The organism is Nostoc sp. FACHB-280 (assembly GCF_014697615.1).
Classification (GTDB): Bacteria; Cyanobacteriota; Cyanobacteriia; order Cyanobacteriales; family Nostocaceae; genus Nostoc_B.
Genome location: NZ_JACJSD010000009.1, coordinates 57672 through 115342, shown reverse-complemented (window position 1 = coordinate 115342; position 57671 = coordinate 57672). Strand labels below are relative to the sequence as shown.

The following is a 57671-nucleotide window of genomic DNA, read 5'->3' as shown; positions in this document are numbered from 1 at the left end:
TATGACATTTATTTTGTGATTTGTATAGTTAAAACATTGTGAAAATAATATGCTTGTTCATATTTTAGTTATTAGATAAATATACAAACATCGAGAGTTGACAGAATTCAGTATTTAATCATTAAATTAGAAAATTGAGCATCTCGAAAAAGTAAATTATTTAATTGATCAATCACACAGAAATATGCGTTATAACCAACTAGGTGAAAGTGACCTCAAAGTTTCGGAAATTTGCCTTGGTACAATGACTTACGGACGGCAAAATAGTATTGCAGAAGCTCACCAACAGCTAGACTATGCTATTGCTAACGGGGTTAATTTTATTGATGCTGCGGAAATGTACCCAGTACCACCGCAAGAGGCTACTTATGGTTTTACAGAAACATACATTGGTGAATGGTTGAAACACCAGCAGCGAGATAAAGTTATAGTAGCAACTAAAATTGCTGGCCCTGGACGTGGCTTTAAATGGTTACGTGGCGGAGCAGATGCCATTGAGCGCGATAATATTAAACAAGCTGTAGATGATAGCTTAAAAAGATTACAAACAGACTATATTGACCTTTATCAAATTCACTGGCCAGACCGCTATGTGCCACGTTTCGGACAGACAATTTTCGACCCTACCCAAGCAAAACCATCTGTGCCGATAGTCGAACAACTAGAAGCTTTTGCTGATATTATTCAAGCTGGAAAAATTCGTTATCTTGGTTTGAGTAATGAAACCCCTTGGGGGGTTGTGCAGTTTAGTAATGCTGCGAAACAATTAGGATTACCCAAAGTTATTTCCATCCAAAATGCTTATAACTTACTCAACCGAGTATTTGATGGTGCTTTGGCTGAAGCAGTTTATTACGAAAACATTGGTTTATTAGCTTACAGTCCTTTAGCCTTTGGTTTTTTAACTGGTAAATATCTCAACGGCAAACCAGAAAATACCAGAATCACCCTATTTGAAAACTTTGGTCAACGCTATCTCAAACCAAAAGTCACCGAAGCAGTTGCAGCTTATGTAGAACTAGCCAAACGTCATCAACTTAGCCCTGCACAATTAGCTTTAGCATTTGTGCGGAGTCGTTGGTTCGTAACTAGCACAATTATTGGTGCAACAACCTTAGAACAACTCCAAGAAAACATAGATAGTGCGAATGTAGTTCTCAGTAAAGAGATTTTGGCAGAGTTGGATGAAATTAATATTCAACATCCCAACCCAGCACCTTAAAAGTTTTTCGTTCTGCTAATTGAACTCCAACATTTAGAGATTTCCCAGGTAGAAAATGACTCTCGCCAAAACGTTTGTTGAACAAAATACTATCCGTCGTCGAGGTACTGGCTTAAAAGCTTACAATCCTGAGAAAGTTTTTAAAGGGTATACACTCTTTACACCTTTGACGGGTAATGGAGAAGTATATCTTTTGGACTTGCAAGGGGAAGTGGTACATCAATGGAATCTGCCTTATCCGCCAGGGTTATATGGTTATCTCTTACCGAATGGCAATTTGTTCTATAACGGTAAGACACCGGAGATTCCCCCGCGCTTTCCTTTGTGGTCGGCGTTTAAAGGTGGTGTGGTTTTAGAAGTAGACCCCAAAGGCAAGATCATCTGGGAATATCAGCATCCAGATCATCATCATGATGGGCGAAAACTCCGCAATGGCAATGTAATTTTATTAGCTATTGAAAAAATACCCCAATCTCTAGTTCCTCACATCAAAGGCGGTATCGCCGGCACAGAAGCCGATGGTGATATCTATGCTGATGTACTTTACGAAGTCACTTCTAAAGGCGAGATTGTTTGGACTTGGCACGCTTACGAACATCTCGACCCAGAGAAATTTTTTATTACTCCCCAAGACCAACGACATGAATGGACTCACGGTAATACTGTCGGGGAACTGGCTGATGGCAATATTATCGTGAGCTTTCGTAATATTTCTACCGTTGCTATTATCGATCGCCAAACCGGAAATATTATCTGGACGTTGGGGGATAATGTACTAGCACAGCAGCATTTTCCTAACGAATTACCTAACGGCAACATCTTGATTTTTGATAATGGCGCACATCGTCGTCATACAGCACTAAATTTTTCCCGTGTGATTGAAGTGAACCGCCAAACTCAAGAAATCGTTTGGGAGTATACCGATAGTCCACCACATAACTTCTTTAGTTCCTACATATCAGGAGCGCAACGCCTTGCGAATGGTAATACTTTGATTACCGAAGGTGCTTATGGGCGCATCTTTGAGGTGACTGGAGAAGGGGAACTAGTTTGGGAATACGTCAACCCCCATTTTGCGACTCGTAATGTCCCTGGCGAAAAGTCGTTGGTGGCTCGTGGGGAACAGAATTCAGTCTTCCGCGCCTTCCGTTACGCACCTGAAGAAGTGCCTTGGCTGTAAAGAAGGGAGGAGGAAGAAGGCAGGAGACAGGAGGGAAAAAAGTTGAATACTTCTGTCTCTGTCTAATTAACAGATTTGGGATGAACTATCTCAAAGCCGACTACAAATTCCGATTCACAAAGGAACGTAAACATGGCTGAAGTTAAAATATATAGCGCCGTCGTTTGTCCTTTTGCTCACCGTTCTCGCTTGGTATTGCAAGAAAAGGGAATCGACTTTGATTTGATTGAAATTGACTTGCAGAATAAGCCAACGGGATTTACAGATATTTCTCCTTATGGCAAAGTACCAGCTTTGGTACATGGCGATCACCGCGTTTGGGAATCTGCTGTCATTAACGAATATCTGGATGAAGTATTTCCTAATCCGCCATTGTTACCCAACAATGCCATAGATAAAGCTCAAGCTCGCATCTGGATTGATTTTGCTAACACTAGATTCGTTCCAGCTTTTTCTAGCCTCTTGCGGAGTCCAGATATTCAAAAACAAGAAGAAGCGAAAAAAGAACTCTACAAACATTTAGAATTCATTGAAAACGAAGCATTTGGAAAGTTGTCGAAAGACGGCCCCTATTGGTTTGGTGAATCCATTAGTTTGGTAGATTTTACCTTCTTTCCTTGGTTTGAGCGTTGGGCTGCACTCAAGAAATATCGTGATTTTCCCCTACCAGCCGAATTCACCCGTCTGAAACAGTGGAAACATGCTCTCAAAGAAAGAGATTCTGTAAAAGCGATCGCTAATCCCAAGGAATTTTACATAGAGCGTTATGCTAGATTTGCTACACCTGTTGCTGTCTAGTCTGGCAATTATAACTTGCTGAATTAAGCAAGGAATCTGTGAGGTAGTATGTCTACCTCACAGATTATATTGTCTTGAATTCTCTATTAAACTTCCAAACGCTACCGGAAGGTTAATCTAAAATACCGGATAAACCTATTGATACTTCCCCGCCTGATAAACCTCTGGTAATCTCCACCAAGGAACATGAGGATATTCGTGATGTTCTTTATGATAACCAAAATGGTAGCAAGTAATAAATGACCAAAACACAGGTAAATGTGTACTGCGTGTACAGTGTAAACTTGTGTAGCCTTCTGCGAGTCTTCTATGAGGGAGAAATGTGCCGAAATAAAATAGTTGAATTGAACTAAAAATAGATGGTATACACCAGAATAAAATTAAATTAGCTTCAGGTATATTACAGATATATCTCAGAAAAATATATACCAATATAAATCTCAAATGTTGTCGCCAATTCCAATATGATTTAATGAAGTTAAAATACCAAGCGAAAAAATTTTGCTGCTGCTGATCGTAAAAATCTGGGTCATCTTTAGTAGCCGGATAGCGGTGATGTGACCAGTGTTTTTGGAGTAGCTCTTGATAAGAAAATAATGCGTACAAAAACACACATATTCTACCTACCCAATTATTAACTTTGGGATTCTGAGGAAAAACTACACCGTGCATAGCATCATGAGCAGTAATAAATAATCCCGTATATAGAAATGTCTGCCAAAGTATCGCTATAGCTATTAAGGGAATTGGGGTTTTATAAATATTGAGTAAAAAAAATAATGTGATACTTATTACCCACAAGCCTAAAATCAGACTAGCAATGAAAATACCTGGAGATGTTTTTGCTTCTGCATTAATAGCAAAATCTGGTTTTGGTGATTGTGATGATAATAAATCTATCTGAGTCATCCGCAAATCCTGGATTTGTTAATTTATATCTATTGTATAAGGATTTATTTGTTGATTTTTTTTATTTTAATCTTTGCTCTAATTGTTGTATATTTTAATATCTGAGATAAATGATCTCTCATCTATCTTGAGTTTCAATAAATATACTGTACTAAAGTTAGATATCGATAATATACCTTATGTATTACCCAATACCTATGATATCTGAACAACAGAGACAAGGTAGACAACGAAAAGATGTTTGTCAGTTATTGAGGATTGCTATAGGTAGCTAAGAATTGAGTTGTTAAACCTCATAAATTTCTAATGGTAATTTATCTGGGTCTTGAAAAAAGGTAAATTTTTTACCCGTAATTTCATCAATCCTAATATTTTCTGTTTCTATATTGTGTGATTTTAAATAATCTACAGTTTCTTCTATATTTTCCACAGCAAAGGCTAAATGTCTTAAACCACAAGCTTCAGGATTACTGAATCTTTGGGGAGGGTGGGGAAAAGAAAATAATTCTATCTGAGTATGTTCGTTAACACGTAAATCTAGTTTATAAGAGTTTCTGGTAGATCGGAATGTTTCTTGAATAATGGCAAAGCCGAGAATATCGACATAAAATCTTTTTGAGCGTTCATAGTTAGAACAAATTATTGCTATATGATGTATACCGAGAGTTTTCATAAAATAAATTATGTAAATATAGGCGATCGCACTTTATTGAACATCCAAAAATTTGTGCGGTTAGATGTCTGTATTAGTATAGGATAAGTTGATTTGTTTTTCTAGATTGTCTTGGTCTTGGTTTGTTTGAGACTCAATAAATTCTTCAATATTATTTTGAATAGTTTGGCAAATTTTATCTAATGGTAAATCATTATGATCGTAACCAAAGGGATTTTCAATCTCTACGCCAATTTCTTCAATACCAAACAAAGCAAAACTGACAATAGCCACAAATACACCTGTCCACCAACCCAAGTCTTTAACAAAATGAAAAGGCAAAATTAAACAATAGATGAGTACTAATTGATTGAGATGAATCACATAAGCTGGGGGAATTGGGGTTTTTAAAATCCGTTCGCAGCCGCCGACATTATCCATCAAGTTATTCATGAGAGTATGAATACTAGCTAATTGATAATTTGTTAACAGACCGCGTTTATATTCTTGCTGTAAGTAATTTCCTAAGAGGCGGGAAATTTCTAAAGGCATGTTTTGAATATTTTGCAAATTGCTATATTGAGTAGGAGAAACCCAAGGTTTTAATTCTTCACTGGCTGGTTCATAACGAAGATATAATTTTTTAGCGATCGCAAATGCTGGTAATAAACGTAAAGCGGATATTTTGCGTTCTCTGTCGTCAGGTTCAACTTCGTCCACTGCAACCCAAATTTTCCAAGCTAAATTACGAACAGTGTTAACTGTACTACCCCAAAGTTTTCTCCCTTCCCAAAATCGTTCATAAGCTGTATTAGTCCGAAAAACTAACAATAAACCCAAAACAATGCTAGGAATTACACCACCTAACATTGGTTCAGAAACTGGTAATTGCCGAGAGTAAAGAAAAGAAATCAAAAATCCAAATGCACCACAAAAAAGAGAACGTTCTAATACTCCAGGAATTACAGAACCTTGAAATCTCAGTATCTCTTTAATCCAATTTTTTTTAAGGGGGCTTTGAGTTTTTTTGACCATAAATAGTTATTGAATTTTCAAATTAATCAGCTTATTATCTTACAGGCATCCAGCCATTTTTGGTGCATACTCCTGCTTCACTTCTGGGCGGAATGCACCAATAATTCTGACCATCAAATATGAGATTTTCTTGAATATAATTCAACTCAGAAATTGGTCTCCATTCTTGTTCGCCAGCCTCATCATAATATCGATACTGTTCTCCTTTGACTTCTAGACCTTGATCAGTTCCGCCAAGTACATAAAACCCTGGTTTAATTGGCGCAGATGTAGTTGCGATTAAAGCTGATTCGCAAACCGTTTCATCACCTTTACAACCTTTGGCGATTTGTCCATTAGCTGCGAGGCTGTAAATTTTATCATCTTTAAAAAGTAATCCTAAACCACTGCCATCTTGCAAGATGATGGGATTGGAGAATTTGCCTTGGTATTGAATGGAACTTTCAAAGGTACCCTGAAGTTTAACTATAGTAGTGCCATCAGGTGCGATCGCAATTGATTGACCTGTGCCACTGCCTCCGAGAAAATTAAATAAGCGAGTCCCGATAAATGGTGGTTTTTCTAGACGAGAAGACTGTGAAGTTTGTTGATTGGCATTTTTCTCAATTGACCAATGCCAAACGACTCGTTCTGTATTAGTGCGGTCAGCGATGGTGGCTGAAATCCACAATAGTTCTCCGGCTTGGTTGGTAAACTCAAATCGACAAGCACCAACACCTGTCCCGGAACAGTCTTTCACCTCTGTATATCCGAAATCATATAATTCTTTCACTGAACTATCTTGAAGATTAGGCGCATCTCCTTGTAGATTTGGTTGCCAACCTTGTTGAAGCACTCGTTCTCGTGCTTTTTGGTATGGCATACCCGCTTGGAGATTCAGCTTGGAGACGGAATTGTTAGTGTGAGGAAGCTGGGCTTGATGTGTGGCGGTGGGAGGATTTACGCTTTTGCTTGGCTGCACATTGGAAGTAGCAAAACTTGTATATCCATTTGCGATCGCTCCTACTAAAATTGTCACAAGAGTACCTGCGATCGTATAACCACACAATTTCATGTTTTTCTCCTCAGTGATACTTGCCAGCGATAAAATCAATAATTTAAGTACAGTACAAGTTATATTTTGATGAATAATTATTTATCGCACAATAATTTATCTGATGCCAGAAGCAAACTAGTACAACAAGGCAAAAGTAAAAAGGCAAAAGTAAAAAGAAAGAATAACGATACCACAAGCTTTTTAGCAATTTCTTATGGTCTGTTTATTTCCGCAGACCTGTACTAGTAGACTCACACAGCTAATTTATTGCAATCATCGAAATTCCATCCGCGTCCATCTGCGTTTATCTGCGGTTAATTATTCTTGCTTGTACTTCACTAGAATTAGAAACGCTATATCAAATTTCACGCAAAAGATAAGACAAATAGCCTGCGTTGGCTAGGCAGGCTTTGTTTATCTATCCCTAGACTTTTAGTCTGAGGGCTTTAAGTTACTGATATTTAGTCATACAACCAAGTATTAGCCGCAAAATCATCTTTTGTTTCTGCTGGCATATCAGGAAGTTTTTCGGGGGCGCGGTGAGATTTTCTGTAATCAATTTGGTGATAATTGTCTTTTTTCTGAGGAACAATACTCGCCTTTGGTTGTTGTAGGGCTTTATTTTCTTCGATAAGTTTAGAATTGGCTTCTGCAAGTTGAAGTACAGTGGTTTTTGCTTCTTCTAATTCTTTGGTTAGGCGTTCTACAGAGGCTTGCTGTTCTGATAAAGAGGTTTTCTGTTCTGATAAAGCTGATTTTAATTCTTTAATTTGTTGTTGCAGAGCTTTTTCTGTGTCCTGATTTTTTTCTAAAGTTGTTTTTAAGTCTTTAATAGTAGCTTCTAAGTCTGCTTTGGTAGGAATATTACGTTTAGCAGATGTGGATTCATTGACTTCTGCATCTGCGGCTGTTGTTGATTCTACAACTTCCACAGCCGGAACTTCGATTGCACCTTCGTCTACTGCACTATTGGGTGTTAATTTTTGTGCTTCTGCTTGAATTAAGTCAGAAAGATTTTGTTTCCTAGCCATTATTTTCTCCAATCACGCTGTAATTCATCAGCCACGCGGCGATAGTCTGATTCCGCCTCCCAAGCATTTTTGCCCCGCCATTGATTGATTGCGACACCCTCTAATGCGGCTCTTTCGTGGGCTTTATAGGTACGGACAAAGCCTTTACAAACGGGGATACCTAGCTTCACGAGAGAGTTTTGTGCTTCCATTGCTTCACCAATACTCCGCGCATCGACTTTAGTCAAGAGTACACGATGGGGAACTCCTGTGGGGACGACGGCTGATTTTACTGTTTCAATCAAAACAGCTAAATCCATTGCGGATGGGGGTGTAGGTAAAAGTATATAATCTGCGATCGCTACTACTGTTGCCAAGGCTTCAGAGTGCAAAGCTGGAGGCGTATCCACCACTACTAAATCGTAACCTTTTACTTTGCGTAAATGGCCTAGTAGCTGTGGATCTGTTTCTTGCGATAAATCAAACCCCATTCCTTGATCATTGCGTCCAAACCACCAACTAGCAGAACCTTGAATATCTGCATCTACCAACAGCACTTTTTTTCGTTTAGAAAATTGTGCAGCTAAATTGATTGAGGTAGTCGTTTTGCCGACTCCTCCTTTACCGTTGAGGATAGCGACGATTTTTGGCACTGCTTCTACGATTTGAGATTTTGGATTGGAGATGGCTTGAGGTGTCGCATTTTTTGCAAATTGCTATGGCTTTCTATCCCGCCATACAAAAATATACCGCTTTCTGTGACCCGCAGCACAAGGAAAAATCGCCAAAATAAAAATAGTCAAGTAAGGATTTAGGAGTCACAATTCAAGAGTCAGAATTTAGGCAAAGTTTTTTCAACTAATTGATTAATCAGGCTAAATCGCTTGTAAATTCTGACTTCTGGCTTCTGATTTCTGAATTATTACAGATTTATGATAAATTCTTACGAGATTTTATGACATTAACTAACAGCTTGCCTGATGGGCCAAAAATACCGTACTGGCTGCGAATGATTAAGTTGATCTTTCGACCGATAGATTATGTCGAAGACTTTGCCAAGGTTTACGGTGATAACTTCACAGTTTGGAGTAAGGGGGAAAATCAACTTGTTTATTTTAGTCATCCCCAAGCACTAGAGCAGATTTTTACTAATGATGCCAGTCATTTTGAGGCTGGCAGAGGTAATCAAGTTTTAAGATTTTTGCTTGGTGATCATTCCTTGATATTACTAGATGGCGATCGCCACCAACGCCAACGCCAATTGCTCACACCGCCTTTTCATGGTGAGCGAATGCGGGCTTACGGTCAAAATATCCGCAACATCACCCAAGAAGTTAGCCATGAATGGGTAATGGGTAAACCCTTTAATATCCGCGCCTCTATGCAAGAAATCACCTTGCGCGTCATTTTGCGAGTGGTGTTTGGTGTGGATGAAGGGCCGATGTTTCAACAACTGCGTCAATTACTCACTTCTACCTTAGACATTATGAGTTCACCTTTGATGTCTAGTGCTTTCTTCTTTCGGTTTCTGCAACAAGACTGGGGTGAATGGAGTCCTTGGGGAAAAATTGTCCGCCAACTCCAACAAATTGATCAACTCATTTATGCACTCATTCAAGAACGACGGGCTGAAACTGGGCAGAATCGACAAGATATCCTCAGTTTACTGATTTCAGCACGTTATGACGATGGTCAACCAATGTCAGATGTCGAATTACGCGATGAATTAATGACAATGCTGCTTGCTGGACATGAAACCACAGCTTCCGCATTAACTTGGGCATTTTACTGGCTTGACCGTTTACCAGAAGTCCGCGAAAAATTACTCCAAGAATTGTCTACTTTGGGAACTAACCCGGAACCAAGTGAAATTGCCAAATTGCCTTATTTAACAGCCGTTTGCCAAGAAACCTTACGAATATATCCAATTGTAATCACTGCTTTCTTTCGGGTGTTAAAATCGCCAATTGAAATTATGGGCTACAAATTACCCGCAGGTACAAGAGTTTTGCCTAGTATTTATTTAGCCCACCATCGCCCAGAAGTTTACCCACAGCCAAACCAATTCAACCCAGAACGCTTTTTAGAAAGACAATTTTCCCCTTATGAATATTTACCCTTTGGTGGCGGAAATCGTCGGTGTATTGGTTTAGCCTTTGCTCAGTATGAAATGAAAATTGCCCTCGCCACAATTTTGTCGCAGTTCCAAGTCTCTTTACTAAATAAACGCCCAGTGCGTCCCGTGCGTCGTGGTTTAACTTTAGCCTCACCCGCCGGAATGCAGATGGTAGCCACAAAACAAGTGCTGAGTGCTGAGTAATGTACACTTCGACTTCGCTCAGTGTACGTGCTTATTGAGCATTGAGCGAAGTCGAAATGCTCAATAAGCTGACTTAATTACAATTATTTATGTCCCTCTACATTATTTCTCAGGAATTTTACTAGAAAGGCTGTGAATTTCTGCTTGCAAGTTAGCTCTGGCAGTTGCTTCGGCCACCTCAAACATTAGAGGTGTAAAATATATACGCTGTCTTTGCAAAAATTTTTCTAAGACTTGTTTGCGCCCTTGAATATATTCTGTTTCTGTTACCCAAGCGTATTCTTGACGAATGGCGTGAGCATATTTTTGATAATCAACAGAGTCAGCAGCTAAAATTGCCAAATCAGCATCTAATAAAATTTGGCTATCAATATCGTCACTAGCTGCTTGATGATGTTTAGTGTTGAGAATGAGACGCTGAACAGTTGTGATTTGATTTAGCGGAATTGCCAAATAAGTTAACACCTGTCCAGCATATTCAGCACTTTTAGCTTCGTTATCTGGCGCTTGAGAATCATAAACCACATCATGAAACCAAGCCGCAAGCTGTACAACAGGCAAATTTTGAGCATAAGCTTGCAAAGCTTGAATGTTATACAACACATCATCAATATGTTGCAGTGTATGGTAATAACGCCCAGAGGTATTATATGCGTCAACTATTTGAGTAAAAGTTGTGGCTATTTTATCTTGGTCAACGCCAAAAAATTCCAGTGTGTGTTGCCAGTGATGAAATAATTTATGTGTTTCCGCCACTCCCCACTTCCTACTCCCTAGTTTCAGTTATAGTCGTAGTCATATAGGCTAGGACAGTATCGATTACTCAAAGCATTGAAATTACTAGGTTTTGACTCAGCACTCAGCACTTTGCTAGAACTGAGAAAACAGTGCTTCCCAGTTAATTACAGCAGGTCTAGTTCCTTGATTGATGATGTCAAAAGCTTTATTGGTGGTAGATGGTACAAAAATTGATTCTACACAAGCGGCGGCAACATCGATACGGCTGGCATCTCCTGATAAGGTGTCGCCTTGACCTAACACTACGCCCAACTTACCATTAGTGGTGGCTTTGAGGAGAGTATTCAAGTCATAGGAAGTGAAAGGCCCGTCAATTAAACGACCGGGGCGGATGATAGTGTATGGTAAACCAGAATTAGCGATCGCAGCCTCACCTTTTTGTTTAGCATCCAATACACCAAAAGCATTCAGCACACTAAAGGGAAATTTATCCTTGCGGTGAACACCACAAGAAGACACAAACACAAATCGTTGCAAATTTTGAGGTGCAGCCGCTACTAAGTTACTCACCCCTTCTGCATCTACCTTAGCCGGCGTATTTTTCGCCTTAGCTTCCCGATATTCAGAGTCCAGAAAAATTTGTCCCCATTCTAAGAAATTTGGTTGAGGGTCAAAGTCCCATCTTGCTGAAGGAAAGGCAGTCGTGCCAGTACAACAAATAATGTGAGTAATATTCGGCATCGCTGCTGGTAATGTGTCAGCCTCCCGAATATCTCCTACAGCAATTTCTACTTTGTTATCAAACATTTTTTCGGCTTTTGCCGCATTTCGTGTCAGGACGCGCACCTTGACATTCTTCTCTAACAGCTTACCCACGACTAACTGCCCAACTCCACCAGTAGCACCAACAACTAGCACCAAATCTTCAGCACTCATAACTTTCTCTAGGATGGTCTATTCCTAATCTACTCAAAATCTAGACCAGTCTGTTTGTTTCCAAAGGGAGATATTCTTTTTAGATTGACACAGTGATCAGCAAAATAAAAGGTTTGAGGGAGGGTGAAGGGGTATAGGGGTGTATGTGTCCAAAACTCTTACACCCCACACCCTTTAACCCTTACACCCAGTCTCCGCAGAAAATTTTTGTGCGTAAGTCCTGCCTTATACTCAACCTCTGACACTCAAAAGCCCAGCCATAATGGCCGGGCTTTTGAGAAAGGCAGTGGGGCTATATTCCCCAAATTTACATATAGAGTTTCTGTATAAATCGCTGTACTGATAGGTAATACCACTACACCAAGATGAATTCCGGAAACCGAGGAAAAATTTTTTGGGAATTTGTCTAACTATTTTGAACTTACGCACACAGTTTCTCTGTAGAAACTGGGTGAAAGGGTGTAAGGGTATGGGGTGTAAGGATTTTGGATAAATCCTTATTTTTTAATTACGACTTGCGAATTGCGAATTGGTATACGTCCTATATTTTGGACAATATTCATGCACAACTAACAACCCCAGCCTTTAGGATTTAAATGGAGAGTCTAGTTTTAGCAACGGATGAACAATACATTGGGTAGCTGGGAAGAATGGGTAACAGTCTTGGGTTATGTAGCGTTTACAGTGTTTATCATTGGTTGCGTGTTTGCCACCCAGAGAAAATAACACTGAGACAAGTCAGGGTTTTTTGAAAAAGTTACAGATGAACTGGCCAGGGTCTTGATTTTCCCAGGGTACAACCGTCCCATCTGACTCAATTTTGACTTTTTGACGGCAGTTATATACTTCCAGGGGTCTTTTCTTACCATCTACGCTGAGAACTGCCCGATACTCCCAATAATTTTTGGCGCTGCGGTTAATACTGAGAATGCAAATCTGATGACCATTGTAATTACGGCATACAGCAGCATAAGCGGGGTAAATGTAGAAATTTGAGAGTATGAGTAGCAATATCAGGGCAGAATATTTCATCTGGCGCAATTTCTGGAAAATCAACTCTCTTCGTTTGAGGCGCTGCAATGTCATATCTCTAACAAGCGTTAGCACAACAACTGTTAGTAGGCATTTTAGCGGCGATCGCACCTTCATTAGCGCCAAACCATTAATTATTTGCTAATTTTTGCCGTTTATGTGCAATAAGCTTAGATAGTCCCTATCATTTGAGTTATGAAGTGAACTTAAACATCTGCAAAACCAGCCTAGATCCCATGCTATTCTTAACTTGTTTTGCTGCAACCAGATACGGAGGTTTAATTCACCAGCCTTCTCAAATCAAATGGATTAGTCTGGCTGCACTATATTATTAATGTGGCAATGGAGGGTGTATTTTTTTCTCATTAAAAAATAAATAAATTATTATAATTCTGTCTAGGTTAATAAATAAAGTAAATAACAATTAGTGTTTGTTAAAATAACAGTGGCATAAGTAGAAGTTTATTGTAAATAGTATATTTAGGAAAATATAGATTGCTTAAAAGCAAGGTTATAGGCTTTTAAGCCGTAAATTAGTATCAAATAAAAACAAGGAACAGCGCATGAAATTTGGAATTGATATCGGACATAACTCTCCACCAGATACAGGTGCTAGAGGCATCAAAATAGAAGATAATTTAACATTAGAAGTTGGTACTAAAGTTATAGAGAAACTCAAAGCCTTGGGACATGAAGTTATATCCTGTAAGCCAGATCGGCCTAGTTCCTCGGTAAAAGATTCACTTTCTCAAAGAGTAAATAAAGCCAATGCTAACCGAGTAGATGTTTTTGTATCTATACATTTTAATTCATTTAACGGTCAAGCCAACGGTACAGAAGTTTTTGCGGGTAGTGAAACAAGTAGAAAAATAGCAAAGCCTGTACTAGATGAAATTGTCAAATTAGGATTTTTTAATCGCGGTGTTAAAAGTGGTTCGCACTTATTTGTAATTAGAAATACTAATATGCCTGCGATTTTAGTTGAAGGTTGCTTTATCGACTCGCAAAAAGATGTGAATCTCTATAACGGGGAAGCAATGGCTAACGCTATTGTCAAAGGTTTAACTGGTAAAGTACCAACTACTCCTGTTCCGCCTGTACCAGATGAAGAACAGAATGTTGATACGACAACTCTTCGATTACAAAAAGCTTTAAATCGGTTAAAAATTACCGATAAAAATGGTAAAGCTTTGGTAGAAGATAATGTATTGGGCGAAATCACGAGTTCTGCTGTAGAAAACTTCCAAAAAATTGTCGGAATAGCCCCATCAGGTGTGGCTAATACATCTACATGGAATGCAATTAATTTGATTTTGGCTAAACGCATCATCCGCCCAAACCATGCTGGTGGAACAGTTGTGAGATATCTACAATACCGTGTCGGTGTAGAAGCTGATGGGATTTACGGGCCACAAACAGAAGCAGCAATTAAGAAATATCAGCAGCAAAATGGTTTAACTGCTGATGGAATTATTGGGCCAAATACTTGGCAAAAATTAATTGGCTAATAATTAGCAATAAAGACAGGCAAAATAAAAGTTTTATTTTGCCTGCTGGCATTAGCCACGATTTTTTTCTAATAGCAGCATCATAATTAAACTTAACAAAATCTGTTGTTCTTCGCGATCGCTAACTTGATCAACAGCTTTAATCATAAATTTCCGCGACAAGAAAGTCGGAATTTTCTCTAACCGCATTACCACCGTACCATCCGCCCGACTCACCAAATAGACAGGGTTAAACACAAAACCCGTAAACATACCTAAAACAGGAATTTCTGCAAATAAAGCATCTGCAACCTTCACCCAAGGATTTTTCTCTTGGATAGTTAAATAAGTATTTTCGCCATCAAAAATGTCATAACGCGCCCGCCAAATAGATTTTAAACCCCGACGTTTGACTGCACCGATAGTTGTCCCGTTAGTGTCGCTAAATTCATAACGAGCCGAGAAATCAATAATGCGATCGGCTTTGATGTAGTATAGGGGGTTAGTTTGTTCAGCATCAGCAAAAACTGTTATAGCTTCTTTGAGCTTAAAAAGTTTCTGTTTAACGTAAAAAACTAAATTACCCTGAGCGTTAACAATAGAAATTTGCGGTGCTAATGCCCAAAATTTAAATGTAAGTTCCAAAGGATACTGCATAATTCAGTAGAAGCAACAAGGTTGATGGCTCTATTAATCCCAAAAGCCCTAAATAACCCATATTTTCGTAACTAATATATACAAATTGAGACATTACTTTATTTAAAAGGTTTGACAGCCTCCAAACCCAGACAGTAATACTCAGTCTAATCATTCACAATAGGATAAGCTATGAGTCAATATCGTTTTAAACGCTCATTTGCTGAAAACACAGATATTAGTGAACAGTTATTTAACTTACTAGAACTTGTGTTTCCTGGTATTAGGGATGGAGCAGAACAAATTCAGCGATTAGGTGTATCTTGGGAAAGTGCTTCCACTCCATTTATCAAGTTTCAGAACGATATAGCAATTAGTCATGTAGGAGTATTGGAAATTCCAATGCAAATCATGAGTCAGACTCTGACAGTCGGAGGAATTCATGCTGTTGCTACCCATCCAGAATTTCAAAGACGCGGCTATTACCGTGAAGTAATGACAGAGGTATTAAAATATTGCGACCAATTATATAAAACTCTTGTCTTAACTACATCCAACCCAGAAATTTACACGCCCTTTGGTTTTCGCATTATTCCAGAATACTTATTTCAAACCAAGTGTAAGTTACAAGCTGGCAGCAACGGCTTTCGAGTGTTAGATATTGCTGATCATCAAGATTTAGAATTATTGCACAGATTGTTAGAAGTGCGATCGCCTGTTTCTCACATCGTTGGAATTTTTAACGAAAAACCCTTATTCTGCTTTAACGAAGGTGGCAGAAGTTTATATTATGCAGCCGATTTAGATTTAATTAGCTGTATGAGCAGAGAAAACCAGCAATTGCATATTTTTGATTTAGTTGCACCACAAATCTATCCCTTAACAGAAATTCTGGCACGCATCCCCTACAGCATTGAAGAAGTGTTCATCTACTTTAGTCCAGAATTGCTAGATATAGAACAGATTGAAGCTTTTCCCCATAAACTAGACGATGGCGTGCTGATGGTTCGAGGCGAGTTTGCGGCTGAAGGACAGAAGTTTATGCTCCCACGTTCGGGACGTTGTTAATAATCTTAGATAGGGGAAATTTTGCAAAAATCTGCCAAGAGGCTGCATAAAAAAATCTAGGTCAACCTATTGAGTTAGTGAAGGGGTTAAACCCAAGCAACAAACACGAAAATATTAGGAGACCAGATTATGAAATTCAGCCATATCACCAGTTCTTTATTGACTGCTACTGCACTTTTGACCACGACATTTCCTGCTTTTGCTGGCCCCTTTGATGTTAGACCATCTGGAATATTCCGCCCCACTGATGTGGTTCCTGGGGCTGTCGGTAATGTGAATAAATCTACACCCAGCACACCCAGCAACCCAGTAGGTAATAGTGAAATTCAAGGCTTAGGCGACCATCAGTCTTGGGTTGACCACAACACTCTCGCCAATGACCCCCGCGCTTTGTGTAGTGATGTTGGCTTAGGTAACAACACCCGCACGAGTTCCAGCAAAATTGCTTTAGCAACTTCTACTAGCACTCGTTCCAGTTCTTCTCGTAGTCATAATGATGGCGGTGGCGGAGGTGTCAGCATTTTGGGAATTGGCGTTAGCGGTAGTGGTGCGAGTCAAGGTAGTCAAAATAATAGTGAATCTCGTGATAGTCGCACCAACCGCAACGAAGAAAATAGCAGTAGTTCTTCAACTGTGGTTCAAGGTAAAAATTGCGATGCTTTTGTTAACGCTGCTGCGGCTAGAGATATTAACTACCAAGACAACTTAACCCGCCGCTATGAAATTAAAACAGGTCGTCGCGGACAACAAGTGAACCAACTACTGCAAGATAAATAATGCCATTTTCAATATTAGCTTGGACAAGATGTCTAAGCTACAAGAAATATAAAAATAATTAATCTGAAAAAGCCAAGGTTAACGCCTTGGCAATTTTTAGTTATGGGCAACTAAACTATTAATAATTATTTTTGCAATACAATACATTAACAAGATTAATATTATAAGTAATTTAGCTGAGATCATAAAAAATAACTTTTTAAACTAGATGTAATAAATAGACCCAAGCAAATAAGTATAATTAATATTTGCGCTAGATAAAAATATTGTTAGAAAGTAATTACATTTACCTTTGTGAGATTAGTTTTTATCTAGCTAATGGAAAAATTTTTTACACACAATTTTTTAGCACCCAATCTTTACGCCGTTTTAGTCACACCATTCAATACAAAAGGTGAATTAGACGAAATAAGTTTAGAGAAGTTAGTTGAGTTTTATATTCAAAAACAAGTACATGGACTGGCAATCTTAACTGTCTTGGGAGAAGAATCTAAATTAACAACTCAAGAGCGTTTACGTGTAGCAGAAGTTGTCTTACGGCAAGTAAAAAATCGTGTGCCTGTAGTGGTAGGAGTAGGTGGCAAAGCCGATTCAGCCGCAAATTTTGGTGTTAAAATGTCTGAATTAGGTGCTAAGGGTTTGTTGGTTGTACCTCCTAAATTTTCTGATATTCAAAAGGTAAAAAAACACTATCAGGAAATTGGTATTACTACTCAAATGCCGTTAGTAGTTTTAGATTATCCGCCCTTAACAGGAAAATTATCTGTGAATTTTCTCGAAACTTTGGTAGAGGAAGTAGAGCAAGTACAGGCGATTAAATTAGAAGAGGAACCAACATTTGAGAAAATTAGGCTATTACGTAATAGTTTAGGCGATCGCTTGGGGATTTTTGGCGGACTAGGCGGTATAAACTGCTTACCAGAACTACAAGCCGGTAGCCACGGGTTGATGACAGGTTATGCTTACCCAGAACATTTACTGACAATTATGGAGTATTTTCGTAGGGGTAAATTAGTAGAAGCTACTCAAGAGTATGAGCGTTATTTACCTTTACTACAATACGAATATCAAGGCGGATTAGCAGTGAGGAAAGCTATTTTAAAACATCGAGAGATAATTTTTTGTGCCAAAATTCGTAGCTATGGTATTAATGAATGCTCCAGTCGAGGCATTGAAAACAACGTAAATATATGTAATTCTAAAAATCAGTAAAAACACTCTCAATATCTCAAATTAGCCAGTGTTAACAATGTAATTGCTCAACATTTTTTGGGTGAAAATGATATTTTTTCATCATTTGCCCAAATAAATAATTAAAAATTAGCAATGGTTAATAACAAAAGCACCACTGTAAATCTTTACAATCACACTGCATCCGAGTGGGTGAGACAACAGCCCCTTTCTCTTTCAGACTTTACCGCACGTCCTATTGTGTTAGAAATGTGCGAACCTATTCATCAACTGCAAGTGCTGGATTTAGGCTGTGGTGAAGGTTACTGTACACGAGAGTTAAGCCGACGGGGAGCAGCGCAAGTATATGGGTTAGATGTTTCCCAAAAGATGATTGAAGCAGCACGCTTGCAAGAATTAGAAAATCCTTTAGGGATTAAATATGAAATTGGATGTGCAACAAATCTCCAACAGTTTGGTAATGAGGAATTTGATTTAGTTGTTGCCGTTTTTTTATTTAACTATTTAACAATTGCTCAAACTCAGGAATGTATGAAAGAAATTGCACGCATACTACGTCCTGGTGGTCGATTTATCTTCAGCATTCCTCATCCTTGTTTTCCATATATGCGTGAGCCAGAATATCCTTTTTATTTTCAAGTTGAGGGGAAAGGTTACTTTAGCAAAAGAGATCAGCTATTTCCTGGCCAAATTTGGAAACGTGATGATTCTTGGCTCAATGTACAACTGATTCACAAAACTCTAGAAGATTACTTTCATTGTTTGCAGATTGCGAGTTTTACGACAATGCCATCTCTTAAAGAGTTACGTGTCACTCCTGAGCATATTGCATTAGATGAATCTTTCTTTAGCCCCTTGCTAGATTTCCCACTGCATTTAGCAATTCAAGTATCAAAATAAACTTTTATGTTGCATTTACCAAAACACTCTTTTCAGGGATTAACAGTTAATCATCCTTTATGGAATCATCAGTTTTTAAGGCGATGTCGTACTGAGAATTTATCTCTGGAAAGCATTCAAATTTTAGCTGTGCAGATGTATAAATTTTCTAAAGAATTTAACCGAATTTTAGCTAAAATTTTATCTTGCTGTCATGATGAAGCTGCTCAGATAGTAATTTTAGAAAACTTATTTGATGAAATGGGACAAGGCGATTTAAGTCAGTCTCATCCAGAATTGTTTCGGCGATTTACTAGAGCTATTGGTATTGATGACCATACTCTAACTGCCTTACCTACCACACCCGAAACTCAAGCTTTAATTGAAACTTACTTGAGAATTCCGGCTCAATATGGCTACTTAGCTGCTTTGGGTGCGGTTTGTTACGCTTCCGAAGGAATTGTTAGCTCTTTGTATACACAACTATATAGAGGAATAGTTGACTCTACACCTTTACCGAAAGAGTCTTTGATATTTTTTGAACTTCATATTGATGTGGATGATAGTCATGCAGCAAAACTCGCAGCAGTCATAGAACCTTATCTCAATATGAATAATGATGATATTGCTTTTGCTATCCAATTAGCTATTCTCGAAGCAATGGAAGCTCGCTACCAATTTTTTAACGGCATTGAGCGTCAAATTTACTCCCCTGTGTTGTGTTAGAGGGGGACAAGGGAGACAAGGAAGACAAGGGTGATGATCTGAAATTGATATGAACGAGAGCCTATTCTTATTCTGCTTTCTGGCTTCTGCTGTAGTTTTAACTACTTTTTTGGTTTTTTAAATAGTTCTAAATAAGCGGCAACGTAACTATAATGCTGTTACATCTTTGTTAAGAAAAGTTACAACGCTCTTAACACAAGGAAATATTATTATGGTTGCCGCAGGTGAGAAGAATACCAAACATCAGGTAGTAATTGTAGGTGGTGGCTTTGGGGGATTATATACAGCAAAATATTTGGCTAACGCTAATGTAAACGTTACTCTCATTGATAAACGGAACTTCCATTTATTTCAGCCACTGTTATATCAAGTTGCTACAGGTACGCTATCACCCGGTGATATTTCCTCACCATTACGAGCTGTGTTCAGCAAAAGTAAAAATACTCAGGTATTGTTAGGAGAAGTCAGCGATATTGACCCAAAAACCCAAAAAGTGATGATGGGTAATCAGGTAATACCCTATGACACTTTAATTGTGGCGACAGGTGCAAACCATTCTTATTTTGGTAAAGAACACTGGAAAGACTTGGCTCCTGGCTTAAAAACTGTGGAAGATGCTATCGAAATGCGCCGCCGAATATTTGGTGCATTTGAAGCCGCCGAAAAAGAAACTGATCCTGAAAAGCGTAGTGCTTGGTTGACTTTTGTGATTGTGGGTGGTGGCCCTACAGGTGTAGAATTGGCAGGTGCGATCGCTGAGTTGGCATACAAAACTCTCAAAGAAGACTTCCGCAGTATCGATACATCCGAAACCAAAATTTTACTATTGCAAGGTGGCGATCGCATTCTCCCCCACATTTCACCAGATTTGTCAGAAGAAGCAACAGCATCCTTGAGAAAGTTAGGTGTGGTGATTAACACTAAAACCAGAGTCACCGACATTGAAAATGACATTGTTACTTTCAAGCAAAACGGTGAAATTAGCTCTATTCACTCCAAAACTATTTTATGGGCGGCTGGTGTGAAAGGTTCGACAATGGGGGCAATTTTAGCAGAACGTACAGATGTAGAACTTGATCATGCTGGACGTGTAGTTGTAGAACCAGACTTGACTGTTAGAGATTACAAAAACATTTTCGTGATTGGAGATTTAGCTAACTTTTCCCATCAAGATAGTAAACCCTTACCTGGTGTTGCACCAGTCGCCAAACAACAAGGAGAATATGTCGCTAAACTGATTAGACGACGCTTGAGAAATTCGACTTTGCCACAATTCCACTACAACGATGTTGGTAGTTTGGCAATGATTGGGCAGAATTTAGCTGTTGTCGATTTAGGTTTCCTGCAACTGACAGGTTTCCCAGCTTGGGTATTTTGGCTCATAATTCACATCTATTTCTTAATTGAGTTTGACACTAAATTACTCGTAGTCTTCCAGTGGGCTTGGAACTATATCACTCGAAATCGTCGCTCTAGATTAATTACAGGCCGAGAAGCGTTTACAGAACCGCAAACACCTGTTAACAATAGCAATCGTTTACTAGATGCTTAAGTCGGGTTTGCTGAACAAGTTCTTTGGTAGGAGTAGGGAATAAGGAACACTTCGACAAGCTCAGTGCATCGCGGGGAACGATGAACAGGAAGAGAATTTGTGTAATTAATTCTGTGTAGTATGGCAGTCAAAGTATAGGTTAGGACATTTAAAAGCACGAATGCTAGTTATAGTAAGACTTTTACCTCCGGTTGATGAGCGACTTGCCTTGAGCGAAGCCGAAAGGAGCCGAACCACTACCTCCTGCCCGGTTGGTGAGCGAACTTGTACTGAGCGCAGCCGAAGTAGCCGAACCACTGCCTTCTGCTATACTCATTAGCTTTCGTTGTTGAGTTCTTGAATCACCCGTGAAAACTCTTGGGTGAGAAAGTCGGAACCAGTTGCAGTATAAACTTCTTGCAACTGTTGATAAAACCATAAAGTTCTTTCTCTACCCGCCTTAAACTCTTGCCAAATGCCGTTACCATGTTGGCGTAAATCCGCTAATAATGACCTAGCATTGTGTAGTTTATCGGCTAAAGATACCAATCGAATTGAAGGTGAAGCACAACGCAGATTTTCTAAATACTTTTGTTTACGTTCTTCCCAAGGTGGTTTGGGGTATGTGTCAGATTCTGTGCAACCATCGACTATGGTAACGACTGTATCACCGAAACGCTGGCGGATTTCTTCACGGGTGGATTTTCCGCCTTGGTCTTCGATACTATCATGTAGTAGAGCTGCGATCGCCTCTGCTTCGGTTCCGCCTGCTTCTAAAACCAGTGCTGCAACACTTAGTAAATGACTGATATAAGGAACACCACTAATTTTGCGAGTTTGATTCGTATGCAGACGAGTTGCATACACTAATGCTGATTCAAAATTGGCGGTTAACTGTACTTTATTCATAATTCATCTTGATGATAAAGCTGAAATTCTTGAGCGACATCAGCCGCAATACTTTGTCTTAATTCGTAAGGAAATATAACCTCACATTTCGGTCGCCATGCACGCAGACGCATCATCACGTTATTATCTCGATTTTTAGCATCTTGATATCTAATAAATACTTGATAATAAGCATCTGCTGGTGAACGATTGGCAAGGATTTTCAATAAAGCTTTTTGTTGTTGGGGTTGTGTAACTTTTTGTTTGATTAAATTTTGTGCTTGCTGGTAAGAAATCGCTTGAAATGTTTCATGACGTTCTGTACCTTTAACATAGCGATCGCCAAACTCTCTATCAAACCGTAATAACATCAATTGTGCAGGTAAATAGAAATCAAACCCCCAAGCCTTAGACATTTCTAAAGCCACATAATCGGGTGTGGGTAAAGTATGTCTTTGATAATCTTGTCGTAAATTTGCTGGAATTTGGGCGTGATCCCAGCTTAAAGGGTGCATTTTTTGAATATGGTCAAGGCGAAAGTTATACCATTGATTCTGAACATCAGGACTTTCACCATAAGCGCATAAATAAACTGCCCTTTGAATATAGTAAATACAGACTGGATAAACAATACAATCAATTTTACTTCCTGCCTTGGCACTGTTATAAGTTAGTTTGATTGGTGGGACTAAGGTTTTTGTCCATAACTCTCTTAACTGATGTTGCCAATCATCAACAGCATCTAAGTTACTGCGGGGTGTAATATAATCTAACTTGAGAAAAAATCTTTGAACTCCGTTAATTTTTTGCGAGTGATTTTCGGCAAATCCTACCAAATCTTCGTGCAGAAAATTCAATTCATAATTATTGTCCGCTTTGGCTAACATTGGACGCGATGGAAATTCACTGACACGATAATATTTATCATTTTGATAAATTAGCCAATTCAAACTAACTAAAGTTTGTAAATCGCCATGCAGAGAACGACGAGTTACAGCAAATAATCTTTGCTGTAGAACTTTATCTAATTTAGGTTTTGTAATATCAGTATGTGCGATGATTGATTCCTGCCACTGGTGAGCAACAATTCCAGTATTTTCATTAAATAACCATTGGGCTGTTGTTTTCGCACAAGCACAACGAGAGTCATGTAAATGGGGAATTTCTTCGCCTTTAGTGTGGGTAGGACTAAAAAAAGCATCCCGCCACTCTGCATAAGTAAAACCATCATTTAACATTAACCGTTCTTGATGACCACCGTATAAAGAACGCAACCACACCCACAAGCGAATTGTCCGCAATAGTTTCTGCTTGAGTGAACCCCTAGCTAACCATTGCAGTAAATCAACTTGGGGTAAATCTTGAAATACCAATTCAGACACTAAGTTAATCTCAACAAATAACTTTCCTTAAGATACAGCCTATTGGAAGACAACTTTTCCAACGGCGTGTATGATATATCCAGCAAATCAAGGCAACGCTAATGTCTACCTACAAAATTGAAATTAAAGAAGATTTATTAAGAGTTAGTTTTGGCGAACCAGCCCAAAATGATCAGATTGTACGTGATGCAGCCGCCAGATTAGAAGAGATGTCTGCATCAGGAGAACTAGCCGGAGGACAGTTACTCAAAATTAACGGGCCGATTTCTATCCCTGTAGCATTTGTTTTAGCACATAAACTGGCTCACATATACGGAGCAGTTGCTTTCTACGATCCTAAGTTAGGTAAATATGTGATTTGTATCACACATAATCCAGCGTATAAATTAGGAGACTTAATAGATTGATATTTGAGGAAGATAAAAGTCAAAAGGCAAAAGGTAAAAGGCAAAAGAATAAATTCTTTAAAAGAAAAATTAACAGAAGATTTTCTTTTGACTTTTTAAATAGAGGGGTTTTATCCCAAATCTGCAATCATGTGTACCTACCAGATAAAGTTACAGGGTGATATCCTCAAAGTAGGATTTGGCAATACACGCGCAACAGGCGATCGCATAGTCCGGGATGTAGCAGCAAAATTAGATGAGATGATAACTACAGGAGAATTACCCGGTGGTAGTCTTATCAAAATCAATGGCCGAATTTCCGTATTAGTTAGTCAGGTATTAGCCGATAAATTAGGGAAAATATATGATTCTATAGCTTTATTAGATCCCAAAATCGGTGAACCAGGAATAGATAGATATGTCGTCACCATTAGCCGAAATTCTAACTATCAAGTCGGTGATATTTTAGATGTCGTGCGAGAATCTCACCAAACTAACTTGAAAGTTGTCTTGTGTGGTTTTGCGAATACCGGAAAGACTTGCTTTCGGGAAGGATTAAAACAAGCACTATTGCAGATTCCCGACGCACCAGAATCATACTTTATTTCCGGCTGTCCCGATGGCGATGGTTCATGGTACAGCGAAACCTCCAGACGTGATCCTGATTTAGCCGCAGAGTTGAAAGCACGATACAAAGCCGGATTTAGCCCAGAGTTCGCCAAACTTAAGGCGCAGGAAGTCCGAGGTGTGAATACTCCTATATTCGTCTTTGATATTGGCGGAAGAATCTCCGACGAGAATCGCTTGATTATGAAAGAAGCCACCCATGCAGTGATTTTAGTCAAAGATGAATCAGAGATTGCGCCTTGGGTGAAGTTTTGTGACGAGTTGAAGTTAGAAGTTATTGCGATAATTTTCAGCGACTTTTTTGGGAATACTGATGTGGTTGAGTCAGAATCGCCAATTGTACGTGGTAGTGTTCATAGATTACAGCGAGGTGAAGATGTATCGCAGCGCCCAGTGATTCAGGCTTTGGCGCGGTTGTTGGTAGGGTTGAATACAAAGGAGTAATTGCAGGAGTACGTACAGATGGAAAAACTAGAGATGCAGAATCATAATTCTATTACAACTGCGATCGCTTGGTGTTTGGCTTGGGGTGATGAGCGTGAACCTAAACATAGCTTAGAAGTGTTGCGCCAAATGCGTGGAGCCTTGAATCAAGGAATAGAAGTCCCGGAAGAAGTTCAGGCTTTAGTGAAGCAAGCGCAGGAACTACAAGGAATTGATAAAAATTACTTTCCACAAACTCTTGAGGAGTTACAAACCAAATACACTGATTTGTGGAATCAGAATACTCCAATCGGTTTAGTTTATGGTGGTGCGACTAAGATTAAACAATATGTGTTTGAGTCAGCCAAAATTCAAGAAATTCGTGGTGCATCTGGTTTATTAGATAGAATCAACATCATTGATTTACCTGCTTTTTTTGGTCAGAAATATAATCCTGATAAAAATCAACCTAATTTGTATACTGCTCAGTATAATGAAATACAAAATTGGCTGAATAAAAATTTTCCTGGAGAACATAAATTATCTGATGCGCTAATTCCAGAGTTAATTATCTATTCTACAGGTGGTAATATCCTAGCTTTTTGTCCTGCTGCTTATGTCGATGAGTTAGCTAATGCGATTGAAAAACGCTACACCGAAGAAACGTTAACAGCTAATTCTTGCGCAGTAGGTGATAAATTTAGATTGTTGGAACTGCGGTTTGGTTTGTTACACGATCCAATTGAAAGTACATTATGGTTAGATTGGTATCATCGAGAATTTAATCAGCCATTAGTTCAAGCTTATTTTGGTTATCCTAGTAATGAATCAGAGAGAATAGAAGCATTTAAAAGACGTAAGAGTTTTAACGAATTAACTACGAAATTAAATATTTTGTTTAATCAGCGTCGTAGTGGGAATGATACAGCTAATCGTCCTAGTCGCCGCTATCCACCGATGTTTGAAACCCATCCTTACCTAATGCGTGATGGTAGCGATCGCCGTTCTGCTATCATGCGAGTAGATCAACTACCAAGGGAAACCAATTTTTCAGAAGCATCAGTACGTAAGTATTTAGTAGGCGACAGAGCAAAAGATAGTTTAAGCCATAATCCTCGTTGGTATGATGAGTCTGGGCTAACTTGGCAAAGAGGAGTTATTGAAAGCTGGGTAAATAGATTTAAATTATTTTTAGATCAAAATCCAAGTTTAAAAGCCAAATACTACGATAATACCATAAATAAACGAATAGAAATTGCTGAAACCTTAACCCAAGTATCTAACGCCAGTAGTGGTTATATCGCCTATATTTACGCCGATGGTAATAATATGGGTGGTTATATCCAACAAATTCTGACACCAAAAAAATATCAAGAATTTAGTCAAGATGTGGCTTTAGCAACCGAATATGCAGTTTACCAAGCATTAGCTGAAAACTTACATCCTCATAAACTACGTAACTTAAATGATGACGAATCAAATTTAAAGAATGGTGAATTTATTCATCCTTTTGAAATACTTACCATTGGTGGTGATGATATTTTATTGATTGTTCCTGCAAATAAAGCTTTAGAAATATCTCAGATGATAGGCGAGAGATTTGAAAAAATCCTATTGCAAGAGATTCAAATTAATGAAAATCAGTCAGACAATGGAGAAACTAAAAAAATAACTGGTGATTATCGCCTAAATCACACCAAACCATTTGAACCGCAAAAATATCAACGTTATAAACCATTAACAGCAAAACGTTCTGACTGTGAACTAAGTACATCAATTGGTGTATTAATTACGGCTGTAAACACACACATATATTACGCCAGAAATTTAGTAGAGCAATTATTGAAATCGGCTAAAGAACGCACTAAAAAATTACAAAAAGCTGGATATTGTGGGGGAACAGTTGATTTTTTAACTCTCAAATCAGTTACAATGATTTCATCCAATGTTAAAGATTTTCGTGAACAAGCATTAACTAAAAATATCCCCCCAAAATTAAAATTCTACGCCGCACCATACACTTTACATGAATTAGGAGGATTAATCACCTCTATTTCAGCCTTGAAAAAGGCTAAATTTCCCAAATCACAACTTTATCAAATTCGCAGTTTATTAGAACGGGGTAAACACACAGCTATTCTTAACTATCGCTATTTTCGAGTAAGACTAAAACAAGGTAAAGAAGCATTACTCAGAGATTTTGAAGAGGCTTGGTGTCTACCTAAAGATAAAGAAAATAACGGTAATTTAGCTCCTTGGATGTATGATAACGGCAGACTTGATCCGAAACATCCTGAAGATCCATTTTATGAAACGATTTGGCGAGATATGGTAGATGTCTACGATTTTGTAGAAGTACCAGAAAATGAAACATCAGAAGTTGCATCGGTGGGGTTTGAGTCATGATTAAACTACAAGAATTATCCAACTCATTGCAAACTTACCCCATTACAGCAGTCATTGATACGGCTTTATGTATTGGTGCTGGTGGTTCTTCTGGTTCTCTAGCAGATAAACCAATTGTTCGTAACGCTGAAGATAATTTACTAATTCCAGGTTCTCAACTTAAAGGGCGTTTGCGCCATGAGTGCGAAAAAATTGCTAGGGGTTTAAAGTGGCCTATTTGCTATTCTCCCAATCCTCAAACTATGTGTCCCCAAAGAGCAGGTTTAACAGAGAATTTTGCTAGGACAGAATATAAAATATCAGAATCAGAAGAAGATAAACATCATCATTGTTTAATTTGTCAAATTTTTGGCAATCCTGTTTTACCTTCCCGCATCATTTTAGATGACCTAATTTGTGAAGAAGAACCAGATAATTTACCAGAAGTTATACGTCCTGGTGTAACTATCAACCGCCGTTGCCGGACTGCTGAAGAAGACAAACTTTATTTTTTAGAAACATCACCAGTAAATATTCAACTGAAGTTTACAGGTAATATTTATTTATCGAATGCGCCTAGTTATGCAGCACCATTAATTTTAGCTGGATTGCGCCATATTAATGCTTTAGGTGGTAGTAAATCAGCAGGTTTAGGTTGGCTACATTGGGAATTACCTACTTTACCTGTAGAACAAGCTGCGTGGGATTTTCTGGCTAAAGGATTTGAAAACAATGAAGAAAATTAATCTAGAAATTAAAGCACTGTCTCCTTTAGCAATTGGTAGACAAAAACCAGGTGGAAATGTGAGTGAAGTTGAACAATATATTCCTGGTTCTGTGATTCGCGGTGCAGTTGCTAGTCAAATACTCAAGCGAACTAATCAATCAATTAGTGATGATGATGATTTTCATCAATTATTTCTAGGAGATAAGCCAGCAATTTTTCAAAATGCCTACCCAGGAATTATCACTATTTATGGTGATTGTGTTTTTAAACCTAATGTACAAGTATTACCTGCTACTGTACTGAGTTCTAAGAGTAAATCTGGATTTAAGACAGGTGACTCCGAAAAGAATGGTGTTTTTGATACTTTAATAGACCGTTTTTGTGCTGAAAAGTATGCTCAAATATATGATCCAAATTGCCCGACAGAACATTCAACTTATGGAAGAAGAGTTGATAATTTTAGCGGTTTTTATAGTGAACATGATGATGATTACTACACCCCTTCTGCAAATGATCGTCTATTAACTAGAGTAGGTATTAATCGCCGCCGTGCAACTTCTGAAGAAAGGGTACTATATAGTATTGCGGTTTTAAATGAATCTCAAGAAAATAAACAAAGACCTGTCACATATACAGGTCTAGTTTTAGTAAATGATGATTTAGCTGTACCTTTACAACATTTTATTCAAAATCATCAGGATGATTTACGTTTAGGTGGTGCAGGTTCACGAGGCTTAGGTAAGGTAAAAATTACAGCAAAAGCACCTACTGATATTAAATCAACAGTAATTCAACGAATAGATAATTTTAATCAAAAATTAGGTCAACGCTGGAGTGAATGGGGCAAAATATTTGGTAATCCTTTAGAGATATTGCCAGAAAATCGTACTTATTTCACTCTAGATTTACAAGCAGATGCAATATTAACTGAAAAATGGCAGCGTACAACGGTAATTTCTCCAGAAATGCTACAGCAGTATACTGGTGTAAGTGATTTATCTTTACATATTCACGCTGCTTACAGTAGCTATGATTATCGTTCAGGGTGGAATTCTGCCTTGGGTTTAATGAAAGATGTAGAGTTAGTGACAAATAAAGGAAGCGTCTATTTATTCAGTACAGAAAATAAGAATCTCTGGCTACAAGCTTGGGAAGATTTAGAGGTTTACGGAATAGGCGATCGCACCTGCGAAGGCTTCGGACAAGTCCAAATTTGCAATGAATTTCATTTGATCTTCAGAGAGGAGGCTGTTTAGTCATGGCGGAACTAGATAATTTATTAAAAGAACAACTGGCTTTAAGAGTTGATAAATGTATCAGTAACCAAATGGATGAAGTTATCGAGAAAATTAAAGATTTATCAGATAAATTCGCCATAGCAAATAAAGATAAAAAATCTCCTTTCAGAAATGTCCTGGCTGTTGCTGTTGATTCGAGTTCTTCAATTGAAATTATTAAAAATTACATTCGTTACCAAGTAGGAAGGAGTGGTTCAAGCCCCATTTGGACAACACCACATGGTAAAGATATATTTGCTAAATCTCTAGTAAATGCACTAGATGACCTAGAAAAAAATGCACAATCTATCTTAACAGAATTGAGGAGAAATCTTCCTAAAGGTCATGGTTTGGAAGCACATTTAAATGACATTGATAATCAAACTCAACTACGCAAAAATGTTCATATTAAACTTGTGCAACTGTTTTTAGGATATTTAGCTAGAGAACATACAGCCTCAGTCGGTGAAATGAATTTACAAAAATAAAACATTTATCAAATTTTTAGGAGTGTTTAAAGATGTACCGCTTTGTTGTATCAACTGTTGGCACAAGTTTACTCTCTAACCAAATTCGCCCGAAAGATCCAAAAAGTTGGAAGGGACTACTTGATAAAACTGCCAACTGGACAGAGGAGAGAATTAAACAACATGAGCCGGAAGTGATTAATATTCTTCTAGACCTAAAAAACAGAGCTGAAGAAAAGTTAAATAGCGGCAATATTTTAGAAATTAAAGAAGCTAGTGCTGAACTAAATGGTATCTATAGCTTATATAAAGATAACGTTGATAATGCTAAGTTAGATACTCACTGGTTGATTACAACTGAAACATATCAAGGACAAACAACAGCAAAAATAATTAAAGATTTTTTACACAAGCAAGTCAATTTTATTGAAATATATACCCCTGATCAGCTTTCTACAGAAGATACAGCAAACTTTAAACAAGGAATAGACGACCTAATTGATTGGCTTTCTAAAAGATATGAAGAGTCTCAGAAAGATGGTTATTTTATCTACTTTAATTTAGTTGGCGGGTTTAAGGCAATTCAAGGATATATGAATACTATTGGTATGTTCTATGCCGATAAAATTATATATGTGTTTGAAGGTGAATCATCTAAGTTAATTACTATTCCACGTTTACCTATTACTCTAGATTATGAGCGAGTTAAAAAGCATAAAGTTACCTTAGCATTATTAAATGCTGGAGCTAGTTTTTTCCCTAAACAAATTGAGGATGAAAATATTGAAGAATCATTATTCACTGAAATTGATGGAAAAGTAACTATTTCTAATTGGGGACTATTAATTTGGAATCAGTGCAAAATAAATTTGCTCTCAGAAGATTTATTAATTTTTCCAAAACTTTATTATGAAGATAGCTTTAGGAGTGATTATAACCGAATAAGAGATAAAAAAGAAAAATTACAACTCCAAGAAGACCTTGCGAAAGTATCAAATTTACTCAACCAATCAAATGGTAATACTAGTGTATTAAAAGAACATCCAGGTTTTAGATATGATAAATATACGAATAGGAATGATGATGTTGCACATTTTCGAGTTACTCAAGGCTTACGAATAAGTTGTATTTCGATTAATGAAATACTAAAACTTCGCCGCTACGGAAAAGAACCCGAAGTAAATAAAAATCCCTAAAAATACAAATACTCAAGTAATAAGCTATGTTTGACACCTTCAAAAATCGCCTAGAAATTATAGGCGTACTGAAAACAAAAACAGCATTACGTATCAGCGCAGGTCGTTCGAGTGAACCGATAGGCTCAGATTTACCTGTAATTAAAGATAGTTTGGGTAATCCATTAATCCCAGGATCTAGCTTTAAAGGCGCAATGCGATCGCGCCTAGAAAGCTTCCTCCGAGGTATTGTAGGTAATAATCGCAAATTAGTAGCCAACCCCGCCATTGAGGAAGAATGGTCAATTACTTCTCAGGAAATAAAGCAGTTAAAAGATAGTTGCGAAGATGATGAGACTTTGACTAAGGAACTCATCAAGCAAACAGATATAACTTCTCTCCTCTTTGGTTCACCTTGGATAGCAAGCAAATTCCAAGTCAGAGATTTAACAGTAGTCCCTGATACTTGGTTTGGACAATATCAAGAGAGAGACGGTGTAGCTATCGACAGAGATACCGAAACCGCCGCAGACGGGAAACTCTACGACTTTCAAGTAGTTCCAGCAGGGACGCAGTTTCAATTTAAAGCGGTGGTAGAAAACGCCGAGGAATATGAACTAGGACTGTTGATGATTGGGTTACACCAGTTTGAGACGGAACAAATACCACTAGGTGGAGGGCGATCGCGTGGCTTGGGTGTCGTTAAACTAGATATTGAGAAAATGTATTGGCTTGATGTTGAAAATGACCCAGAAAAATTATTAACTTACTTACAAGAATTAGTAAATAGTAATCTAGGTGATAAACTACCAAGCTATCAAGATGTAAACGAGTCGAAAAAGCAAGCTTGGACGCAATCACTAATCAATCATTTAAGAGAAAATAAAGCTAATACTCTCACTACCGAAGTAACCCAAAATTCTTGAAGAGGTAAATATGGCTTTTAGTAATTTCAAAACCATTGGTGAAGTTCTCAAAGCATTTCAAGTCACTTACACCGAAGCAAATTTTATTAGTGAACTGGCTTTTACTATTTCTGACTATTTCCGCGAAGATTTAGAACTGATGATGCGGGATGCGGTTGTCGATAACTCAGAGTTTGCTATTTGCGAAAATCTAATTTATCCGGTTATCAAAGAAGTCTGGAAAACCTACCGCCATCATTTTATTCTCTGGAGTCATCAATCATTAAATTATAATGAGAAACTATCAGGATTTCCTGAATATATTTTAGCTAAACGTTCTCCATTAGGTAAAGTTGTCTTTGATAAACCATATTTTATCTTAGTTGAAGCTAAACAAGACAACTTTGAGACAGGTTGGGCGCAATGTCTAGCAGAAATGATTGCGGCTCAACGATTAAATGGAGAATATCAAGTAGTAATTTATGGCATTGTTTCTAATGGTGCAACATGGCAGTTTGGTAAATTAGAAGGAGAAAAATTTACTAGAAATATCACGCCTTACACTATATACGAACTAGATAAATTATTTGCTGCTGTTAATTTCATATTCCAACAGTGTGAAGTACAGCTAAATAATTTAGTAGCTGCTTAATCTTTATTATCAAATAAATCCAGTCATGCACAAAAGATTTGTTAATCACTGCACAATCGATTTAACCATCATACCTGATGGGCCGATTTTAATTAAGTCAGGAAAAGAAGGAGCAGACCCCACAAAACCTGATATGGAATTTGTCGAAACCTATCACGCTGGGGGACGTTCAATTTATTTACCAGGAAGCAGTTTAAAAGGAGCAATTCGCGCTCATGCAGAACGCATAGTGAGGACTGTAGGGAGAGATAGACGCGATACTAGTTCTAGTTTACCTTGGGCAAATGACCCATTAAATGATAAATATGACTATCTCAATAATGTGACTTCAACCAGCGATATTTATAAACTTTCTTGTTTTACAGATCAAATGTTTGGTAATACTGTGATCGCTAGTCGTGTCAGAATTGAAGATGCTCACCCAGATAGTTCACAGCCTCTGAGAATTGAGGAACGTAATGGTGTAGCAATTGATAGAGTCTTTGGTTCTGTTGCAGTGGGGCCGTTTAATTATCAAGTGTGTACGGCTGGGGAATTTAAAACTAAAATTCACATCAAAAATTTTACCTTAGCGCAACTAGGTTTAATTGGCTTAGTCTTGCGAGATTTAAATGATGGTTGGTTTGGTTTAGGCTTTGCCAAATCTCGCGGATTGGGTACTGTGAAAGTGAAATTAAATCAAGCTGTTTTACAGTATCCTGGTTGTATTTTATCAGAAGATGAACAAGAAATTCACGCTTTGGGTAGTGAGCAGAAATGGAGTAAGACTTTTCTTTTAGGTGTAGGGGAATTTTTACAGATTGAAGACGCAAAATTATATGGTTTTGCTAAACCAGACTATCAAGATACACCAGTCGCCGCGCAAGCAATGGATTTAGGTTTTGGTGTCCAACTTGTTTGGCAAGAAGGAACAGTTAACGATTTATTTGAAAGATGTGTTAGGTCTTGGAGTCAGTTACTAGCGGGTGCTAAATGAGTAATTTTGTAGGTTTTAAAGAAGCTGTATCAGTCACTAAGTTGCTAGAATTAATTAATAAATTTCCTACTAAATCTAGTTATTACTTCTTACGTTGGACTCATGCAGTTAGCGGCATAAGAAAGGAACAGCCAAAAAAAACAGAGTTCCCTATGCTTGAGGGACAAATGTTTAGTCACGATTTTGAATTACGTTGGAAGTATAAGCCGCAAAATAATTATGAAGTGCTGCTATTAAGCATTAATGGCAATCATCCAGATTTTGAGTTATTGGGTGAAGATTGGTTAGTACAAGAACACAATGCTTATATATATCCTGCCACAGAAACCAGATTTCCTAAAGGCTTCAAAACTCAAAATGTAGATGTAAAACAGCGATATTTCATTGATAAAAAAACCGCAACTGTACATTTTGTTGCACTTACCACTAACAAATAAACATGAGTAGAACTCCTTACCAACCCCCAAGAAAACCTAATTCAGCAGGTTCATCTAACCCAGAACTAGCACCAAAGCCTTATGAATTCGTATCTTTCCCGTCAGAACGGCCTAATTTACAGCGTCCGGTGGGACATCATAAATATTTGAGCGATCGCCTACATGGTACACTCTACCTTACCCTGAAAGTACAAACATCTCTGCACATATCAACAGGGATAGTTGCAATGGGTAGCGACATCGGGAATAACCGCATCCCCCTAATTAAAACAATGGTGCAGGGTGTTGACCAAAAACTATCAATTCAAGGTAGTTCTCTCAAAGGCTGCATTCGGTCTGTATATGAAGCGGTTACTAATAGTACATTAGCAGTTGTTACTTCTAAATACAAAAGGGATAATAAATATCCTAATGAACGTTTACCTTGTAATGATAAAGAAAACCTGTGTCCCGCTAGTCGTGTATTTGGTGCGTTAAATTGGCAAGGTCTGTTAGATTTTAATGATGCCAAGTGTGAAAGCATCGGCTTTACTACTGGATTTATGCCATCCTTATATCGTCCCCGACCAGACCAAAGTAGGGCATACTTTATTAGAGGTAAAGCCGCAGGACGTAAGTTTTATTACCATACCATCAAAGCCATTGATAAAGGACAAAATTCTGGTATTCCCGTCCAACAAGCGGGGAGAGAATATACTTTTAAAACGCAATTACATTTCAAGAATTTACTCCCAGAAGAACTAGGAACTTTATTAATTGTATTAGGACAAGATTCTAAATATCCCTTAGCTTTAAAAGTCGGTGGTGGTAAGCCTATTGGGATGGGAACAATGACAGTAACTATCGATAAAATCAAACAGCCACAAAGTTTAAAACAGCGTTATTCATCCTATGAAATTAGCGAAGCCGATGAACTCACGGGCGAGAAATTAGCACAATTTAAACAGAAACATATACAAGCTGCTCACTCGCGTTTAGTTCAAAAACAACAACTCGAAGAATTAACAAACGTGCTACGCTACCCCACCGACCGCGAACCACCATCAGGGATGTATTAATCATGACTATATCAGATGCACAGTGGGAAATTGCTCATGCGATCGCTCTTACTCTAGTAAAAGATAATACTGATGTCAATGAGGTAGGAAAAGCCGTTGCTTATCTGCGTGGTTACATTCATCAACCAGATGCAACTTCCAGGTTTTTCAAATATCTCAAAACCTTGGTAAGCAATGGTAGGCAAATAGGACACAGTAAAAAAACAACAGACTATTACATTAGTATCGATAAAGCCTGTAGTGATTATCTCAAAAGTATTAATGATGCTCACACCATCCTGCAAATTTTAGGCTGGGTATCTCGCCTCATGCGTTATTACAAAGATGCTGGCGTTCCCATTGGTGAAATTGCTACACCCACCGCACCACCTCCAGAGTCAGCGCGTCAGGCGGAAATTTTACAGGCTATTAGTAATCAAAATTTTGTGGTTGGTCAAATCATAGAAGCTCTAGTTACTGCCATTAAAGGTAATAAGGTAACTTACGAAATTCTAGAAACTACTCAAAAGCTGACTGAAAAAGAGCCTAAAAGAGCATTATTACTCAGTGAAGGACAAAAAGTTAAGGTCGAGATTTTAGACCTTAAAGAAGATGGAAGTATCAAAAAAATCAAATGTATTGACTGAAAAATTATCTATTTCTTTATGGTTATTTTCAGTGTGATGGGTCTAACATAGGATTTATACCCAGAAAATCCTGTTGGTATGTCAGTTTTAATACTTTGTCAGGAGAATTTTAGTTTATGTATAGGCAGAAACATTTGCTTTTACCAGAATCAACTCTTCAAGCCTCAGATAGAGCGACTGAATCAACTATTCAAGCACCAGCCAGAGCGTATTTGAAAACCAGAGAGGTAATCATGAAGATATACTCCTTAGATGGTCAACATTCTACTCCCTACAATGACCAATTAGAAAATAATTTACGCGCATCGGTTTTCCATCCGCAGTTTAAGGAAGACCTCCAATATTGGGAAAAAGTATCACCCAAAAAATTGAATCGTATCCGTCAGCTAATAAAGGCTATCATACTTGATCCATTTAAAGGTAAGGGAAATCCAAAACCTCTTAAATATCAAGGCTCGAACGTTTGGTCACGCGAAATAGATAAGAAGCACCGTCTGGTATATCTTGTGGGTGCTGAACAGATTGATTTTCTTCAGGCTCGATTTCATTACGATGATAAATAAAGGTAGAAGCTAATGGTGTAGCTGTACAACCTTGTGTATATTTTGTTCTCCTAGAGTGAATGAAAGTTTTGCTCTGGGAGATGCTCTCAAAAGATTAGTGGTTCTACAGTGTCTTTTGATTATGATTACTGTAGAAGAGAGCATTACATCATTAGGAAATTTGAACCATGTCAACCCAAATCGTTTACACCTACAAAGAAGCTCAAGCTCAACTTGATGAACTTTGCCATAATGTTATTCAGAGTAGAGAGATCGTTCTCATCGAGAGAGAAGACGGTGAAAATGTTGCTCTCATTGCAGCTGATGAATTAAGTAGCATGAAAGAAACTATACATTTACTTAGTTCCCGTGCTAATGCTAGTCGTTTATATGATGCACTAGAGCAAGCTAAAGCAAAAGTAATTAAGCCTCAAACAATTAATGAATTGTTTGAGGAACTAGGAATTGATGCGAACGATGAAGATGAAATAGATGAATGAGGATATAAATTCAGAGAAATATCATTATTCCTGATTAGATTACTACTGGCTTGACTTTTGCCCAACATTCCACTAATGTATCAACTAACTAGAGAAATTAGTGTTTCTAATAAAAAAATTATTTATCAAATTACCCCGAAAGGGGATTGAAACACAGCTCTAGTATGGTGATTGAACAGTTGCTTCTGTTTTCACCACTTCCCCGCAAGGGGACTTAATCAAAGAATGAATTTAGAAAAAGACCTCAGTGTTTTTGAGTCTGCGATTTCTGAATTAGAAACCCAGGAGGATATTCAAGTATCTACACTCTCTCGTTGTATTAAAGCTTTGGGTGGAAAATTAAAAATAGTGGCTCATTTCTCCAATGAAGAGATAACCTTAACTGAGTTCGATTAATGCTAATTGATGATAAGATTTATCCCCTTTTGGGGATGGAATTGCTTAGAATATTGAACATCAATTAAGTATCCTATAGCAATGCCACGAGCAGCTACAACCACGAAGCGTCAGCCAAAAGCCAAGTCTGCGTCTACGTCTTCAGTTCCTACATGGGCGGATGAGACTGAATTAGTGGGTTTGGTGTTTGATTTGGAAGCAACTGTTTCTGCTTCGCTTTACTCACACTATACGATTGGGCTTCATGCCTGGTTTCTGGATCAGGTGCGACAAGTTGATCCTGAGTTATCAGCTTATCTCCATGATGGCGAGTCGGAAAAACCTTTCAATATTTCGGCGCTAGAAGGTCAATTGTTACCGAGTGGGAAGCAACTGAAGTTAGTCGCTAATCAAGTTTATCATTGGCAAATTAATGCACTGTCGCCAAAGGTAGCATTGTTTCTCAAGCAGTGGTTGACTTTTTTACCTCCAACTATGGAGTTGAGTGGGACACCTTTAGCAATTAAACAGGTTAATATTGCTCATCCACCCACGACTTATGCACAATTGCTCAAATCTTCAAATCATCAATCTGTTGTTAATCTGAGTTTTGTTTCACCCACCAGTTTTCGTCGCAAAGGTCATCATTTCCCGCTACCAGTACCCGAAAATCTGTTTCATAGCTACTTGCGGCGATGGAATGATTTTTCTGGGATATCTGTAGAAACAGAGGCTTTTTTGAAATGGGTTGATGAAAGTGTGATTATTCATCAACACCGCTTGGAATCGATGAAAGTTGCAGCCGGAAAACAAGGTTCTGTTACAGGGTTTACAGGGGCGATTTCTTTGGGTTTGAGTAAAGCGGGGTTAGCAAATACTGAATTTACGCAGTTATTTTATGCTTTGGTGAGGCTTGCGCCTTACTGCGGTACAGGACATAAAACTACTTTTGGGTTAGGACAAACACGCTTGGAGTGGGTAGAACAAAACTCAGCTACAACGGCGCAGTTGTTAACCAATATGTTGGCAGAACGAATTGAAGAACTGACGGAATTATTTACTGCCCAACGCAAACGTAAGGGGGGCGATCGCACTGATAAAATTGCTTCTACATGGGCAACTATCTTAGCGCGTCGAGAAATGGGAGAATCATTACAGGCGATCGCAGATGATTTACAAATGCGCCCGGAAACGGTGAAAACCTATGTCAAGTTAGCGCGGAGAGCTATTAAGCAGCAAGGGGAGTAATATTGTGTCCGGTCAATGACTTATGATTAAAGGAGCAGAGAGAGTAGCACCTCGACTTCTCCTGTCGGAGACGCTGCGCGAACGCTCGGTGAGCGGGAACAGAGGAGAGGGTTTTAACGTTTCTGCAAAGATTTCCGGCATTATAACTAATTAAGCTAAATATTATTAGTTGTTTAATCAGCAATGTTATAACGTTGTCTCACATTGTGAATGTAGCAAGTCCAATGTGAATGTGTTCTTTCACATTCTAAATGCGTTGTTTTACATTGTTAATGCGTCGCCTCACATTGTGAATGTATCAAGTCAAATTGTGAATGTGTCGCTTCACATTGTGAATGCAGCAAGTTGTATTTATTAATTTATTTTACTGGCGTGGCAATTTTCAAAGACCTGTGTGTATGTGGTAGAAGTATAAGCTACTGTGTACACACAAATATTAATGTGGTGTATTTGCGATCGCGGGTTAAATCCAGTTCATCAGGTGATAGGGAGTTGTGGCTTTAGGTTGTAGTTGCTGATGGCTTTACGCCTCATAACTGTGTTGTTTATTTTAGTGGCCTTCTCGAATTTTGCTGATGACAGGTAGCGCGATCGCACTGCAACTATTTGAGCTTTGCTACATTATTACTAAACGTTCATATAGCCACCATCAACAACTAAATCTGCCGCAGTCATGTAAGAAGACTCATCACTAGCCAAAAACACTACCGCCGCCGCAATTTCTTCTGGTTTACCAAAGCGTTCTAAAGGTACGGTTTGCTTAATATAATTACCAAAATTTTCCAGTGCTTCTGGTGATAAGCCCATTTTGGTTTGAAAATCAGTAGGTATTAAACCAGGACTAATAGCATTTACCCTAATTTGGCGCGATCCTAATTCTGCCGCTAAATTGCGAGCCAAGGAACGCACAGCCGCTTTTGTTGCACAATAAATACTGCCCATCGCCATACCCTTTTCATTGACAGATGAAGCATTTAAAATCACACTAGCGCCGGGGTTTAGTAAACTAGAAAGCTTTTGTACAGTGAAAAACACACCTTTAACGTTGACATCAAATTGATTGTCATACAAAGTTTCGTCTATTGCTTCTAAAGCGGCAAAAAATCCGATACCAGCGTTAGCGAATAAAATATCAAGACTGCCAAATTCTGATTTGACTCTTGCTGCTAAATTATCAAGTTGAGAAAGCGATCGCACATCTGCTAATACTGGAATTACCTGAGAATTGAGTGCTTGGGCTGCGGTGTGTAAACGTTGTTCATCTTGCCCAGTAATAATTACTCGCGCACCTTCCGCAACAAACTGTTTTGCCGTCTCAAAACCAATACCTGATGTACCCCCGGTAATCACAGCAGTTTTGTTATGCAAGCGTGCCATTTACAATGCCTCCTGGTAGATAGGAATTAAAAATCAAGGGTTTAGGAAGGGTGAAGGGGTGTGGGGAGTGTGGGGAGTGTGGGGGGAAAGATTTCTTCACCATCCTCCCACACCCTTATACCCTCACACCCATTCTTTGTGCATAAGTCTTGTGGAAAAACAATTGCTTGACCTTAACATTAATGTCAAGGTTTAACGTGAGATCAGTTGTCAATGAATTCACTCTCATGGTTTACCCACAGCATTTCACCAAATTCACAAAAGAACACGCCGATATCTTAGCAGCCTTGGTTTGTGGACTGTTGTTATTTCTCGGATGGTTCGCTTTACATCTGGGTTGGTTGGGATGGGCAATGCTGTTGTTACCTGCTGCTTATATCATTGGTGGTTACGAAAGCGCCCGTGAGGGAATCACTACATTAATTAAAGAAAAAGAGCTAGATGTAGATTTGCTGATGATTGTGGCGGCTGTTGGTGCGGCTGGTTTGGGTTTATGGCGTAGAGAATATCACTTAATCATTGATGGCGCAATTTTAATTCTTATCTTTGCCATCAGTGGCGCGTTAGAAGGCTATGCAATGGGGCGCACCGAAAGGAGTATTCGCAGTTTGATGAGTTTGACACCAGATACAGCCAGGGTTTTGCATCAGGGAGATGAACAGATGCTACCCATTAGTCAATTAAAGGTGGGGGATGAAATTATTGTCAAACCCGGAGAGTTAATTCCCACCGATGGGATAATTTTGTCTGGTTACAGCACGATTAATCAAGCAGCGATTACTGGGGAATCTTTACCTGTAGAAAAAACAGTCGGCGAGGAAGTGTTTGCGGGGACACTTAATGGTTATGGGGCGCTGAAGTTGCAAGTTCACAAACCTGCTGCGAGTAATTTGATTCAACGAGTGATTAAGTTAGTCGCCGAAGCCCAAGAAACTGCGCCACCTTCCCAAGAGTTTATCGAAAAATTTGAACGGGGATATGCCAAGGTAATTGTGATGGCTGGCATATTGCTGGCAATTTTACCGCCGTTTATTTGGGCTTGGGATTGGGAAACGACGATTTATCGCGCTTTGACTTTTTTAGTGGTGGCTTCTCCTTGTGCTTTGATGGCAGCAATTATGCCAGCATTATTATCAGGCATTGCCAATGGCGCGAAACAAGGTATTTTATTCAAAAATGGCGCACAGTTAGAGAATATGGGTAAAGTCCGGGCGATCGCTTTTGATAAAACTGGTACTTTAACTACAGGACAAGTGCAAGTATCTCAGGTAATGCCCACTGAGGCATATACTCAAGCAGACGTGTTAAAAGTAGCAGCCGCTTTAGAAGCATCTTCCGAACACCCCATAGCCAAAGCCATTGTCCAAGCAGCGAATGATTTAAATTGGCAACGGGGTACTGATGTGCAAGCAATACCAGGACAGGGGATTTTGGGAATGCTTGACAATCAAAAAATTACCCTGGGCAATGCTGCTTTTATTCAGCAATATGTCACACAGCTACCCAATAAATTACAAGATTTGGCGCATAGTTGGGAATCTGAGGGTAGAACTGTAGTTTGGGTTGCCCAAAATGCGGAAGTTATCGGCGCGATCGCGATTGCAGATATGATTAGACCAGAAGCTGCTGCTACCATTCGCCATCTGCGTCAGTTGGGAGTAGAAGAAATTGTCATGATGACAGGCGATAACCAGCGTACAGCCCAAAGTGTCGCTCAAACCATAGGTATCACTCAAATTTACGCCCAACTCCTACCAGAAGATAAACTCAATCTTATCCGCAGCTTGCAGAAACAGTACGAAACTGTAGCAATGGTGGGAGATGGAATTAATGATGCACCTGCTTTAGCCCAAGCATCTGTAGGAATAGCAATGGGTAGTGCGGGTAGCGATGTCGCCTTGGAAACGGCAGATATTGTTTTAATTGCAGACAGACTCGAAAAAATAGTTGTAGCAATGGAACTCGGCAGGCGATCGCAATTTATTATTAAACAAAACATCGCCTTTGCACTGACATCCATTATTTTGTTAATGTTGGCTAACTTTCTGGGGAATATTAACCTACCCATCGGTGTCATTGGCCATGAAGGTTCAACAGTCTTGGTTACTCTTAATGGTTTGCGCTTGCTAAGGAGATTTTAAGAGGATGTTTGAAAAAGCGTAGATTAATTTGAGGAACGAAACCCAACAAAGTCTTGATTATGTTGGGTTTCGCTATCGTTCTGCTCAACTTTTTACTTTTGCCTTGTTGTACTAGCCTCTAGCCCCTAACCTCTCTCCCCTTGAAAGCTGTATCAATTATTCCTAATCACACCTTGCTTAATCAAAAACGTTTTAATAGTTGCATAAATTTGTCTTTTTTGCGCTTTACTAAAACCTCCATGTTCTGCACCTTTCACAGTAAATAATTGATTAACAGTTCCAGCTTGACGTAATGCTTGATGTAGTCTCACTGCATGACTATAAGGCACAAAATTATCTTTTTCACCATGTATCGTTAGAATTGGTGGAAGATTTGGACGCACAAAATTAATTGGAGAAACGCTTTTTGCAATTTCTATTTCTCGCGGAGAATTGCGATTACCAAACCATTGTACAGCAAAATATTTTTGATTACGTCCAATTAACAAATCATTGACATCAGTAATTCCTGACCAATTAACTATAGCAGCAACTTTGGTTGGTTTGCTTTCGGGGCAGTTTTGATTAAATTTTGTCACATCAGGCATCATTCCCGTAGTTAATGATAAATGTCCACCTGCGGAAAAGCCAGTTAAGACAATTTTCTTGGTATCAAAGTTATATTTTGAGGCGTTATTAACTACCCAATTTAAAGCACATACAGTATCTTCCACTGCGGCTGGTGCTAATGCTACCTTGGCTAATCTATATTCAATGTTAACTACAGAAAATCCCCAATCAAAATAAGGTTTAAAAAATAATTCATCTTCTTTTTCACCTTTAATCCAACCTCCGCCATGAATTACCATTAATGTAGGACGTAAGCCAGATTTTTTATTTTTATAAACATCAAGAGTTAATTTAGTTTCATTTACTTTTTCATAAACAATGTTGCGTTCTAAATTATAAACTTGGCGTTGATTTACCTGTGCAAGCTGATTAGCAAAGACTTGCCCACTATTCAAAATTATAATAGCGAGAGTAACAATAGCCGCAATGAGATAAAACTGACGATGTGATTTGGTTTTAAGTATCATAAGACTAATTAACTTGAGGTGATATTTTTAGGAATAATTAACCGCAGATGGACGCGGATGGACGCAGATAAATTTTTACCTCAGCAGACTATAAAGAGCTATAGCATTCCTAAATAATTTAAAAACCTCTATCTCCCTTGTTTCCCTGAAGTCTCTTATTCATATCAATTATTTTTTCGGCGGAGTTGCAGGTTTTGGTTTTGGTTTTAAGACACCTTCATCTATCATTCTCTTTTTGAGAATTTCAATCATAATTTTAGCGCCATGTTCAGTTGGATGTAAGCCATCGTTATACCTAACTCTTGCTTTTCTCCCTGTACTGTCAGCAGCTATAGGTGAAAATTTACCGTTGACAGCAAAGGTATTCCAATAATCAACAAATTCAATTTTAGGGTGGACTGCTGATACCTTCTGATAAATCCGATTAAAAATTGGAAAGAACTTATTATATCTAGACACATTAGATATTGGATGACCTATCCAGTAAACTTTTTTGACAGGATATTCATCGAGTAATTTTGCATATCTTTCTACACGTTCCTCATAAGCTTTTTCCCACTCTGGTGTTAACTCTGCATACAACTTTTTGTTAGCATCTAAAATATTCTGGTCATCATTACCACCAAAAATCACTACCATCACATCAGGGTTATTTTGTTGAATCAGTTCGCGTGTGCGGGAGTACCAATCATAAAAATCGATACGATTTAAGCCTGTGGAAATTTTATAAAAAACTTTAATACTTTCCAAGCCGTAATCGGATTTTTTAACATCATTCTCAAATGCAACTCCCAAAAAACTCATAATCGAATCACCCAGCAATAAGAAACGTTTTGCTGGTTCTGCTTGCTTGATAGGTGGACTAGTAACTGATGGGGTTGGAATAGTAGTTTCAGGTTTTTTTTGAATCTGAGGTTCAGGTTTTATAGGAACTTCTGTAGCTTGTGCTGTGGCTTGAGATTTTCCATCAATTTCTTTGATACTATCCCAAAAATCAGATTCAACTTTACTAAATCCTTCTAATTCAACTTGTTGGGCTACTTGTTTAACTTCAGTAGGTGCGATGGGACTAGAACCTAAACTTTTCAGAAAGATAGGTTCATTAAGCATAATCAGACTGTAAGTGACTAAACCGCAAATAGATAAAAACTTTAAGTCTTTCATAATATTATAAATCTCAAAATATTTCAAGAATTAGAAGCCAAAATAAACGAATGGTGGTACGGTATTCGGCCCTAATCTAAACACAATATAAAGTAGAGTAGATGTAAGTATGGCTTGAACAATAAAATTACGCTTGGCTAAGATATTTTGTAAATAAATACTAATTTTATCTCCATGAAAATTCATCATAAATATGATGGCGAAGGTTATATATAACTGCCAAAGATTAAATTGCGATCGCACCTCCAAATTAGATGAGAAATTCACCATCTGCTGTAAAAATTTCAGTGCAGTTTCCCAGTTAGAGGTATTGAAAAATATCCAACATAAAGTTACATAGCTAAAAGTCAAAGCACAAGCAAATATTGGCTTAAATATATATACAGCTTGTTGAAAATAAAATCGGCACCAATTTAGCCAAACTTGCGTTTGACTCCTCTGTGAAAAAACAATAATATGGCTGCTAGTTAAAGACTGATAAGATTGCTTTTTGGTTTGAAAGTTTTTCATCAAATCTTTCACAAGGTGAGTAAAAACCAAACCAATTCCATGTAAAAACCCCCAAATCAAGAAATTCACTCCTGCACCATGCCAAAAACCACCAATTACCATCGTAATTAGTAAATTAAAATGTTTCCTCAAATTCCCCTTACGGCTTCCTCCCAAGGAAATATATAAATAATCCCGCAACCATTCTGAGAGACTAATGTGCCATCTGCGCCAAAACTCCTGCAAACTTTGAGCGCAATAAGGCATATTAAAATTAAGAACTGGCGGAAATCCTAACAAGCTAGAAATAGCATTTGCTAAATCAGAATAACCACTAAAATCAACATATATATAGCAAGAATAAGCTAGTGCAGCTAAAATTAAATCGAAACTTGAGTATTGTTCTGGTAGTTGAAACGGTACTTTGATAAAGTTAAATAAAAAACTCGATAAAGTGTATTTCTTAAACAATCCAGAAATTATCAAAATAATGACTCTTTCTATCTGATAATTATATTTCTTCTCGCTGTTTAACTGTTGATAAAATTCCGTTGCTCTAGCTATTGGCCCTGACGCAATTTGCGGAAAGTAAGTAATGTAAACTGCATAATCTAAAAACTTGGGACAAGCAAGTTGATTTTTATAGCAGTCAATCAAATGAGCAATAACTCGGAATGTATAAAAGGAAATCCCAACGGGAATTAAAACTTGTAAAATTGGAATTTCGCTGGAAATTTTGAATGTATTTAAGACTTCTTGTAAAGAATCAATGAAAAAATTATAATATTTAAAAAAGCCCAGGTATATCAAGTTGATAACTATACCAAAGACCAGAAAAAAGCGTCTATTTTTATCTGTGCTGATTCCTTCAAGTATTAGAAAGTTAGTTATAACATTGGCACTTAACAATTCTAGGAAATGCCAGCCAAAGAAAGCATAAAAAATTACATTAACAATTAACAGAAAATATTTGTAAGCCAGAACGTGAGATTTTAAAAAACTGGCACAAGCAAATGTACCTATAAAGAATAGGAAAAAATCGTATGTAGGGAATAACACTGATAGTTTTAGGATGCAGATGTGTGTGAATAAGTAAGTATATTGTGGTTGAGATTAGTAAATTTTGTCTTCGGTGTATTCACTCGTTCCAAAGTCAATGCTTAAATAAATAAACGATACTTGTGAGTGAATATACTAAAACCAATGTTGAGCAGAATTAATCGCCAAACACACAAAATTTCTCTGAGTTTAATGCTACTGTTTCTGGGGATGCACATTGGTATTACTCAACAAGCAGTTACAGCCCAAACTTCAGCTTCCCCTACATCTACAACAAAATCAGTCTGCCCTGCCCAATTAGGCACACTGATAGATACTACTATTAATCGTCCCTTGTTTAGTCGCGCCCGTTGGGGAATTTTAGTAAAAAATTTAGTTTCTAGTCAAACTCTTTATAACCGTGATGGTGAGAAATATTTTATTCCTGCTTCTAATACTAAGTTGTTAACTACAGCAGCAGCACTAAAACAATTAGGTGCAGATTTTCGCATTCGTACTTCTGTTTATCAAGATGCTGATGGTAGTTTGCGTGTTGTTGGTAGGGGAGATCCGAGTTTAAAAAATGCTCAATTAACAGAATTAGCCAAGCAATTACGCCAACAGGGAATTACTCAAATTACTAATTTAATTGCTGATGATAGTTATTTTCAAGGAGATATTGTAAATCCGAGTTGGCAATGGGAAGATGTGCAAGCTGATTATGGCGCACCAGTTAACAGTTTAATTTTAAATGAAAATGCTGCCGTGTTAACTTTGTTGCCACAAACAGTAGGCAACCCATTACAAATTAAATGGGCTGATCCTACAGAAGCATATCAATGGCGAGTCGAAAATAATTCTGTAACTGTGCAGAAAGATGAACCAGGATTAGTAGAAATTAAGCGTGATTTAAAAGGGGCGGTGCTGTATTTGCAAGGACAATTACCTGTGAATGCTGCACCAGTAGTTAGTGCGATCGCAGTTTTTGATCCTACACAAAATTTCTTACGTAAATTTCGCCAAAGTTTAGCAGCAAACGGAATTTCTGTGCAGCAAACATCTATTGCTAATGGTGGTGATAATGAACGAGAAGTTGCTGCAATTGAATCTCCGCCTTTGTCTGATTTATTAACTGAAACTAATGTTAATAGTAATAATTTATTTGCCGAGGCTTTATTAAGAACTTTAGCCCATAAACAACAATTAACCAAAAATCAAAATACTGCCGATGTTGGTTTGAAAATTATGCAAGAAACCTTAACTCAATTTGGAGTTAACCCCAACAGTTATAGCGTATTTGATGGTTCTGGTTTATCGCGGAAAAATTTAATTAGTCCAGAAGCTTTGGTACAATTGTTAGAAGCGATCGCAGTATCCCCAGAAGCTAAAGTTTTTCGTGCTACTTTACCTGTAGCTGGGGTGAGTGGTAGTTTACAAAATCGCTTTCGCAACACATCAGCAGAGGGAATTGTGCAAGCTAAAACAGGTACTTTAAGAGGAGTAGTTGCTTTATCAGGATATATAGATTCACCACAATATGAACCGTTAGTTTTTAGCATTATCGTGAATCAATCTGACCAACCAGCCAGTACAATTCGCCAAGCTGTTGATGAGATTGTTGTCCTATTAACACAGTTACGTCGTAATTGTTAGCTCTACGTAAACGGCAATGTGCTATGGTAATGAAATAGAAAGTTGGCAAAACAATTATTTCAGTCATCTTTCTATAACATAAACCTCAAGATTCATATACCAATTAGCTATCACTTTAGATGTGATAGCTTTTTATATCTTTTGAATAAAAATAACCGCAGATAGACGCAGATGAAATATTGATTAAATAACATTAGTGTGATTTTGGCTAAATCTAATTTCTAGATTTGTGCTATCTGTGGCAATGATTTCAGTCGCTTCTTGTAAAAGTTGTTTTTGTTCTTGTTGGAGTGCTTCTAACCGAGAGGAAATTTCAGCTAATCTTTGCTGTTTATCTGGATAAAGAGTTTGAATGGTATTTGTATTATCTCTTGGTTGATGATGGCTGATTTTATTCCAAGTAAAACCAGTAAGTTTAGCTATACTAATAAAAATAAATTTAATTAAAGCCTGTAATAATTTTAATGGTGCTTGTAATAGAGAAAAACTGGCTGTTGTAAATAAGCGAATAATTGCATTCACCAGACCAAAAAGAATCGCCAGACTCAAGAGGATAATTACTATACTAATAATCGGGTGATTTGCAGCCCAATTAAGTGCGTGTAGTAAGCGCAACATTGTGGGATGTTGTGTGAGCCAGTCGTTAATGGAAGAGGCGATCGCACGTTCCACTGCATCTGATGTTGTATTCTTAAATTGGTCAGCAGTTTGCAAACCTTGACCAATAGAAGATTTAGCTTGTTCTAAGGTTGTTGTAGCTGTTTCTTGCCAAGACTCGCCAACTTGTTGCAGAGAATTATTCACAGAGTTAACCCCTTGGTTGACAACATTTTTCATACTTTGCCAACTTTGAGACACTCCTGACGGCAAACTGAGATTTATTTCAGGTGTCATATACAATCTCACCGAGGTTGAAATCAAACCTGCAACCCATCTTTAGGACAATTTGAGGGAATTCTGACTGAAGCCAAACTTTGGTTAGGTAAGACTTCCCAATCATAGCTGCGTAAAAGATGGGCAGCAACAATCTTCATTTCCATTTTGGCAAACGCCACCCCAATACTCTCAACATCGTAATTGCAATTTATTCATGAGATGAGCGATCGCACCAAATATGATTAAGTATAGCCATCCTCAATCATTCGATTTCAACAAGATAGCCGACTTCTAGCAGAAGTCGGCTATCTGAAAAGTAATAACTATGACTCCACTATGCAATCACAGTAAAATCAGTACTGCTCAGAGTTGGTCGATTAGACAGTTGCGCTATTTGAACTTTCGCCACACTACCAATACCATCTTGATCAAAGAATAGTTTACCTGTGTTTCTGTCGTAGATAAAGCGATCGCTGGCTGTAGCAGCACTTGAACCCAAACGGAATAAACTAGGCTCTAGTATACCTAGTGCTTGGTTAAACCCAAACTCTGACTGCGAAATTACAAAGCTATCAACGCCCGATACAAAATCAGTGATAATATCGGCATTTCCCGCCCCATTATTGAGATAGAAACCATCTCTACCATTGCCACCAGTCAGAATATCTCGACCTAAGCCACCTATGAGGATATCATTACCACCATTACCAAGCAGCATATCGTCACCCGCACCACCATTCACGGTGTCATTGCCATCTCCACCAGTCAGAATATCATTGCCATTCTCGCCATAGAGACTGTCATTACCAGCGCCACCATCTGTCATGTCATTGCCATCTCCACCATAGATGACATCGTTATTACCTAAACCGCTAATAATATCGTTACCCCCCAAACCTCGGATAACATCAACTCTGCTAGTTCCCAAAAGTATATTACTGCCGTTAGTGCCGTTAATCTGATTACTACCAAGGGTAACAGTCAGATTAACTGTAGCGGTGGTAGTTAAATTGCCATCGCTAACGGTGTAAGTAAAACTGTCAGTCCCAGTAAAGCCAATTTCCGGTGTGTAAGTAAAGGTGTTGTCGTTATTTCTGACTAAAGTACCTGTTGTGGGATTGGTAAAGCTGTTGATAGTCAGGGGATTGCTATCTGGGTCGCTATCATTAGCTAAGACATTAATAATGACTGGTTGAATGTCAGTGGTGGTGGCGCTGTCATTATTCGCAATTGGTGTTTCGTTGACGTTATTGACAGCTAAGGAGAAATTAGTAGTAGCATCGGGAGTATTACCAACTGTCGGATCATCAACAGCCACCGTTACACTGTAGTTAGAACGGGTTTCAAAATCTAAGTTAGTGTTAGCCCGCAGATACAATACAGAATTATCGATTTCAAATAAACTCGCATCTGCACCAGTCAAACTCAGGTTATTTGTGCCTCGTCCATCATCAGTAATGGCGATGTCTGCAACTTTGATGCGGTTGGTGGTATTTGTATTTTCGTTGATGCTGGTAACAGTATTATTAAATATCACCGCCGTTGGTGGTTGGTTGGCTGGTGGTAAATTGAACCTGGCAATTACAGGATCATGGTCGCTAACTTGATCAAAAAACTCTGAGTTGATATGAACTACATCATAGCCATCTAAGTTATTCACCAAGTTCTGACTTGCCAAAATATGGTCAAGTACCTGGGCGTTACCTTGAAAGTTATAGGTGTAACGCTCGTTTGCAGGTAGAGTTTCAATTAAAGAAGTCAGTCCCGCACTTTCTAATGTGGTGAGAGGATTAGAAAACTCAAAATCATTCAAGTCACCCAGCACAACCACATTCGCATTCGGGTCAATTGCCAAAATCTCTTGCACAAAGTTTCTGACAATTGTGGCTTGTTGCTGGCGTTGCGATTCACTGCTGAGGACTGGCGGTTGATTTGGCCCGAATAAAGGTTGGTCGCCACCTTTAGAGTTAAAGTGATTGCCAATGAGATAAACACTTTGACCGTTAAAGACAAATTCACCAACTAAAGGTTTACGGCTGCTGTTGAAAGCGGGGTTTGTCGGGTCAATTAACCCAGGACTAGTAGAAAGGGTAGGAGTACCATCAGCATTAGTAACGGAAATGTTCGTAGTGGAACCACCACCAGGACGGTCAACAAAGCTGACGCGATTGGGGTTAAACAAGAAGCCGACACGAATATTACCCCCAGGTTCACCACCGTTGGTATCATCCACTGGGTTAATTTGACGATATTCGTAGGTAGGGCCGCCAGCTTGGGCGATCGCATTTATTAATGTCTGAAAAGTTACACTGGCATCAACTACACTGTCATTTGTCGCCCCGTTATTATCCTGAATTTCTTCTAGAGAGATAATGTCAGGCGATCGCAAGTTATTCACAATTCGGTTAGCCAAGTTATTAAACTGGGTTTCACCATCACCCGGATCAAGATTTTCCACGTTGAAAGTTGCAACCGTCAATTGATCAGCAGTGCCTGTTAAGTTTGTAACTTCTCTTTGCAGAGTAGATGGCTGTACTACCGTCGGTGCAGATGAAACTAGGACTTCATAATTGTTGAAATCATAGCTAACCACACCTGTAATTGTACTGAGTTGAGCGCCGACATTTACATCAGGTAATGTCACTGTGCCATTGATTAAATCATCAATCTGAATCCGTTCTGGGTTACTGTCGGTGGCTGTAATCAAGCTACCACCGCGCTCAGTCCGGCTTGTGGCATTAACTCCATTGTCAGCCAGTACCCAGATTTCCTCAGAAGTACTAAAGTTGGCAGTGGGAGAGGTCGCCACGGGATTATTAATTTGAATCAACATCCCTTCTACACTTTCGTAGAAATCAATACCTTCATTTACAGGGTCGAAATCTCCACTGGTTTCTACATTACCGCTAGTAGCAAAGTCATCGTTGATTACCTGGGTGGGAATCGTCCGTCCGCCATTGCCCAGTATTGTTGGAGTAATAGTTGTAGTTGGTGCATCCGTCCAAGCACTCACACTCAGGCTTTGTACACTGTTATTATTGCCAATTTGAGTAATAGTCAGGTTGTTAGAGCTACCACCAGGACGAAACTCTGATACCGTACCACTAACTAAAACCGCTTCGCCAACTGTGCGGGCGCTGAGAAGAGTAGAAGTAGTCCCGGTGAAGATAAAAATCCCTTCAGAAGTTGCATCATTGTTATCGGGATTTGGGTCTTGGATGTAGAAACCGTTAGAAGCGATCGCTGTAACAATCCCGGCGACATTCACCACACCTTGGCCATTGAGGGGTGAAATATGTGCAGTGCCTTGAATATCATGAATACGAATTGCCCCAGGCGCAACATCATTATCAGCAATTGTTACGGTGGCTGTGGCAGTTGCACCTAAATCATAATCCGCAGTGTCTACAAGTGTCAGAGTAACTGTTTCATTCCCTTCCAGCAGCGAATCATCCACGGGTGTGATTGTGATATCCACAAAGGACTGTCCAACAGGGATGACAACACTACCCGTCAAGTTTGGTGTGTAGTCTGTCTGATTTGCACCACCCCCAACCGTGTAATTAACAGTCAGCGCATTAGTTGTATCGCCTGTGCGGGTGATGCGGAAAGTTCCGGGGTCGGCTGCTGCTTCGGCGGCGGTTGCATCTGTAGCTGCGATCGCCACTGTGGGAACCGCAGGCGGTGTAACCCCAGTAGAAAGCGAAAAATCATCAATTCCCAAACCATCATCTGAACCAGAGGCGTTAAAATCCACCCAACGGAACCAAAAGGTGCCTCCACTAGGGATATTTAGCCCTGTAATACTTGCGGTGATTTGGCTGCTATTAGTATTTCCATCTAATGCTCCTGCGGTTCCAGTAGTTACAGGGGAACTGAAATCTAAACTATCAACATCTACCCAAGTTCCTGTATTTAAAGATGTTGCATCCAGACTGTACTGAAAATCCAAGCGATCAGCCCTACCAGTTGCACCCAAACGCCATTGTTCACCTCTATAGGACAGATTCAATGTTGTAATTGTGCTACCTGTTGTATTTGTAAAGTTTGCGCCGATTGTAGGAGTTATCGTACCTGAAAGCAAGCTTCCAAAAGCTCTCTCACTAGAACCTGTCGCGCCAAAACTATATGTATCCCCTGCGTTATTAGAGCCAGTACCAGCCGTGTACTGTCCGTTGACATTTGCACTGGTTCCAGTTTCTAACAATGCCCAACCATTAGGAAGTACACTACTATTCCCAGAAGATGCCAAAGTATCAAAGTTCTCAGAATAAGAGCCATTAAATTGAATCGACATTATTATTTTTCCTCAGATGTATAGCTCATGAAATTTAGAGCGATCGCCAGATGTGCTTCGCTCGTAAACATAGAATTACGCTTCAATCAAGCAGTCCCGATAAAACAAGTTCTATGCGACTGCATTGAGTGTTTTTGTATATACAGCAAATTAAGTAGAGACTAATTTTTCTGTGTAAATCGTCCCCGAAAATTTACTTAATCAAGGTTAAGGAAATACTAGGAACAGGTAAATTTAGAGAATATTTCAGGACTTACGCAATAACTCTCTCAAACTCTTATAACTTTGTGTCCTACCCTTCGGGAAGCCACTTCGTGTCTATGCGTCCTTTGCGGTTCGTTTTTTCATACTTTTGCGTAAGTCCTATTTTTATAAAAAAGCAAAAAGCAAGTGAGTTATGCTCACCTGCTTTCTTTACTGTTTGGATATTTTATCAAGCTGCTCAGTTGTAGTTAGGTCGGTGGAAATAAACCAAACTTATGAAAAGTCCGACAATAACATCACTGACCACGACTAACCGGATCTACCCCAGCAAAAGTTAAGAAATCAGTCATCCGAAAATCTTGAGGTTTACCAGTTTTAGTGGGTAAAGTCGGCACCCAAGACGGATTTACATTGAGATAAGAATTTGGGTCAACCTGAAGCAGACCGATAATTACCTCACCAACAATCCGACCGCCAACTTGGCCTAGATGCAAGCCTTTTTCTTTCAGTTCAGCTTCTTTGAGGATGTAGTACCAAAGCGGTGTGGAAGTATCGAAGGTAGGGTAAATACTCCGCAGTTCTGCCAAGTCGTACTTACTGAGTACAGGTACACCCATCCTCTGGGCAATGCTTTGACCAGATGGTAGTAACCAAGTCAGGTGTCGGAGCAGGTTACGTTGGATAAGTGAAGTCGGAGGAGTACCTGAACCAATAGTCTGAAGTGGCAAGTTAAACAGTGGGCTAGAAATTTTCGTATCGATTAATTTATTCGGTCTGACTTGATTATCTCCAAAGTCGAAAAATGTCTGCCAGCCAATAAAGCGTCGTGCTGCTCTTGCTCGACCACGGAGGTCATCTGGATCAGGTTTTCCCTCTTGAGAAGGATCAAAAATGAATGCAAAGAATGGCTTGCCATTGTCTCCAGCTAAGTTAGCTCGGTAGGAAGGCCGGATCATACTGTGACCGATACGATAACCAATTTGAAACTCAACCGGGATAAATCCTCTATTTGGCAAGGGATTATAAAATTTACGCCCATTTTTTAATATGTCATTTACCATATCTTGACCAACTACCAGGGGCAAAAATTCATGGAGGATTGTCCATTGGTAGTGCCATGTGGTCAATTGACGAGCCTGACGAAAAACATCATCGTTCGAGGTATTAGGAGACTGGGATCTAACCAAATCCACCAGATGGTTGTGGAAGCTATAGAACGCAGTTACCAATCCACTGATAATAAGATGCTGATCGCCGCGTGGGTCGGCAATAATCGCTCGATTGTTTGCGTCTCTCGGTAAATCCTCAAACAAGCCGCCACTTTCAAGTTTCAGCTTAATTGGATCTTTAGGGTCGTAGAGATTTGGCGAACCTATCGGCCCAGAACCGTAGATATTATCAAGGTCAAAGGCTGCGGTTCGAGAGTTTGTGGCGGAGACTGGAGGTGTTACTTGGCCTAGTCGAGATGTCGTATCAAAGGTAATGTCAAGATCCAAAAACTGGGACATAAAGGTTGTACCAGCTGTATGGGTGGGGTTGTTGGGATTGTTAACGTTGAGAGTAGGATCAGTGATCAGGGCTATTGGCCCTGCGGCTAAATTGTCTTTAGCATCTAAGATACCCCCTGGTTTACCCATTTCCATCAGAGCATTTTTAACAATTGGGCTGGGTGGTGCAAAGGGTGGTAGATTACGAAACATCCGGCCGAATCTACTGGGTAGAGTTGCATCAACAGACTGTGCTTTCACTTCTCGGTCAAGAAAACCACCCACGATCACACCGATAGAAAAAATAGCAGTAATAGCGATCGCTAACACAGAAAGGATTTTCTTTTTCAAGAGTGCTTTATCTTTTGAGCCTTTAACTTTTGGGCTATTCATAATTTTCATTAGGACTATTTAACAAACAACCAAGTATGTGCAGTTATAAAATATGCACAAAACTGACTCTATCTATTTACGTCAGCCACAGTCCTTGTAAAACACAGAATTAATCTCGGATTTTACTTTTAAAAATAAGGGAAAACACAAAAATAATAAAAACCTCAAGGCAATGCTAAACCTTTATCTTTGCAAGCTAACCTACCTTCTTCCTGTATTAAATTTGCCAATTAAAATCTATAACAACAGCAAACTTACAGGACAGTGGTAATTATTTTTACAGAGAAAATAGAGGTTTTTATTAGCTTATTTAAAAATTACAGAAAGTAATAAATGAACAAATCTCATTAATTAAAATCAGATTGTAATATCTACCACTGCCACGGTCACATTTATTCATAAGCTTAGTCAACTCAGTTTTATTTAATGACTCCAAATCACGTAAATTTTATGAACCCTGATAAATGATTAAATAGAGGCAATTAAACATCAAATACAATACTTAAAGATTAAATTTGATATTTATCTTTTTAAGGTCAAACATCATAATATTATATTGATGTGCAATCCTCGTGTAGAGGTTGTGTATATTTCGTGTAGAGAATCCTGACTAAATTTTCAACGCTGCTAATGAGATGAGTATCATGATGACTATTTCAAGCGATATCCTAGTCCATGAACAGTTTCAATGAAGTTTTCTGCTGCACCTAACGCCTTCAGCTTTTGTCGAATGCACCGAATATGGGATCTGATTGTTTCTTCAACAGGAGATTCATCAACTGACCAAACTTGTTCAATAATGCTAGAACGACTTAGTACTCGTCTACCATGAGCCACCAGTAATTCTAAAATTGCATATTCTTTGAGAGTTAATGATAGGGGATAGCCATCATAAGTAGCTTCATAGGTGCTAGGATTTAGGTACAATTTTTCCCATAACAGACTCATTGTGCTGCTGGAAGTACCTCGTCTAAGTAATGCACGAATTCTAGCCATTAACTCTTCTAAATCAAATGGTTTGGCTACATAATCATCTGCGCCAGCATCTAACCCAGCAATCTTGTCAGCTACGGTGTCACGGGCTGTTAACATTAACACTGGTATAGTCGCATTACGATGTGCAGCATTGTTGATGCCGACAGTTCGTAACTGGTGACAAAACTTAATTCCATCTAGCTTAGGCAAGGTTATATCCAGAACTATCAAATCATATTTCATAGATTGTGTAGAGTTCCAAGCTGCTTCTCCATCTTTAGCAATATCCACCACATATTGCCGTCTGTTGAGTGCTTCTGCTAGTACTTCTGCGAGTTGAATATCATCTTCAACTACTAAAATCCGCATATTTGATCTTTTATTGAGTAACAGGCAAATATATCAGCAATGCCTTAAATTTATCATGTATAAGTAAATATTGTTTAACTCAATTTATGACTCAGCAATTGATCAAATGGACTTTCCCCGGAAAATGGATTATGGGAGGTTTTGGTTTAACTCTGTTGCTGATGGTAATTATCTGTTTTGTTTCGTTAAAGAACACAGATGAAATCAAATCTGGAGCTAACAGGGTGCAGCAGACATATCAAACTCTCAATGCTTTGACAAATTTCTATGGCGCAATGACCGCCGCAGAATCAGCTAGACGAGGATATATTTTTTTAGGTAGTAGTCAAGATTTGCAGCGTTATTATCATGCAACGGCAGATATGCGCTCTCAACTGCAAATATTACAAAAACAAATACATGAGTCTGGTAGTCAAGAAAAACGATTGGTCAGTTTAAATTTATTAGTCAATCAGAGATTATCTCTGTTAGAGCAATCTATAGAACTTTACCAAAAAGATGAAAAAGCATTTTCGGTACAAAATAATATTACTGTTAGTAGTGTTCAGATTCGCGAAAAAATCTTACAGGTCATTGCAGAAATTAAAGCAGAAGAACAAACTCATCTCCAAGATTCATTAGAGCAATCAAAACAAAGTATTTATTTCCGAGTTTTTATAGAAATTTTTACAACATTTTTAATTTTAATCATAATTCTTGGTTTATGTATAATTCTGGAAAAGCAATGGATTAAACGTGAGCGAATTAGAGACTTAGAATTTTCTTTAGCTCAAGAAAAGAAAATAGGTGATTTAAAGATTCAATTATTTTCTATGATTTCTCATGAATTTCGGACACCCTTAAGTATAATTTTACTTTCATCACAGTTATTAAATGAAAGTCTCGAAAATTTAGTAGATGAACAGCATTTAAAGAATATTTTTCGTATTCAATCTTCTGCTAAAATCATGAATCATATATTAACGGATATATTAATTTTAACGCGAGCCGAAGCAGGACAGTTAGATTTTAAATTACAAGTAATAAATTTAGAAAATTTTTGTTTGAATTTAGTAGAAGATTTACAGCTTTTTGCTACAAAAGCAAATATGATCAGATTTCAAAAAATTGGTTCTATTTTTAAAGCTAATATTGATGAGAAGCTTTTGTATTCTATTCTCAGTAATTTGTTATTAAATGCCATTAAATATTCAAATAATGCAACCGCAATTTATTTAATATTAAAATGTGAAGCGGAACTGATCACTTTTCAAGTTATTGATCAAGGAATTGGTATTCCATTAGCAGAGCAACATAAAATATATCAGCCTTTTTACCGATGCCAAAATGTTGAAAATATTGCTGGAACAGGATTAGGGTTAGCAGTTGTCAAAAAATGTGTAGAGCTACATCAAGGAGAAATTATCGTAGAAAGTCAAGTAGGTACAGGTACGACATTTACGATTATGATTCCTCAAGAAAACACATAAGGATGCAAGATTGTGAAGGTATACTCCTAGCTTGAAAGTCACCGAAGTTTGCTCAACGCGGGGAACCCGCGCACGCAACTTCTCGCTGAGTACTGAGTAAAAATCTTAGTACAGGACTTACGCAAAAATTAATTAATTCTGTGTGAGTAGTTATTAAACCGCAAAGGGCGCAAAGGACACAAAGTGATATTTGCTAACAAAACCATTGTTCTCACGGGTGCATCGGCTGGAATTGGCCGAACGCTGGCAATTTCGTTAGCCCAGCAGGGTGCAAATTTAGTTTTGGCTGCTCGCAATCAAGAAGGATTAGAACAAACGCTGAGTGCTTGTACAAATTATCCTGCGGAGGTGATTGCAGTCCCGACAGATGTCACTCAACCAGAAGCTTGTCAGCAGTTGATGGAAAAAGCGATCGCTAAGTTTGGAAAGATTGATATCTTAATC

The 57671-nt window shown here is 38.5% G+C and carries 54 protein-coding genes (1 of these 54 only partly in view); 32 read left to right on the top strand and 22 right to left on the bottom strand.

The genetic code is table 11. The annotated features are described in order from the left end of the window. Positions 1–184: 184 nt before the first annotated feature. The 3 genes from H6G75_RS09110 to H6G75_RS09100 all read left to right on the top strand — a co-directional run bounded on the left by H6G75_RS09110 (position 185) and on the right by H6G75_RS09100 (position 3200). The gene (locus H6G75_RS09110; RefSeq protein ID WP_190979623.1) at positions 185–1222 is read left to right on the top strand and encodes an NADP(H)-dependent aldo-keto reductase; all 1038 of its coding nucleotides are present in this window, start codon (positions 185–187) and stop codon (positions 1220–1222) included. 55 nt (positions 1223–1277) lie between these two features. Beyond that, the gene (locus tag H6G75_RS09105; RefSeq protein ID WP_190979622.1) at positions 1278–2402 is read left to right on the top strand and encodes an aryl-sulfate sulfotransferase; all 1125 of its coding nucleotides are present in this window, start codon (positions 1278–1280) and stop codon (positions 2400–2402) included. Between the two features lie 132 nt (positions 2403–2534). Continuing rightward, positions 2535–3200 (top strand): glutathione S-transferase family protein, encoded by a 666-nt coding sequence (locus H6G75_RS09100; RefSeq protein WP_190979621.1) that lies wholly within the window; start codon positions 2535–2537, stop codon positions 3198–3200. Between the two features lie 135 nt (positions 3201–3335). Here the strand turns inward: H6G75_RS09100 and crtW are convergent, their stop codons facing one another. From crtW to H6G75_RS09070, 6 genes are all read right to left on the bottom strand, one after another. Beyond that, a complete protein-coding gene (gene crtW / locus H6G75_RS09095; protein ID WP_190979620.1) occupies positions 3336–4109 on the bottom strand; it encodes a beta-carotene ketolase CrtW in 774 nt (257 codons plus the stop codon). A 286-nt stretch (positions 4110–4395) separates the two neighbouring features. After that, a complete protein-coding gene (locus H6G75_RS09090; protein WP_190979619.1) occupies positions 4396–4782 on the bottom strand; it encodes a VOC family protein in 387 nt (128 codons plus the stop codon). 60 nt (positions 4783–4842) lie between these two features. Beyond that, complete coding sequence (locus H6G75_RS09085) at positions 4843–5796, bottom strand: bestrophin family protein (protein WP_190979618.1); 954 nt, start codon at positions 5794–5796, stop codon at positions 4843–4845. Between the two features lie 34 nt (positions 5797–5830). Next, positions 5831–6850, bottom strand: coding sequence for a hypothetical protein (locus tag H6G75_RS09080; RefSeq protein ID WP_190979617.1), 1020 nt, complete (start codon positions 6848–6850; stop codon positions 5831–5833). Positions 6851–7293: 443 nt separating this feature from the next. Then, positions 7294–7863, bottom strand: a complete 570-nt coding sequence (locus H6G75_RS09075) for a hypothetical protein (RefSeq protein WP_190979616.1) — start codon at positions 7861–7863, stop codon at positions 7294–7296. After that, positions 7863–8495, bottom strand: coding sequence for an AAA family ATPase (locus H6G75_RS09070; RefSeq protein WP_190979615.1), 633 nt, complete (start codon positions 8493–8495; stop codon positions 7863–7865). Before H6G75_RS09070 ends, H6G75_RS09075 begins: the two co-directional genes overlap by 1 nt. A gap of 302 nt (positions 8496–8797) precedes the next feature. On the opposite strand from H6G75_RS09070, the gene H6G75_RS09065 reads away from it, so the two are divergent. Next, the gene (locus H6G75_RS09065; protein WP_190979614.1) at positions 8798–10162 is read left to right on the top strand and encodes a cytochrome P450; all 1365 of its coding nucleotides are present in this window, start codon (positions 8798–8800) and stop codon (positions 10160–10162) included. Between the two features lie 102 nt (positions 10163–10264). Here the strand turns inward: H6G75_RS09065 and H6G75_RS09060 are convergent, their stop codons facing one another. The 3 genes from H6G75_RS09060 to H6G75_RS09050 all read right to left on the bottom strand — a co-directional run bounded on the left by H6G75_RS09060 (position 10265) and on the right by H6G75_RS09050 (position 12994). Beyond that, positions 10265–10918, bottom strand: coding sequence for a hypothetical protein (locus H6G75_RS09060; RefSeq protein ID WP_190979613.1), 654 nt, complete (start codon positions 10916–10918; stop codon positions 10265–10267). 114 nt (positions 10919–11032) lie between these two features. Continuing rightward, the gene (locus H6G75_RS09055; protein WP_190979612.1) at positions 11033–11836 is read right to left on the bottom strand and encodes an SDR family oxidoreductase; all 804 of its coding nucleotides are present in this window, start codon (positions 11834–11836) and stop codon (positions 11033–11035) included. A 738-nt stretch (positions 11837–12574) separates the two neighbouring features. Next, a complete protein-coding gene (locus H6G75_RS09050) occupies positions 12575–12994 on the bottom strand; it encodes a hypothetical protein (RefSeq protein ID WP_313934820.1) in 420 nt (139 codons plus the stop codon). A 437-nt stretch (positions 12995–13431) separates the two neighbouring features. Here H6G75_RS09050 and H6G75_RS09045 point away from each other — a divergent pair, with 437 nt between their 5' ends. After that, the gene (locus H6G75_RS09045; protein WP_190979611.1) at positions 13432–14376 is read left to right on the top strand and encodes an N-acetylmuramoyl-L-alanine amidase; all 945 of its coding nucleotides are present in this window, start codon (positions 13432–13434) and stop codon (positions 14374–14376) included. A 51-nt stretch (positions 14377–14427) separates the two neighbouring features. On the opposite strand, the gene H6G75_RS09040 is transcribed toward H6G75_RS09045, so the two are convergent. Further along, on the bottom strand, positions 14428–15012 hold the full coding sequence (locus H6G75_RS09040; protein ID WP_190979610.1) for a hypothetical protein: 585 nt from the start codon (positions 15010–15012) through the stop codon (positions 14428–14430). A 171-nt stretch (positions 15013–15183) separates the two neighbouring features. On the opposite strand from H6G75_RS09040, the gene H6G75_RS09035 reads away from it, so the two are divergent. From H6G75_RS09035 to H6G75_RS09010, 6 genes are all read left to right on the top strand, one after another. Continuing rightward, positions 15184–16059 (top strand): GNAT family N-acetyltransferase, encoded by an 876-nt coding sequence (locus tag H6G75_RS09035; protein ID WP_190979609.1) that lies wholly within the window; start codon positions 15184–15186, stop codon positions 16057–16059. A 129-nt stretch (positions 16060–16188) separates the two neighbouring features. Then, the gene (locus H6G75_RS09030; RefSeq protein ID WP_190979608.1) at positions 16189–16836 is read left to right on the top strand and encodes a hypothetical protein; all 648 of its coding nucleotides are present in this window, start codon (positions 16189–16191) and stop codon (positions 16834–16836) included. A gap of 318 nt (positions 16837–17154) precedes the next feature. Beyond that, positions 17155–18048, top strand: a complete 894-nt coding sequence (locus tag H6G75_RS09025) for a dihydrodipicolinate synthase family protein (protein ID WP_190979607.1) — start codon at positions 17155–17157, stop codon at positions 18046–18048. Positions 18049–18162: 114 nt separating this feature from the next. Beyond that, entirely contained in the window at positions 18163–18927 is a 765-nt protein-coding gene (locus tag H6G75_RS09020) for a class I SAM-dependent methyltransferase (RefSeq protein ID WP_190979606.1), read from the top strand. A gap of 6 nt (positions 18928–18933) precedes the next feature. After that, the gene (locus H6G75_RS09015; protein WP_190979605.1) at positions 18934–19632 is read left to right on the top strand and encodes a TenA family transcriptional regulator; all 699 of its coding nucleotides are present in this window, start codon (positions 18934–18936) and stop codon (positions 19630–19632) included. A 211-nt stretch (positions 19633–19843) separates the two neighbouring features. Next, on the top strand, positions 19844–21184 hold the full coding sequence (locus H6G75_RS09010) for an NAD(P)/FAD-dependent oxidoreductase (RefSeq protein ID WP_190979604.1): 1341 nt from the start codon (positions 19844–19846) through the stop codon (positions 21182–21184). A 181-nt stretch (positions 21185–21365) separates the two neighbouring features. On the opposite strand, the gene H6G75_RS33490 is transcribed toward H6G75_RS09010, so the two are convergent. From H6G75_RS33490 to H6G75_RS09000, 3 genes are read right to left on the bottom strand one after another with little or no spacing between them, the layout of a single operon-like run. Beyond that, complete coding sequence (locus H6G75_RS33490) at positions 21366–21500, bottom strand: hypothetical protein (protein WP_277884082.1); 135 nt, start codon at positions 21498–21500, stop codon at positions 21366–21368. After that, complete coding sequence (locus H6G75_RS09005; protein ID WP_190979603.1) at positions 21500–22072, bottom strand: HD domain-containing protein; 573 nt, start codon at positions 22070–22072, stop codon at positions 21500–21502. The genes H6G75_RS33490 and H6G75_RS09005 overlap by 1 nt, the downstream gene beginning before the upstream one ends. Beyond that, positions 22069–23433 (bottom strand): TIGR03985 family CRISPR-associated protein, encoded by a 1365-nt coding sequence (locus tag H6G75_RS09000; protein WP_190979602.1) that lies wholly within the window; start codon positions 23431–23433, stop codon positions 22069–22071. Before H6G75_RS09000 ends, H6G75_RS09005 begins: the two co-directional genes overlap by 4 nt. A 101-nt stretch (positions 23434–23534) precedes the next feature. Between H6G75_RS09000 and H6G75_RS08995 the strand changes: the two genes are divergently transcribed. From H6G75_RS08995 to cas6, 17 genes are all read left to right on the top strand, one after another. Continuing rightward, a complete protein-coding gene (locus H6G75_RS08995; protein ID WP_190979601.1) occupies positions 23535–23840 on the top strand; it encodes a CRISPR-associated protein Csx3 in 306 nt (101 codons plus the stop codon). A 129-nt stretch (positions 23841–23969) separates the two neighbouring features. Further along, positions 23970–24890: a CRISPR-associated protein Csx3 gene (locus H6G75_RS08990; RefSeq protein WP_190979600.1), complete on the top strand. Its 921-nt coding sequence runs from the start codon at positions 23970–23972 to the stop codon at positions 24888–24890. Between the two features lie 18 nt (positions 24891–24908). Further along, a complete protein-coding gene (gene cas10, locus H6G75_RS08985; protein WP_242051486.1) occupies positions 24909–27275 on the top strand; it encodes a type III-B CRISPR-associated protein Cas10/Cmr2 in 2367 nt (788 codons plus the stop codon). Next, complete coding sequence (locus tag H6G75_RS08980; RefSeq protein ID WP_190979599.1) at positions 27272–28000, top strand: RAMP superfamily CRISPR-associated protein; 729 nt, start codon at positions 27272–27274, stop codon at positions 27998–28000. The genes cas10 and H6G75_RS08980 overlap by 4 nt, the downstream gene beginning before the upstream one ends. Beyond that, the gene (gene csx10 / locus H6G75_RS08975) at positions 27987–29237 is read left to right on the top strand and encodes a CRISPR-associated RAMP protein Csx10 (protein WP_190979598.1); all 1251 of its coding nucleotides are present in this window, start codon (positions 27987–27989) and stop codon (positions 29235–29237) included. Before H6G75_RS08980 ends, csx10 begins: the two co-directional genes overlap by 14 nt. Before the next feature lie 2 nt (positions 29238–29239). Next, positions 29240–29746 (top strand): hypothetical protein, encoded by a 507-nt coding sequence (locus tag H6G75_RS08970; protein ID WP_190979597.1) that lies wholly within the window; start codon positions 29240–29242, stop codon positions 29744–29746. A gap of 32 nt (positions 29747–29778) precedes the next feature. Beyond that, entirely contained in the window at positions 29779–30921 is a 1143-nt protein-coding gene (locus H6G75_RS08965) for a putative CRISPR-associated protein (protein WP_190979596.1), read from the top strand. Between the two features lie 26 nt (positions 30922–30947). Continuing rightward, positions 30948–31826 (top strand): CRISPR-associated RAMP protein Csx7, encoded by an 879-nt coding sequence (gene csx7 / locus H6G75_RS08960; RefSeq protein WP_190979595.1) that lies wholly within the window; start codon positions 30948–30950, stop codon positions 31824–31826. A 10-nt stretch (positions 31827–31836) separates the two neighbouring features. After that, a complete protein-coding gene (locus H6G75_RS08955) occupies positions 31837–32457 on the top strand; it encodes a hypothetical protein (protein ID WP_190979594.1) in 621 nt (206 codons plus the stop codon). A gap of 25 nt (positions 32458–32482) precedes the next feature. Next, positions 32483–33433, top strand: a complete 951-nt coding sequence (locus H6G75_RS08950) for an RAMP superfamily CRISPR-associated protein (protein WP_190979593.1) — start codon at positions 32483–32485, stop codon at positions 33431–33433. Further along, the gene (locus tag H6G75_RS08945) at positions 33430–33870 is read left to right on the top strand and encodes a hypothetical protein (protein WP_190979592.1); all 441 of its coding nucleotides are present in this window, start codon (positions 33430–33432) and stop codon (positions 33868–33870) included. Before H6G75_RS08950 ends, H6G75_RS08945 begins: the two co-directional genes overlap by 4 nt. 2 nt (positions 33871–33872) lie before the next feature. Then, positions 33873–34928 (top strand): RAMP superfamily CRISPR-associated protein, encoded by a 1056-nt coding sequence (locus tag H6G75_RS08940; RefSeq protein ID WP_190979591.1) that lies wholly within the window; start codon positions 33873–33875, stop codon positions 34926–34928. Positions 34929–34930: 2 nt separating this feature from the next. Further along, positions 34931–35554 carry a hypothetical protein gene (locus tag H6G75_RS08935; RefSeq protein ID WP_190979590.1) on the top strand — a complete coding sequence of 208 codons (624 nt, stop codon included), beginning with the start codon at positions 34931–34933 and terminating at the stop codon, positions 35552–35554. 116 nt (positions 35555–35670) lie between these two features. After that, on the top strand, positions 35671–36117 hold the full coding sequence (locus H6G75_RS08930) for a Txe/YoeB family addiction module toxin (RefSeq protein WP_242051485.1): 447 nt from the start codon (positions 35671–35673) through the stop codon (positions 36115–36117). 167 nt (positions 36118–36284) lie between these two features. Beyond that, the gene (locus H6G75_RS08925; RefSeq protein ID WP_190979589.1) at positions 36285–36596 is read left to right on the top strand and encodes a type II toxin-antitoxin system Phd/YefM family antitoxin; all 312 of its coding nucleotides are present in this window, start codon (positions 36285–36287) and stop codon (positions 36594–36596) included. 225 nt (positions 36597–36821) lie between these two features. Further along, the gene (locus H6G75_RS08920) at positions 36822–36992 is read left to right on the top strand and encodes a hypothetical protein (RefSeq protein WP_190979588.1); all 171 of its coding nucleotides are present in this window, start codon (positions 36822–36824) and stop codon (positions 36990–36992) included. An 81-nt stretch (positions 36993–37073) separates the two neighbouring features. Further along, entirely contained in the window at positions 37074–38219 is a 1146-nt protein-coding gene (cas6, locus tag H6G75_RS08915) for a CRISPR-associated endoribonuclease Cas6 (protein ID WP_190979587.1), read from the top strand. A gap of 627 nt (positions 38220–38846) precedes the next feature. On the opposite strand, the gene H6G75_RS08910 is transcribed toward cas6, so the two are convergent. Further along, entirely contained in the window at positions 38847–39596 is a 750-nt protein-coding gene (locus H6G75_RS08910; protein WP_190979586.1) for a glucose 1-dehydrogenase, read from the bottom strand. A gap of 227 nt (positions 39597–39823) precedes the next feature. Between H6G75_RS08910 and H6G75_RS08905 the strand changes: the two genes are divergently transcribed. After that, positions 39824–41737 (top strand): heavy metal translocating P-type ATPase, encoded by a 1914-nt coding sequence (locus H6G75_RS08905; protein ID WP_190979585.1) that lies wholly within the window; start codon positions 39824–39826, stop codon positions 41735–41737. A gap of 152 nt (positions 41738–41889) precedes the next feature. Here H6G75_RS08905 and H6G75_RS08900 read toward each other — a convergent pair whose 3' ends face one another. From H6G75_RS08900 to H6G75_RS08890, 3 genes are all read right to left on the bottom strand, one after another. Beyond that, positions 41890–42813: an alpha/beta hydrolase gene (locus H6G75_RS08900; RefSeq protein ID WP_199337771.1), complete on the bottom strand. Its 924-nt coding sequence runs from the start codon at positions 42811–42813 to the stop codon at positions 41890–41892. Positions 42814–42981: 168 nt separating this feature from the next. Continuing rightward, positions 42982–43977, bottom strand: coding sequence for a DUF459 domain-containing protein (locus tag H6G75_RS08895; protein WP_190979584.1), 996 nt, complete (start codon positions 43975–43977; stop codon positions 42982–42984). 30 nt (positions 43978–44007) lie between these two features. Then, positions 44008–45276: an MBOAT family protein gene (locus H6G75_RS08890; protein ID WP_199337769.1), complete on the bottom strand. Its 1269-nt coding sequence runs from the start codon at positions 45274–45276 to the stop codon at positions 44008–44010. A gap of 393 nt (positions 45277–45669) precedes the next feature. On the opposite strand from H6G75_RS08890, the gene dacB reads away from it, so the two are divergent. Next, entirely contained in the window at positions 45670–47157 is a 1488-nt protein-coding gene (dacB, locus tag H6G75_RS08885) for a D-alanyl-D-alanine carboxypeptidase/D-alanyl-D-alanine-endopeptidase (RefSeq protein ID WP_190979582.1), read from the top strand. Between the two features lie 183 nt (positions 47158–47340). Here the strand turns inward: dacB and H6G75_RS08880 are convergent, their stop codons facing one another. From H6G75_RS08880 to H6G75_RS08860, 5 genes are all read right to left on the bottom strand, one after another. Then, the gene (locus H6G75_RS08880) at positions 47341–48051 is read right to left on the bottom strand and encodes a hypothetical protein (RefSeq protein ID WP_190979581.1); all 711 of its coding nucleotides are present in this window, start codon (positions 48049–48051) and stop codon (positions 47341–47343) included. Positions 48052–48074: 23 nt separating this feature from the next. Then, positions 48075–48212, bottom strand: coding sequence for a hypothetical protein (locus H6G75_RS08875; RefSeq protein WP_242051484.1), 138 nt, complete (start codon positions 48210–48212; stop codon positions 48075–48077). Positions 48213–48367: 155 nt separating this feature from the next. Beyond that, positions 48368–52330, bottom strand: coding sequence for an Ig-like domain-containing protein (locus H6G75_RS08870; protein WP_190979580.1), 3963 nt, complete (start codon positions 52328–52330; stop codon positions 48368–48370). Positions 52331–52830: 500 nt separating this feature from the next. Beyond that, complete coding sequence (locus H6G75_RS08865) at positions 52831–54414, bottom strand: heme peroxidase family protein (RefSeq protein ID WP_190979579.1); 1584 nt, start codon at positions 54412–54414, stop codon at positions 52831–52833. A 651-nt stretch (positions 54415–55065) separates the two neighbouring features. Beyond that, positions 55066–55758, bottom strand: a complete 693-nt coding sequence (locus H6G75_RS08860) for a response regulator transcription factor (protein WP_190979578.1) — start codon at positions 55756–55758, stop codon at positions 55066–55068. Positions 55759–55844: 86 nt separating this feature from the next. On the opposite strand from H6G75_RS08860, the gene H6G75_RS08855 reads away from it, so the two are divergent. After that, positions 55845–57227, top strand: coding sequence for an ATP-binding protein (locus H6G75_RS08855; RefSeq protein ID WP_190979577.1), 1383 nt, complete (start codon positions 55845–55847; stop codon positions 57225–57227). Positions 57228–57410: 183 nt separating this feature from the next. Continuing rightward, positions 57411–57671, top strand: partial view of an SDR family oxidoreductase gene (locus tag H6G75_RS08850; RefSeq protein WP_190979576.1) — the beginning only. The gene runs 549 nt beyond the window's last position; only the first 261 of its 810 coding nucleotides appear in the window; the start codon lies at positions 57411–57413; its stop codon lies off the right edge, out of view.

Coding starts and splice junctions, on each gene's coding strand:
- H6G75_RS08920 (WP_190979588.1), top strand. CDS start 36,822: ATGAATTTAGAAAAAGACCTCAGTGTTTTTGAGTCTGCGATTTCTGAA.
- H6G75_RS08990 (WP_190979600.1), top strand. CDS start 23,970: ATGTGTACCTACCAGATAAAGTTACAGGGTGATATCCTCAAAGTAGGA.
- H6G75_RS09045 (WP_190979611.1), top strand. CDS start 13,432: ATGAAATTTGGAATTGATATCGGACATAACTCTCCACCAGATACAGGT.
- H6G75_RS09040 (WP_190979610.1), bottom strand. CDS start 15,012: ATGCAGTATCCTTTGGAACTTACATTTAAATTTTGGGCATTAGCACCG.
- H6G75_RS09100 (WP_190979621.1), top strand. CDS start 2,535: ATGGCTGAAGTTAAAATATATAGCGCCGTCGTTTGTCCTTTTGCTCAC.
- H6G75_RS08860 (WP_190979578.1), bottom strand. CDS start 55,758: ATGCGGATTTTAGTAGTTGAAGATGATATTCAACTCGCAGAAGTACTA.
- H6G75_RS09055 (WP_190979612.1), bottom strand. CDS start 11,836: ATGAGTGCTGAAGATTTGGTGCTAGTTGTTGGTGCTACTGGTGGAGTT.
- H6G75_RS08935 (WP_190979590.1), top strand. CDS start 34,931: ATGACTATATCAGATGCACAGTGGGAAATTGCTCATGCGATCGCTCTT.
- H6G75_RS09110 (WP_190979623.1), top strand. CDS start 185: ATGCGTTATAACCAACTAGGTGAAAGTGACCTCAAAGTTTCGGAAATT.
- H6G75_RS08980 (WP_190979599.1), top strand. CDS start 27,272: ATGATTAAACTACAAGAATTATCCAACTCATTGCAAACTTACCCCATT.
- H6G75_RS09080 (WP_190979617.1), bottom strand. CDS start 6,850: ATGAAATTGTGTGGTTATACGATCGCAGGTACTCTTGTGACAATTTTA.
- H6G75_RS08870 (WP_190979580.1), bottom strand. CDS start 52,330: ATGTCGATTCAATTTAATGGCTCTTATTCTGAGAACTTTGATACTTTG.
- H6G75_RS08930 (WP_242051485.1), top strand. CDS start 35,671: ATGTATAGGCAGAAACATTTGCTTTTACCAGAATCAACTCTTCAAGCC.
- H6G75_RS08905 (WP_190979585.1), top strand. CDS start 39,824: ATGGTTTACCCACAGCATTTCACCAAATTCACAAAAGAACACGCCGAT.
- H6G75_RS08880 (WP_190979581.1), bottom strand. CDS start 48,051: ATGACACCTGAAATAAATCTCAGTTTGCCGTCAGGAGTGTCTCAAAGT.
- H6G75_RS09085 (WP_190979618.1), bottom strand. CDS start 5,796: ATGGTCAAAAAAACTCAAAGCCCCCTTAAAAAAAATTGGATTAAAGAG.
- H6G75_RS09025 (WP_190979607.1), top strand. CDS start 17,155: ATGGAAAAATTTTTTACACACAATTTTTTAGCACCCAATCTTTACGCC.
- H6G75_RS08940 (WP_190979591.1), top strand. CDS start 33,873: ATGAGTAGAACTCCTTACCAACCCCCAAGAAAACCTAATTCAGCAGGT.
- csx7 (WP_190979595.1), top strand. CDS start 30,948: ATGTTTGACACCTTCAAAAATCGCCTAGAAATTATAGGCGTACTGAAA.
- H6G75_RS09105 (WP_190979622.1), top strand. CDS start 1,278: ATGACTCTCGCCAAAACGTTTGTTGAACAAAATACTATCCGTCGTCGA.
- cas10 (WP_242051486.1), top strand. CDS start 24,909: ATGGAAAAACTAGAGATGCAGAATCATAATTCTATTACAACTGCGATC.
- crtW (WP_190979620.1), bottom strand. CDS start 4,109: ATGACTCAGATAGATTTATTATCATCACAATCACCAAAACCAGATTTT.
- cas6 (WP_190979587.1), top strand. CDS start 37,074: ATGCCACGAGCAGCTACAACCACGAAGCGTCAGCCAAAAGCCAAGTCT.
- H6G75_RS08910 (WP_190979586.1), bottom strand. CDS start 39,596: ATGGCACGCTTGCATAACAAAACTGCTGTGATTACCGGGGGTACATCA.
- H6G75_RS08945 (WP_190979592.1), top strand. CDS start 33,430: ATGAGTAATTTTGTAGGTTTTAAAGAAGCTGTATCAGTCACTAAGTTG.
- H6G75_RS08865 (WP_190979579.1), bottom strand. CDS start 54,414: ATGAATAGCCCAAAAGTTAAAGGCTCAAAAGATAAAGCACTCTTGAAA.
- H6G75_RS09090 (WP_190979619.1), bottom strand. CDS start 4,782: ATGAAAACTCTCGGTATACATCATATAGCAATAATTTGTTCTAACTAT.
- H6G75_RS09005 (WP_190979603.1), bottom strand. CDS start 22,072: ATGAATAAAGTACAGTTAACCGCCAATTTTGAATCAGCATTAGTGTAT.
- H6G75_RS08895 (WP_190979584.1), bottom strand. CDS start 43,977: ATGAAAGACTTAAAGTTTTTATCTATTTGCGGTTTAGTCACTTACAGT.
- dacB (WP_190979582.1), top strand. CDS start 45,670: ATGTTGAGCAGAATTAATCGCCAAACACACAAAATTTCTCTGAGTTTA.
- H6G75_RS08955 (WP_190979594.1), top strand. CDS start 31,837: ATGGCTTTTAGTAATTTCAAAACCATTGGTGAAGTTCTCAAAGCATTT.
- H6G75_RS33490 (WP_277884082.1), bottom strand. CDS start 21,500: ATGAGTATAGCAGAAGGCAGTGGTTCGGCTACTTCGGCTGCGCTCAGT.
- H6G75_RS09015 (WP_190979605.1), top strand. CDS start 18,934: ATGTTGCATTTACCAAAACACTCTTTTCAGGGATTAACAGTTAATCAT.
- H6G75_RS08855 (WP_190979577.1), top strand. CDS start 55,845: ATGACTCAGCAATTGATCAAATGGACTTTCCCCGGAAAATGGATTATG.
- H6G75_RS09075 (WP_190979616.1), bottom strand. CDS start 7,863: ATGGCTAGGAAACAAAATCTTTCTGACTTAATTCAAGCAGAAGCACAA.
- H6G75_RS08900 (WP_199337771.1), bottom strand. CDS start 42,813: ATGATACTTAAAACCAAATCACATCGTCAGTTTTATCTCATTGCGGCT.
- H6G75_RS09020 (WP_190979606.1), top strand. CDS start 18,163: ATGGTTAATAACAAAAGCACCACTGTAAATCTTTACAATCACACTGCA.
- H6G75_RS08995 (WP_190979601.1), top strand. CDS start 23,535: ATGTCTACCTACAAAATTGAAATTAAAGAAGATTTATTAAGAGTTAGT.
- csx10 (WP_190979598.1), top strand. CDS start 27,987: ATGAAGAAAATTAATCTAGAAATTAAAGCACTGTCTCCTTTAGCAATT.
- H6G75_RS08925 (WP_190979589.1), top strand. CDS start 36,285: ATGTCAACCCAAATCGTTTACACCTACAAAGAAGCTCAAGCTCAACTT.
- H6G75_RS08965 (WP_190979596.1), top strand. CDS start 29,779: ATGTACCGCTTTGTTGTATCAACTGTTGGCACAAGTTTACTCTCTAAC.
- H6G75_RS09030 (WP_190979608.1), top strand. CDS start 16,189: ATGAAATTCAGCCATATCACCAGTTCTTTATTGACTGCTACTGCACTT.
- H6G75_RS08970 (WP_190979597.1), top strand. CDS start 29,240: ATGGCGGAACTAGATAATTTATTAAAAGAACAACTGGCTTTAAGAGTT.
- H6G75_RS09065 (WP_190979614.1), top strand. CDS start 8,798: ATGACATTAACTAACAGCTTGCCTGATGGGCCAAAAATACCGTACTGG.
- H6G75_RS09035 (WP_190979609.1), top strand. CDS start 15,184: ATGAGTCAATATCGTTTTAAACGCTCATTTGCTGAAAACACAGATATT.
- H6G75_RS09010 (WP_190979604.1), top strand. CDS start 19,844: ATGGTTGCCGCAGGTGAGAAGAATACCAAACATCAGGTAGTAATTGTA.
- H6G75_RS08950 (WP_190979593.1), top strand. CDS start 32,483: ATGCACAAAAGATTTGTTAATCACTGCACAATCGATTTAACCATCATA.